We start from the raw sequence: 56,634 nt of genomic DNA on the forward strand, positions 1-56,634 counted from the left end.
GCCGGTACGCGGCCCGGCCGGCGGCGGGAGGGAGCCCGCGGGCAGCGTCGCGCCCGCGTCCGCGAGGACGGCGCCGCCCTCTCCCGCCAGCACGTTGGACGGCTCCACGGCGTGGTGGAGCAGGCCGAGCGCGTGCACGCCCGCCAGGGCGCCGGCCACGTCCAGGCCGACGCGCACGACCTCGTCCACCGGGAGCGGGTGGCGGTCCGCCAGGACCCGGCCGTAGTCCCCGCCCGCGTGGAGCTCCATGGCCACGAACGGGCGCCCCGTCGTGGTCGAGCCGTGGCCGAGGATCCGCACCACCCCCGGCACGCCGGACAGCCGGCGCAGGCGCTCGGACTCGGCCCCGCCGTCCGGGCCCCGCAGGACCTTGACGGCGACCGGGTCGCCGCCCGCGTCCGGGACGGCCCGGTAGACGGTCGAGGAGGCGCCGCGGTGCAGCACCTCCAGGGAGTGGAACCCCGGGACGAGGCTGGCGCCGGACCCCGTATTACTCATGGAACGCCCCTTCCCCGCCGTGCGGCGGGCGACGGTCGGAGGCGGGCGTCACGGTGCCCGCCAGAACAGGGGACGGGGATCGAACCACCAGGCCAGCCTCCTGCCGCGGCCGAGCGTGCGCCGCAGCGCGCGGGACTGGCGGCGGACCCCGTCGGTGATGTGCGCGGCCTCCGTCGCGGAGACCCCGGCGCCCGGGGCGAAGCCGACCCGGTTGACCGCCCCCGCGAGGCGCCGCAGGTCGACCCGGGCCCACTCCCGCCCCTCCTCGGGCAGGAGGGCCTGGACGAGGGCCACGGTGTCGCCGACGGTGTGGCCCGGCGGCGGAGGGGCGCCCGCGCACTGGCGCAGGTGGTCGCACAGCTCCCGCCAGGAGCCCAGCACGCGCCGCTCCGGGGCGCCCGGCCTCAGCCGCCACCGGCTCCGCGCCAGCCGCAGCGCCGGAACGGCGGCCGCGGTGGCGAGCAGCAGACCCCCCGCGGTCAGGAAGGGCCACAGCGGCGCCGCACCGGGTTCCCTCTCCGGCGGCGCACCGGGGCCGGTGTCGTCGTCCGCGCCGTTCGCGTCGTCCGCCTCCTCGGGGGCCTCCGCCTCCGCCGCGCCGGAGGAGGCCTCCTCGGCCCCGTCCCCGCCCTCCTCCCCCGGGGTGACGGAGAACGGCACCCATCCGACGCCGTTGAAGTAGACCTCGCCCCACGCCAGCGCGTCACCGGTCGTCACCGTGCGCACGCCGTCCCCCTCGTCGGCGCCGGAGCCGAACCCCACGACGACGCGGCTCGGCAGGCCCGCCGCGCGGGCGAGCATGGCGAAGGCGCTCGCGAACTGCTCGGAGGTCCCGCCGCCGCCCTGCTGCCCCGGCGGGGCCAGCACGTCCGCGACGTTGGCGTAGCCGTGGCCGCCGGGGGTCTGCGCCGAGAAGTAGTGGGACTCCCGCAGGTACTCCGAGAGGAGGACGGCGCGCTCGTACGGCGACCCCTGCCCGGCGACGGCCGCCGCCACGTCGTTCAGGACCGGCGGCGCCCCCGGGGGCAGCTCGCGGTAGCGGTCGAAGACCGCGTCGGCCGGAACGGACGCGTCCGCGAGTTCGACCGCCCTCCAGTCCGCCACGTCGCCGGCGACCTCGTAGCGCGCGCCCGCGATGTCGCCGTCCGCGCTCACCACCGTCCCCGAGACGGCGTCGTAGCCCAGGGGCTGGAGCCCGACCCGCCGCGGAACCCCGACGACCGGCGCCCAGCCGCCCGGGAGGTCGTCGCCGACGGAGATCTCCGCGCGGACGCCGGTGGCGTGCGGGGGCGGCGGCACCGGGTCGGGGAGCACCTCCCCGGCGGCGCGGTAGCCGCCCTCGGGCAGCCACGTGGTCCCGGTGAACTCCGCGAGGGCGACCCACCGCAGGTCCACCGGCTCCTCGGAGCGCACTGTGAGCAGCGGGTCGTCCGGTTCGGCGGCCCAGGCCGCGAGGTAGCCGAGCGGGTTGAGGGCGGCCTCCGGCGCGAGGGGCGGGCGCACGGCCTCGCGCGGGTCGCCCGGGGCCGCCTCCCAGGAGGAGAGGAGGACGGGACCGCCGAACACCGTGGCGGCGGCCGCCAGCGCCGCCGCGACCGCGGTCACCAGGATCCGCCCGAGCCGTCCGAGGGTCTGTGTCTCCGGTGCGTCGACCTCGATCCGCAGGTCCTCCGACCCGGCGCGCGCCCGCGCGGCCGTCCGGCCGTCGGAGGACGCCGCCATGAGCAGGACCGCGGCGACCGCGACCAGGCCGATGGAGGGGAACCCCGGCGGGGCCACCGGGCCGTTCAGGACGACGGCGCCGACGAGCGCCAGGAGGCCGGGGAGGACGGCCAGCGCGGGCCGGGTCCCCTGCCAGAGCAGCACCGAGGCCACACCGGTGATCCACGTGGCCAGGAGCGGCAGCGTCAGGGTGTCCGCGTTCAGGGGGGTGGGCGCCGCACTCGTCAGGATGCGCGCCCCGGAGTGGAGGAGGGCCTCCACCGTCCCTCCCAGCACGCCCGTCCCCTGGCCGGGCAGCCGGGCCGCGCACACCACCACGCCCGCCAGGGGCAGGGGGAGACCGACGAGGATCCCGGCGAGCGGGGACAGCCGGGCCCGCGCCGCCAGGGTCACGGCGACGGAGAGCAGGGCGCAGAGCGGCAGCACCGCGTAGACCGGCGCCGGGGAGGCGTAACCGGGCGCGAGGGCGACGCCCCCCGCCGCGGCGGCCATGACCAGCCCGACGGGGGCCAGGGCGGCGCGGAGCGGAGTGCCGGGCCCCCGACCGGGGGCGGGCGCGGTCTCCGGGGGGCGCGGCGGGGTCAGCGTGGCCATGACGTCTCGTTCCAGCGTTCGACGAACCCCGCCGCGTCGCCGGCGGCGAGCAGGGTGACCGGAGCGGGGGCGCTGGGCCGGTCCTCCGTGCCGACGGTCACGGCGACCAGGGCCGAGTAGTGGTGTCCGAGCTCTCCGAAGGACCGCAGGTCGGTGGTGGTGAGCGCGCCGCTCACCAGGACGGCCGTGTCCCCGGAGGGCCGGGTCCGGGCCAGGCGGAGGGCCTGCGGGAGGTCGGCGTCCGGCGTCGGACGCGCCTCGGCCAGGAGGTCGAGCAGCGGGGGGAGCCCTCCGGTGCTGTCGCGCCCCCGACCGCTCACCAGGCTCACCTCGCAGTGGAGCGACGCCTGCACCCCGGTCGCCAGCACCGAGGCGGCCGCGCTCGCCACCTCGTCCAGCCGGTCCTCGCCCCCGGCCGTGGGCCGGTCGTCGACGATGACGTGGAGGCGCGGCTGCGAGGTGTCGATGTACTCGCGCACGACGAGCTTGTCCAGCCGCGCGGAGCTGCGCCAGTGGACCAGCCGCAGGTCGTCGCCGGGCACGTAGTCGCGCAGCGAGTGGAAGGTCTGCGCGCCCGCCGGGGCGCCGTCGGCCGTGCCCTCCGGGTCGGCCACCCGGCCGGCCGGGACGGTGCGCAGGCGCTCCCACCGGGGATGGACCCACACCCGGTCGGCGCCGCCGGACTCCCGGTACACCGCGGCGAGCCCCAGCGGGTCCGCGCGCCCGACCCGGAGGGGGCCGAGGGAGACCACCCCGCGCCGGGCCGCCAGGACGCGGTACTCGGCCCCGCCCGCGGCACGCGCTCCCAGGGACGGCAGCCGGACCGGCCGCTCGCCCCCGTGACCGCGCACGGGCTCGACCACGCCGACGGAGCGCCGGCCGGGGTTGCGCATCTCCAGGCGCACGCGCAGGGCGGACCCCGGCGAGGTGCGCGGGGAGGGGAGCGAGCGCCGGACCGCCACGGCGGCCGGACGCCCCACCGCGAGCGACGCCGCGGCGACCGCGGTCACGGCCACGCCGCCGAGCAGCGCCAGTTCCTGGTACTGGGACACCACGCCCACCGCGAGGAGGACCAGGCCCGCCCCGGCGACGAGCCACCCCCGGACGGTCGGCATCAGCGGACCGCCGGGACCCCGGCCGCGCCCGGGGACGGCGCGGGGGTCTCACGGAGGATCCCGTCCAGGACGTCGGCCCCGGTGCGCCCGCCGACCGAGGCCTCCGGGGACAGCACCAGGCGGTGGGCCCAGACCGGCTGGGCCAGGAGCTTGACGTCCTCGGGCTCCACGAAGGGCCGGCCCGAGACGAGCGCGAGCATCCGGGCCGTCCTCGCCATGGCCACCGTCGACCTGGTCGACAGGCCCACGCTCAGCTCCCGGTGATCGCGTGTGGCGTGGGCGACCCGGAGCACGTACTCGTAGACGGAGTCGTGGACGAACACCCGCCGGGAGTCGCGCCTCATGGCGGCCATCCGCTCGGCGTCGACGGTCGGCTCCAGGTCCTCGGGCGTGACGAGCCGGTCTCCCCGGATGATCGCGAGCTCGGAGGCGGGGTCGGCGTAGCCGAGGGTGAGGCGCATCAGGAACCGGTCCAGCTGGGCCTCGGGCAGGCGGTACGTGCCCGACATCTCCACGGGGTTCTGCGTCGCCACGACGAGGAAGGGGGAGGGGACGCCGTGCCGGACGCCGTCCACGGTGACCGCCCGCTCCTCCATGACCTCCAGCAGGGCCGACTGGGTCTTGGGCGAGGCCCGGTTGATCTCGTCGGCGATGACGACGTTGGCGAACACGGGACCGGGACGGAACTCGAACTCGCGGGTCCCCTGGTGGAAGATCGTGACGCCGCTGATGTCGGAGGGCAGGAGGTCCGGGGTGAACTGGATGCGCCGCCAGTCGCCGTTCGCGCTCGCGGCGATGGCGCGCGCCAGGGTGGTCTTCCCGGTGCCGGGGACGTCCTCCAGCAGGATGTGGCCCTGGGTGAGCATCGCGACCAGGGCTAGGCGTACGACGTCGGACTTGCCCAGGACCGCGGCCTCGACGGAGGCGGCGATGCCGTCGAACTCGTCGGCGCGGATGACCGCGTCGTCGGAGGACAGGGGGGCGTCCGAGGGGGGAGAGACGTGGGTGTTCATGGAGAGGGCGTCTTTCCGCGTGAAGTGCTGGGGGTGGAGCGCCACCGCCGTTCACGGCGGCGGGGAGGCGGGCCGGGAGCACTCGGGGCAGGCGCTCACCGGCGTGAAGATAGCGCGATCGCGGCCGAACCGCACGAACCGGTACCGAGGGGACGGACCGCTCCCGGGGGAGCGGTCCGGGGGAGCGGGGTGTCAGGCATGGAGCGGTGTGGCGCCCCTGCCCTTTCCCCTCAGCATCGGTCCGGACATGCCGTAGCTCTGCCCGGAGCCCGCGGTCTCGAAGGCCCCCGCCAGGGCGGAGAGCAGGCCGGTGGCGCCGCCCACCGCGGCGCCGGCCGCGCCCATGACGCCCGAGGCGGCGCCCATGGCCAGGCCGCCGAGGGCTCCGAGGCCCTGGACCCCGGCCTTCGCCCCGAACTTGAGGGCGCCGAGGGAGAAGGCCCCGGCGCCCTTGGCAGCCCCCTTCATCAGGCCCTTCCAGCCGCCCCTTCCGGCGAGCCAGGCCCCGCCACGGGAGGCGACGGCGCCGCCGAGCCTCTGTGCCCCTGCACGCAGGGCTGCGCCTCCGAGGGCGACGACGACAGGTGCGACCATGGTGGATCATCCTCTCGATGGGTTCGTGGAACGCGGGGACGGGCCGTCACGCCGCGAAGCTGTCCTCGCCGCCCGAGGAGTCGGGGCTGATCCGGACCGCCCCCACGAAGGAGGAGCGGTAGTACCCGGAGTCGATCGACACCTCCTCGATCGGCTTGCTGGGGTTCGCGGCGTGGATCATGCGGCCTCCGCCGGAGTAGATGCCGACGTGCGACGGGCTCGCGTACCTCGGACTGGTGTGGAAGAGGAGGAGGTCGCCGGGCTGGAGGACGGAGATGTCCAGGTCCCCCTCCAGGACGCGCCGGGCCGTCCCTCCCCGGTACTCGGCGTTGCCCGGATCCCACTGCGTCGTCGTCACCCAGGGGATCGTCACCCCCGCCGCGCGCCAGGCGGCCTGGGTGAGCCCCGAGCAGTCGTAGGAGTCGGGCCCCCGGGCGCCCCACACGTAGGGCTTGCCGATCTGCTGTCTGGCGAACTCCACCGCGGTGCGGTGCTCCTCGCCGACGTCGCCCAGGAACGCGGCCTGGGACGCGTTGCCGCCCTGCTCCTCGCAGTCCCGCCCCTGTCCCGGGGTCGAGGAGGCCTGTTGGAGTTCGAGGGACGGGGACGTCGGGGCGAGGCCGGAGCCGCTGTAGTACTCGGCCACCTCCAGCACCTGCGCGACGTACCACCGGGCGGGGTTGTGCTTGTAGACCGTGCACTCGATCGGGGTCAGGTCCGTCCGCCCGCTCCCGCAGACGGAGCCCGACCCCCTCTTCTCCGCCTGGTCGGCGTAGTAGGCGATCCGGAAGGCCCCCGAGGCGATGTTGTCCCACGGGTCCCAGACGTTGACCATGCCGTCGTCGTTGCCGTCGATCCCGAAGTAGGTCGGGTTGCCCGGCATCTCGCCCACCTCGTAGTGGAAGCGGCGGTCCTCGACCGGCTCCTTCGGCTTCCCGCCCCACGAGTTGCCCGCGCTGCCGAGTCGGCCGCCGACCTGTCCGGTCCGCAGGTCCTGGACGCCGAACTGGACGATCCCGGCGGCGCCGTAGGGGTTGCGCTCACCCTCCCGGAGGCCGGAGTGCCAGTTCGGGTCCGTCGAGACGTACTGGCCGTTCTGGGTCTCGATCGCGCCGATCGCGGCCATGAGCTCCCAGGGCAGGCCGTAGGCCTCGGCCGCCATGCGGTGCGCGCGGAGGACGTTGTCGGGGATGTCGACGCGGACGGACTTCTGCGAGGAACCCGGCTCCCCGTGCGCGCTGATGCTGATCGTCTCGCTCGACGTGTTCGAGGACGCCTGGACGACGCCCCCCGACGAGCCGGCCCCGTCGGCGCTGCTCGGCGTGGCTCCGCCCGCAGGGCCGCACACGGTGGCGGCGTAGGCGATGCCCCCCATGACCGCGAGCGCCGTGACGCCCCCGCCCACGCGCGCGGTCGCGCTGCCCCGGTCCCCGCCGCGTTCGCGCCGGGGGAGGAGGAAGGCGCGGGCCCGCTCCCACAGGACCCCGGCGGCGCCGCCGGAGGCGCCCGTCACGCGCCCTCCTCGGCGATGTTCCCGACCGCCGCGTCCTGGAAGGCGTAGACCGTCCAGCCCTCGCCCTCGGGTACCACGGTGACCGCGTACGACGCCGGCTCGGCCCCGCCGTCGTCTCCGGTCTCCGTCATGAACCGCGCCTCCACCTCGACGATGACCGACCCTGAGCCGACGTTGCGGATCGCCGTGGCCGTCGCCTCCGCGGTGACGCGCCGCGGGGTCCCCCGGGAGGCCCCGCTGTTGGGCGTGCTGAGGACGAACTCCTCGACGGCACCGAAGAAGTCCTCGGAGAGCAGGGGGGAGAGGCGGGCGAGGCGCTCGTCGTCGCTCTCCCCGGGATCGACCTCGCTGTAGGCGGCGACGAAGGCCGCGGCGGTCTCCGCCCCGGCCTCCAGTTCGGCCTCCGAGTACGGCATCAGCGCCATGACGTCGCCGACGGGCTCTCCTCCGCCCCCGCTCCCCCCGGATCCGGTGGACGCCTCCGCCGGGGGCGCGGCCTCGCCGTCGTCCGGACCGGAGAGCAGCTGCTGTGCGAGGACGACCAGGACGACGACCAGGACGGCGAGGATCCCGAACACGATCGTCTTCTCCCGCGAGCCGCCGGCGAAGTCGCTCATGACGGCCACGCTGTTCTGATCATGGGTACCCACCAGTCGTGAGGGCGGACAGATGCACCCATGCGTACAGGGAGCGCACCGGGAGCGCAATGGGGCCTGTGCGACAGAAGGGTCACGAAGGGTGATAATCGATAACGTTTCGGCCGGAGACCTGCGGGTTCTCCTATGGAAAAAGGTCGAGATCCCCGAGGCGGCGGTGCGCAGCAATGGCATTGATCAAGGCTTATCACGCAGAAGAGCGGGTCGGCTCTTTTGCGTTCGTGAAATAAGGTCGACCTCGTTCACTTTCCAGTGTTTCCAATGTCCGGCCGGTCACGCAAAGTAGCAGGAATGAAAACGGTCACTTGATCGGATTCGATTCGGTGCGGTATATATAGCCTGCTGTTCGGCCCCCGAACCCGGTTCGACGGCGCCACCGCATTCTCGCGTCGTCACGCGAAACCCCCCGGTGCGGCGGGACTGCCGGAGGCATCCGAGGGCGGACGACCGCTCCCAGGGCCCCGGACGCCCAGCCCGGCGCGGCGTCCTGGAACACGGCCGCGCGGGGAGCGCCGACCCCGCCGGGGAGGCGGCGCCTTCACGACACGGACGAGGGGACCACATGGGGAGGCGACAGGCCGGCGGCACGGACCAGGGCGAACCCGCGGGCCCGCCCCTGCCCGACTGGGCCGGGGAGGCCGTCGTGCTCGGCTGCCACGGCGGAGCGGGCACCACCACGCTGCGCGTGCTGCTGAACACCCCCTGGGACCTCGGCGCCTACTCCTCCGACCGCGGCGGTGTCGGCGCCTTCGGACGGCCCCTGGTCCTCGTCTCCCGGAACAGCGTCGCCTCGACGGCCCGCGCCGCCGAGGTCATCAACGTCCTGGAGGCCGACGGCATCCGGCCCGCGGCGCTGGTGGTCGCGGCGGACGGCTCCGGGCCCGAACCCGCCGAGTCCGCGGCGCGCCTGGGCCTGGTGCGCGACCGGGTCGGCCTCCTCGTCCGCTTCCCGTTCGTCCCGGCCCTGCGCTACGTGGACGCGGTCGAGGCGGACCGGGTGAAACTTCCCGCGAGGGCGAGGCGGGCCCTGGAGCGGATCAGGAACGCGTGCCTCGCAGCGGCGAGCGAGACCCTGGCGCGTCAGGCCTCAGGGTAAGGAGAACTGGATACGCATGGACGTTCTGAACGCCACCAACGACCTGGTCGCCCACATGGCCGCCGTCCCGATGGACGGCGCCTTCGGCTGGGACACCAACCCGGACCTGCCCGCCTTCGAGGACGGACACGATCCGATCCAGCAGGTGTTCAGCTGGGGCCAGGGCATCATCGTCGTGATCGGCATCATCGGCATCCTCTTCGCCGCGGGCAAGATGGCCATCGGCAAGTTCGGCCGCTCCGACCTCGCCGCCGACGGCGTCGGCGGACTGGTCTGGACGGTCATGGGGATCTCCCTGATGCTCGTCGCCATCCCGGTCATCCTGGCGGTCGCCAACGTCGCGGGCGGCTGACGATGCCGCTGGAACTCCTGTCGGCGGCGGCGGACGCGGCGCACCTGGCCGCGGCCCTTCCCGCGGAGGTGACGTGGGACGTCCGGCCGCGGATGCCGGACTGGGGGGTCGGGGGGACCCAGGACCCCGACGGGGACCCGATCGGGCGGTTCCTCAACATCGCCCAGGGCGTCGTCGTCGTGATCGGGGTCATCGGCATCCTGTACTCGGCCGCGAAGATGGCCGCCGGCAAGCTGGGCCGCTCCGAGGTGGCCGCCGAGGGCGTCGGCGGCGTGGTGTGGACCGTCATGGGCGTCTCGCTGATGCTGGTCGCCGTTTCCGTGGTCACCACGCTCGTCGGGTAGTGGACCGGGTCGTGAGAGGTCGGGGGGAGAGCGGAATGGTGTACGAGCGGATCCTCGCCGCCGACGCGGCGCGGAACCCGGTGGCGATGGCGCAGTTCCAGCAGTCGGGGAACGAGGTGCTGGGATATGTCGCCTGGGCGGGGGCCGTCGTCGGCGTCCTCGCGCTGATCATCATCGGCGGGCGCATGATCCACGCCAACTTCACCGGCGACCCCTGGATCGCCGCGCGCGGCATGGCGGAACTCCCCTGGGTGGTCCTCGGGGTCGTTCTGCTGGTCGCGTCCGGAACCCTCGCCGGGACGCTGCTCCAGGGCTCCTACCACGAGACCGAGGACGACCTCGGGTCCCTCATCCAGGGGGTCGCGGCCGAGCAGGACGAAACCGAGCGGGAGGCGGCCGGTTGCGAGGGGGCCCTCCGGGACCCCGACACCCGGGATGTCCTCTGCCCCGACGAGGACGGGTGGGACCGGTTGCACGACACCGTTCCGCTGACCGGCGCAGACGACGAGCGCTGCACGCGCGACGGCAAGGCGGACTGCTACGACTACTGCTTCGACCCCGGGTTCCACGACGGGAACACCTACACGCGTTCCCCCTGCACCCCGGGCCGGGACGGCATGGACCTCCTGAACGGCGGCGACTGGATCTGGGCCGAGTACCACTGCCCCAACCTGCCCTCGTCCCTGTGGGACCAGAGCGATTCGTGCCCGGACAACCCGGTCGACCACTTCGACGACGTTCCGCGCGAGTACGCCGCCGCGGGGCGCGGTGAGCCCGCCATGCACAAGTACTACATCTGCACCGAATTTCCCGAGTGGGCGAACGGTAACAAGCGCGAGGAACAAGTCGGGGACGATTACTGCAACGTCGGATAGCGCAGTGCCCTGTGCAAGGGAATTCGTTCGGACGACGGAAAAGGGGGGTGTTTGAATGGAGAACGAGGCAACGGCGAGCTGGATCACGGAAAGCCTTCAGGGCATCATCGAGCGGATGTTCGGTCTGCTCATCAGCAGCGGCAGCGGGGCGCCCCTCCAGCGGGAGTACGGCAGCAACCAGCTCGTCGTCGACCAGGGCGTGCTGCAGCTCCAGAACGTCTTCAACCCGCTGATCCTGTTCCTGGCCACGCTGGGCATCCTGCTCGCGGCCATCCGCCTGCTCTGGACCCGTCGGCTCGACCCCATGATGGACCTGGTCCGGGGCCTGCTCACCGTCATCATCACCACGTTCGCCGGACTCTTCTTCGTCTACGTCCTGGCGGGCTTCAGCAGCGGCCTCACCCAGATGATCCTGGACACCGGGACGTATTCGGCGCCCTACGAGAACGGCAACGGGTCGCGGCAGGTCAGCTTCCTCGTCGCGGCGCAGGAGGTCTACCCGAGCATCATGCGGGTGGGCGTCGGCGACAACGACCTCGGCTTCGCGGAGGACTCCGCGCGCGAGGCCGTCACCTACCTGGTCAGCCTCGCGGTGATCCTCGGGCTCATCGCGCAGATGATCGTCCTGGCGATGCTCAAGTCGATCGTCTACCTGCTCGCCTGCCTCCTGCCCCTGGCCGCGGCGAGCTCCCTGGTCCCCGGGCTGAAGATCTTCCCGAAGGTCATCGGCTGGCTCTTCGCCTGCCTCCTGTACAAGCCGCTCCTGCTGCTCGTCTACCTGTCCGGCCTCGTCCTCATCGCGACCACGGACACCGATGCCGAGGGCGGCCTGTCCAGGTACCTCCTGGGGGCGGCGGTCATGCTCATGGCCACCGGCGCCCTCCCCGTCCTGATGAAGCTCATGAGCTCGGGCAGCGTCTGGATGATGGCCCTCGCGGCGGGCGGCATCAGCTCCATCGGCGGCGGGGGCGGCGGGGGCGGCGGGGGCGGCGGAGGGAGCGGCAGCGGCGCCGACGCGTCTCCCTCGTCGGCGTCCGGTTCCCCTTCCGCGGGCAACGCCCCGTCCGCCGACGGCGGGGCCCAGGCCGCCGCTGCGGCCGGCGCCAACGAGCGCGCCGCCGGAGTGGCGCGCAACCTCGACGAGGGCGGCGCAGGACAGCCCGCCGGGGGCGGGTCCCCGGCGTTGGCGGCGAGCGCGGCCGGCACGGGCGCCGTCGACACCGGCCCCCTGGGCACGCAGGGCGGACTCGGCGCCGGTGCGGGCGGTCCCCTGGGCGGCGCGGGCGGCCTCTCGGGCGGCGCGGACGGGACCGCGAGCGTGGACGGCGCCATGGGCGGCCCCGAGGGCGGCGGCGCGCAGGACGGCGGCGCCGTGGCCGCCGCGGGCGCGACGGAGTCGGTCAGCTCCACGACCGTCAGCGGTTCGGAGCAGGGGTACAGCCAGACGGTGGCGTCGGGCGCGGGCGGTGACGGCGGCTCCGACCCCGGCGCGGTCGGGGACGCCCCCGCGGGCGCGGGGGCGGCCGACACCGGAGCCGTGTCGGGCGGCGCCTCGGGCGCCGGGTACCCGGGCGGCGCCGGAGCGGTGTCGCCGGAAGGCGCGTCCGGGGCGCAGTTCGCCGACGGAGCCGACGGAAGGATGGTCTAAGTGGTCCGCACGTACGGAGGGTGGCGCCGCCGCCGCAGCATCGGGCTGTTCGGGCTCGGCCTCACCGCGACGCTCGTCCTCCTCGGAGGCCTGGTCGTCCTGATGCTGGCGGGCATGTTCGCGCCCGGCCTCGCCCTCTACCTCCTGCCCGTCATGGCGGTGGCCTTCGTGTTCGCCGCGGTGCCGGTCCAGGGGGAGTCGCTGCTGAGCTTCCTGCTCACCCGCCTGCGGTGGTGGTGGGCCAAGGTGCTCGGGCACACCCGCTACCGCGCGGGCGTCATGGTGGAGCACCCGCGGGCCTTCCAGCTGCCCGGCATCCTCGCCCCCGTCTCCCTGCTCTCCTGCGAGGACGGCAGGGGAGGGCGGTTCGGCCTCGCCTGGAACCGGCGGCTGGGACACATGACCGCGACGGTCCTGGTCTCGTCCAACTCCGTGTGGCTCGCCGAGCCGGCCGACGTCGACACCTGGGTGGCGAGCTGGCACCAGTGGCTGGCCTCCCTCGGCTACATGCCGTGGGTCCAGTGGGTCACGGTCACCGTCGAGTCGCGCCCCGACCCCGGGAGCGCGCTGCGCACCAACGTCGAGGCGGACATCGACCCGAAGTCCCCGGCGGCGGCCCGCAAGATCATGCGCGACCTCGTGCTGAGCGCCCCCACGGTGAGCGCCCAGGTCGAGACCCGGATCAGCATCACCTACGACCCCCGCAAGTTCCCGGTGGCCCCCAAGGACCGCATGCAGGCGGCCGTGGAGATCAGCGGCTACCTCAACCAGATCGAGTCGAGCCTCGCCACCACGGGGGTGTCCGTGCTGGGGCGCGCGACGCCCGAGCAGCTCGTCGCCATGGTGCGCACCGCCTACGACCCGACGGCCCTCAACGACCTCAGCACCCTGCTCCACTCGACGCCCGAGGACATCGGGACGCTCGACTGGACGGACGCGACCCCCGTCGAGGCCGAGGCGCACCACGACCGCTACACCCACGACAGCGGCACCAGCGTCTCGTGGATCTGGCAGGAGGCGCCGAGGACCCACGTCACGAGCACGGTGCTCGCCGAGCTCCTCTCCCCGACCCGCTGGGCCAAGCGGACCACGCTGCTGTTCCGGCCCTGGCCGGCGGCCGCGGCGGCGCGTGCGCTGGAGAGCCAGAACTCGGCGGCCCAGTACAAGAGCGAGCTGTCCTGGCGGGTCCGCCACCGGGTGAGCGCGAGGGACAGCCAGGACCTCGCCTACGCCAGGCAGGCGGCCCAGGAGGAGACGCGCGGGGCCGGGCTGGTGCAGGTGAGCCTGTACACGACGGCCACCGTCGACGACGAGCAGAGGCTCAAGCAGGCCGTCGCGCACACCGAGTCGGCGGCCGAGACCTCCCGGATCCGGCTGCGCAGGGCCTGGGGGAGCCAGGACGTCGCGTTCGCCACGACCCTGCCCCTCGGCGTGTGCCCGCCGTTCCTCGTCCAACGCGGTATGGGTTAGAAGGGGGCACCGATGGCGATCGTGGACCGGCAGAGCCGGCGCGAGGAGCGCCGCCAGCAGCGGGCGGAGCGCAAACGCCTCAAGCAGAGGCAGGAGCAGAAGGAGAGGGCGGAGCGGCCGGACCGGTCGGCGGAGAGGGACAGGGAGGTCATCGCCCCCCTGCTCGGCTGGCGGCACCGGGGCGGCGGCGCCTCGCCGAACATCCCCAACGCGGTCGAGTACCAGGCCACCACCGCCCAGGCGTGCGGACTGTTCCCGTTCGTCACCAGCAGCAAGCCGCCCTCGATCGGCACCCCGATCGGACGCGACCTGCTGTCGGGGGAGGTCGTCTGCCTCGACCCGATGGCCTGGCTGCGCGCGGGGCTGATCACCAACCCCGGGTGCTTCGTGCTGGGACAGCCGGGCACGGGCAAGTCCACGTTCGTCAAGCGCCTCGTCACCGGGGCGGTGGCCTTCGGGTCGCAGGCCATCATCCTCGGCGACACCAAGCCCGACTACACCGACCTGATCGGCCACCTCGGCGGGCAGGTCGTGCGGATCGGGCGCGGGCTGGACCGGATCAACCCGCTCGACGCGGGACCCCTGGGCGGGGTCATGGGCCGGCTCACCGAGGTGGAGCGGGAGAAGCTGCGCTGGGAGGTGCGCTCCCGCCGCATCTCCCTGCTGATGGCCCTGTGCACGCTGGTCCGCGAGGACAGGATCGCCAACGCCGAGGAGGTCGTCCTCGGCGCCGCGGTCGACCTCCTGGACGAGCGGCTGGCCGGGACGCGCCAGCCCAACGTCATCGACGTCCTCCAGGTCGTCGAGGAGGGGCCCGAGTCCCTGCGGTCGTTCGCCCGCGCCGACACCAGGGACCAGTACGACAAGCGCGTCGACGACCTCGTCTTCACCCTGCGCCTGCTGTGCACCGGCTCCCTGGCCGGGGTCTTCGACGGCGAGACCACGAGCCCGCTCGACATGGAGGCGCCGGGGATCAGCGTCGACATCTCCCGCGTGGGGGCCGCCGGCGACAAGCTGCTGACCGCGGCGATGCTGTGCACGTGGAGCTACGGCTTCGGGATGGTCGACGCCGCGGCCGTGCTCGCCGAACACGGCCTCATCCGTCGCCGGTCCTACATCGGCGTGATGGACGAGCTGTGGCGGGCCCTGCGCGGGGCCCCCGGCCTGGTGGAGTTCGCCGACTCCCTCACCCGGCTCAACCGCTCCAAGGGCATGGCGTCCGTCATGGTGACGCACTCCCTCGGCGACCTGGAGGCGCTGGCCACCGAGGAGGACCGGGCCAAGGCCCGGGGCTTCGTGGACCGCTCCGCGATCACCGTCCTCGCCGGACTACCGCCGCGCGAGCTGGCCTCCGTCAACCGGATCACCCCGATGACCGGCCCCGAGCAGGGGCTGGTGGCGTCCTGGTCCTCACCGGACTCCTGGCAGCCGGGCGCACGCCACCCCGGGCGCGGCAAGTACCTGATCAAGACCGGCGCCGAGCGGCTCGGCATCCCGGTGCAGATGACGCTCACCCGTGACGAACTCACCCTGTACGACACGGACCAGGCCATCCGGAGGGAGTGAGGACGACCATGTCACGTGAACGCCCGAAGTACCAGGTGAAGGGCGGGGCCGCCGCCGCGGGGGCGCCGCCCCTGCTGGTGCTGATCGCCCTCTGGGGCACGGTGGGACTCTTCTTCCTCTTCTGGCTGGCGGCGCGGATCGTCGCCTCCCTGACCGGCGGGACCGTCGGCGGGTTCGGCATGGCGTGGGTCGTCTCCCTGGTCGTCTGGGACACCGGCACGGTCTGGCCGGGTACGCCGACCCTCCCCGTCGTCCTGCTGTTCGGCGTCTTCGCCGCACTGTCGGCGGCGCTCCTCTGGTGGGTCCTCCACCGGGTCCGGAACGCCCTGTACGGGCAGCCGGACGCGATCGGCGCACTCAACAAGGACAACGAGACGGTCGCGGAGCTGGCCCGGCCCGAGGCCGCCGACAAGGCGGTGCGGCTGCGCAGGACATCGCTGGCCGGACGCAGGGGCAGGGGGCTCAAGGACGCGGACGTGGGCCTCACCATCGGCGACATGCGCGGCGACGGGAACCGGACGGGCGCCCGGCTCTTCGCGTCGTGGGAGGACACCGTCCTGGCCTTCATGGCCCCCCGCGCGGGCAAGACCACCGCGATGGCCATCCCCTACGTCCTGGACGCGCCCGGACCGGCGCTGGCCACGAGCAACAAGGCCGACGTGTGGTCGGCCACCGCGCGGATCCGCGAGCACACGACCGGCGAGCGCGTGTGGCTGTTCGACCCCCAGCAGGTCACCCACCAGGGCCAGGAGTTCTGGTGGAACCCCCTCACCGACGTCCGCGGCGTCGAGGAGGCCTACCGCCTCGCCGGGCACTTCGTCCTCACCATCGACGACGACTCGAAGAAGGACATGTGGGGCCCCGCGGCCCGCGCGCTCCTCTCCCAGCTCATCCTCGCCGCCGCGCTCTCGGGCAGGTCGCTGTCCACGGTCGGGGAGTGGCTGCACGACACCAAGCTCCCGCAGCCGGTGGACGTCCTCTTCGAGCACGGCTTCACCGCCTACGCCGAGGCCCTGCGCGAGACCCAGAACATCGTCGCGGAGACCCGTGACGGCATCTACACCACGGCCCGCACGGCCGCGCGCTGCCTCGACGACCCCCGGATCATGGAGTGGGTGACCCCTCCGGGGGACCGGCCGCTCCCCGAGTTCGAGCCGCGGTCGTTCGTCACCAGCAAGCAGACGCTCCATCTCCTCAGCAAGTCACGCGCCGCCTCCGCGCCGCTCATCGCGGCCCTGACCGACGCGATCTTCCTGGCGGGGGAGGAGGCCTCCGAGGCGCAGGGCGGGCGGCTCGACCCGCCCCTGGTGGCCGTCCTGGACGAGGCCGCGAACATCTGCAAGATCGCGGACCTCCCCGACATGTACTCCCACCTGGGGTCCCGCGGCATCGTCCCGGTCACCATCCTCCAGAGCTACCGGCAGGGCGTGCGCGTCTGGACCGAGAACGGCATGGAGGCGATGTGGTCCGCGGCGACGGTGAAGGTGTTCGGCGCCGGGCTGGACGACCACAAGATCGTGGACGCCCTGTCCAAGCTGATCGGCCAGCACGACGTCTCCACCACGTCGTTCAGCTACGGGGAGGGCAAGGGCAACCACTCCGTGCAGCTCCGCAGGCAGGAGATCATGCAGGGGTCCGACATCCGCCAGATCGACAAGGGCGAGTGCCTGCTCTTCGCCACGGCCGCCCGGCCCACGATCCTGCGCATGCGCCCCTGGTACAGGACCGACAGGGCCAGGCTGGTCACCGCGGCGATCAAGGACGCCGAGGAGCTGATCACCGCCGGGGCCCGTGCGAGGTACGACGCACCCCGGGGCGCGTGAAAAGGCGTCGGCGACCGACGCGCCCGACCCGGTCGGCGAGGACGAGGAGAAGGACCATGGCGGAGACCAGTCGCAGGACCAGGGTGCTGAACACGCTGTTGCCGCACTCCCTCACCCCCCTCCAGCGGGACATCGCGAACCGGCTGGACGAGATCGACGCCCACCGGGAGAAGGCGAAGCAGCGGTGCGCCGAGGTCTGCGCCGCCGCCGTGGAGTACCAGAAGGCCGTGGGGCCGAGTGGCGGGGCCGCCGCGGGGGCAGCCCGGGACCTGAGCGGCCAGGTGATCGCGGAGGTCGAGAAGGCGCACACCTACTTCTCGCTCGACCTCTCCAGGAACCGGAACAGGATCACCGACCTCGAACTCGGGTGGAGGACCGGTCGTCGGGGAGCCGCGGCCGACCTCCACTCCGCTCTCCGGACGGACAGGGACCGGGGGGAGAGGGCGCTCACGGGGTTCCTCACCCTCCTCGACCAGAAGGAGGGGCTCGTGCGCCCGGCCCCCGCCCGGGAGGAGGGGGACCCCCTCGTGCCCCCTGGCGCGTCCGCCCCGGGAGCCCGCGCGGCGGACGCCTCCGCGCCGCTTCCCCGGACCGAGCTGCACGACCGGTCCGGGAGGGCGCCCCGGGCCGCCGCCGACAGGACCGCCGTCCGGCCCGCGGCACGACGACGGGGCCCGACGGAACGGCGCGGGAGGGGGACGGGTGCCTGAGCGCACACCCTCCGCCGCGCGCACCGTGACCCGCGACCCAGCAGCACCGACCGGTAAGGAGCGGGACCATGGCCTCCCCGACAGCCACCGCTGAACCGCCCCCTCCCCGGGTGGGGAACGAGCCCGCCGCCAGGCAGCACACCGCCCACGACCGGCGGAACATGTCGGCCGGCCCGCCGGACGCGCCCCAGAGCGCGAGCGGGGCCGGCGACGTGGCGTCGGAGACCCAGGCCGCGCTCTCCTCCGTCACGAGGTTCGCCGCGTGGGTCCTGGACTACCTGGTGCGGATCTTCCAGGCGCTCCTCCAGGCGGTGCTGGGCCTCGCGATGGCGGTGCTCCGCCCGGTGGCGGGGCTCGTCGCGGCCTTCGTCCGGTGGCGCGTCCGCAGGGGCCGCATCCCGATCCGCACGCGGGTGGCGGCGCGCAGGGCGAGGGCCGTGCTCGCCAGGATCAGCGCGGGCCGGGCCCTGGAGGGCGCCCGGCGGCGGGCGGAGGCGTACGTGGCGAACGCGAGGGCCCGGGGCGAGGGCATGGTGCAAGCCGCGGAGCAGGCACGCGATCGGACGGTCGACCGGGCCGGGGCACGGGCCGCGGCGGAGCTGGGGGCCGCCCGGGACAGGAGGAACGCGCGGGTCACCGGCGCCCGCCAACGGGTCGACCGCGTGACTGCGCGTGTCAGGGCGTCCGCGGACGCCGACGTCGAACGGGCGAAGGGGCGGCGGCGGGAGCTGGTCGACGCCGCGTCCGGAAGGGGCGCCGTCGCCGAGAGGGACGCCGGGCGCCGGGGGGACGCGCTCGTCCGGGCTGCGGAGGACCGGCGCACGAGCCGGACGGCCAGGGCCACGGCACAGGGCAACCGGGCGATCGCCGCTGCGGTGAGGGCCGGCGACGCGGACGTCCGCAGGACGGACGCGGCCGGAGCGGCACGGGTGGCGGACGCCCGGCGGCAGGGCGACGCCCTGGTGCGTACGGCCGAGCAGAGGCGTGACGGGCTGGTGAGCAGGGCCGAGGACCGGGGACGCCGCGCCGTCGACGCGGCGCAGGCCGCCCACGACACCTACGTCGGACAGGTCGACGAACGTGTGAACGATCTCAAGGGCCACGCCAGGAGGGGGACCCCGAAGGACGACGCCAAGCAGCTCCTCCGCTGGAACGGGGCCAAGGCGACCGTCCAGCGGCGCCGGTTCAACGAGCGCATGGCCGCGGCCGACCCCGCGAGCCGGAACCTGCCGAACGCCTCCGCGAACAGCGCCCGCAACGCGTCGGCGCCTCCCGCCCCCTCCTCCGCCGCGTCTTCCGCCGGTGGACGGAACGCCAGGGCCGCTCTGAGGACCCGTGCCCTCCGGAGCGCGAGCGCCGGGCAGGCCCGCCCCGCCGCCGCGCCCCGCCACGTCCGGAGAGGGCTCAGGACCGGGCAGAACGGCAGGGCGACCCCGTGACCGGACCCGACAGGAGGACCGTATGAGCCCGAAGCGGCCGAAGGGCCAGATCAGCGGGAAGAAGGCCGACGAGCTGCGCCGCAACCGCGCGCGGCTCGCCGAACTCCTCGCGTCCTCGGGCGCGGGGTCCGGCGGCGGCGGTGACGCGGACATCCGCGAGGCCCTGTTCCTCGCCGCGATCGGCTCCTCCGTCGGCCCCGGCGGGATCAGCAACTCGGGGGCCCTCGCCAGGGGCTCCCTGTACCACTTCCTGAGGAAGCGGAGCAGGCAGAGCAGGGGGGAGCAGTTCTTCGCGGAGGAGCACGTCGGGTACTCGCCCGGGGTCGCGATGGGCGGCCTCGGCCTCATCCGCCGGGCCGACGCGCGCCTGGTCGCCGACGTCCTGGGCGCCGACGTCCAGCGGGTCCGCGAGGTCCAGCGGAACACGGTGCTCCAGGACGTGGACGCGGTGCTTCGCGCCGACTACCGCACCGGGCGGATCGAGCAGGCCCTGCGGGCCGGCATGCGGGGCCAGGGGCCGGACCCGGACACGCCTCCGGAGCACCTGTGGCGGCGCGGGCTCGACGAGACCCTGGACACGGGCAGGATGAACCCCCGTGAGCTCGCGCTGCACTGGCTGAGCGCGGCGAACTCCAACGAGCCCGGGGCGCGGGAGGCGCAGGAGAGGTTCTTCGCCGAGCTGGCGGAGAAACACCCGCAGCTCGCGGAGTCCATGGAACGGCACATGCTGCGGGACCCGAACCACACGGGCAGCACCGCGTCCTCCCGGATCGACGCCAACTCCGTCATGGCGGGCGCCTCGCCGCAGGCCGACGGGCGTCCGCTGGAGACCATGGAGGAGTACTGGGCCAAGGCGGTCCCCTGGTTCAAGGACAGCCGGGCCGACCTGAACAAGCTCCGCGACGACGCCGAGTCGCTGTCCGCGGCCGTCCTCGACGGCAGGGTCCCGGTCACCGTCCTGGCCGACGTGCGCGCCGGCGCGGCCGCCAACAAGAGCCTCCCCGGGTTCGGCGAGGACCACGACAGGAACCTGGAGAAGGCGCGGGCACGCGTGTCCGGGGGCGCGGCGGACGCCTTCCCGCAGGGGGACGCCCTGCTCGACACGCTCGACCGGGCCCGCGGCTACCCGGTGAACAGCCTGCCGGACCGGGCCGGTTCCGTCGCCGCGGGCAACGCGGTCAAGGCGGACCTGCGCGCGCACGACGCCACCAGGGCCCTGGGCCCGGCCCTGGTCCTGGGTGACTCCCGGCTCCCCGTGACCAGTGCTCAGCTGGGCCGGGCGCGGGACGAGAACGGGGGCGCCGTCCTCCGTCCGGACGGGGTACGCGACCTCGGGGCGCGGGACGGGGAGGGGATCGCGCCGGGCCGCGGTCCCGGGGCACGCGGCTCCGAGGCCCGTGCGGCCGAGCAGGGTGAGCGCCGGGAGAAGCGCACCGAGCTCGCCCGGACCCGCGCGCAGGCCGCGCTCTACAGGCGGGGCGAGGCGGCCCGTGCCGCCGCCGGCGACTCGCCGCGCGGGCTCCCCGCGCAACGCGCCCAGCGGGAACGCGCGGTCGGGAGACTGACCGCCGTGCACGAGAGGCAGCGCAGGCGCCGCTCCACCACCACCGCGCACACCCGGACCGCCCGCGCGCGGTGACCCGTAGCGGCCCGACCGCCCCTGCGACCCCGAACGGCCCCACGGTCCCCGACACGACCACGAACGCGAAGAAGGACGGCGCCGACCATGAGCACCGAACCCCACGACCACGCAGCGGACCTCCTGGAGGAGGAGCCCCGGGAGACCCCGTCCGCCGGCGGGGGCCTCACCGCCGAGGCCCCGGACGTCACCTCGGCCGTCGCCGGGGTCGACGGCGGCGAGGGGGACGACGGAGAGCCCGCGCCGGAACCGGTGTTCAAGAACGTCGAGGAGTTCGTGCGGCTGCGCTTCCTCCCGGTCTACGTCCGACCCGAGGGCGGCCAGTTCCGCTGGTGCAAGGAGTGGTGGCGGCACGCCGAGGCGGTGTCGCGCTTCCAGGCGCTGTGGCATGCCTGGGAGGTGCTGCGATGGGAGGCGGGCACCGGGATGGCGGTCTGGTACCGGGACCACCTCGACTTCCAGATGGGCATCCTCCTCGGGGACAACGGGCCGTTCCGCGAGTGCACCTCGCGCCGCCACCAGGACCCGCGCCCCCTCCCCGCCGACCCGTCCCCCGAGGGCTGGTTCGAGGACGAGTGGTGACCGCCGCCCGAGCACGGTGACGTACCGGGGAGGGGACCCGCCCACACCTGCGGCGGGTCCCCTCCGTCCTGTCGGCGCCCTCTCCGGGCGGCCCCGGACGCCTGCCGGCCTGTGCGCACACGCCGGGTACGACTCCGTCAGAGGACCATGGAGACCCCGAGGACCGGGCTGACCACCATCAGCGCCGCCCCGGCCACGACGAGGACGATGTCGGCCACCCGCGCGAAGGACCTCAACCGCTCCTTGCGCGGAAGCTCCCCCCGGACGGCCTCGGCCGCGCGTTCGGCCTCGGCGCGGACGGAGGAGAACGCCGCGTCGATCCGCTTCCGCTCCTCGGCGGCCGACTCCCCTCCCGGGCCCGGGCGCCGCTCCTCCCACGCGTCCAACAGGGCGTCCACGCGTTCCAACCCGGCCAGTTCCGTACGGGCCCGCTCGTGCTCCGCGGCGAGAGCGGTGTTCATGCGCGGTGCGTCGAGCTGGTGCTCCATGACCCTGCGCAGGGACGTCGAGAAGACGAACGCCCCGGCGAAGAAGCAGAGAACGAGAACCATCGTTGTCACCCAACCTGTCTAGGAACCCGTGGCCCGGCCGGGCGAGGGGGGCTGCGGGCGGTTGCCGGACGCGGGCGCGGTACGGGGCGCGGGAGCCTGGCCCGACCTGTTCTGGAGCGCGGTGGAGATGCCCCGCCCGGGACCGAGCTCGGCCAGGAAGAGGGGAGGCAGGGCGCTCGTGCTGTCGGGGTTCGCGAAACCGTGCTCCGTCCGGGCCTTGGCGACCTTGCCGGGGCGGATCTCCAGGCCTTCCCGCAGGGCGTCCTCGACGAAGGAGTTGAGGTGGTTCCCCTCCTTGACGAGCCTTTCGAGCGTGGCCAGATCCACGCCGGAGAGGGGGTTGTCCGGTTTCACCTCGTACTGTTCCACCACGAGCCCTGAGGAGGCTTTCTTCCGCAGTTCCCGGGTGGCCTCGGTGGTGTCCTCCCCCGCGGCGGCCAGCGCGGCGCGCTCGCCGATGGCTGTGGCGATCAGCCCGCGGTCCGCGTCGGCCGCGGTCCCCTTGTCGGTGAGGACGAAACCGATGGTGAGGGCCCCCGATTTCTCCATGAGTTCGGCCAGGGGAAGGAATTCGTCCCGCTTGCGTGACGCCTCGTTCGCATGAAGGTTGGCGCTGTTGACATTGATGGCCTGGTTGTCGAGGATTTCGACCCGTTTATCGCGCTGGATCTCGGGTTCCCGCTGCAGGTCATCGATTTCTGCCAGCTTCTTCGTCTTGTCCGACGCGCTCATCTTGGCCTTGAGGTGGTTGCCCCTCTGTTTGACCCTCGCACTCTTGATGGCGTCTCTGATCTGTGTCGAGATTCCCCACATGAGTCCGCTGAAAGCGGCCGTGAGGATGGAGGCGACCAGAATGGGTACCATGCGTGTTCCTCGCTGCTACCAGTTGAATACGGCGGACAGGGCGATCAGGAGCACCAGGGCGGGCCGTGTCAGCACGCCGGCCTGGAAGCCGGGCCGCGAGGGGGCCGGACGGTCCCTGACGAGCGCGGCCCGGGCCCTGGCCTCCGTGAGCCGTGCGTCCTGTTCCCCCGGCGCGGTCGGCCGGTCTCCTGGCGCGCTCCCGGGAACGGGCCCGTCACCGGGGGGTCCGCCGTCCCCGGCGAAGAGGCGGTGGAACCTCTCGCGGAGGAGGGACCGGTACTCCAGCAGAGTCCTCCGCTCGTCGGATGAATCCGGCTCCGACGGGGTGCGGTCGGACAGGTACACCCCGGCCGCGGTCAGGAAGAGGTGGATCAGGCCTTGGGCGATCAGGATGAGAACCGCGACGCCGGCGACGGCCAGCACCCGCTCATCGATCATGGTAAGAACCTTTTCTTCGGAATTGCGGTGGTCACGACATTCCTAGAGGGAGGGGCCGGTGCTCCTGTTCGGGGGGCGGTTTCTCCGTTCGCTGCGCACGACGACCAAACCGGACGGGCGGGCCCTCGCCTGTCCGGCCGACGGTGTCGCGGCGCCTTCCGGGGTGCTCGTGGACTCCTTGTCGCCGTCCACCCCCAGGGCCTTCAGGGCCAGGCGCGAGTCCTTGAGCAGTCCGTCATACCTTTTCGAGGTCCCGTCGAGAAAGGTGGCGAGGCTCTTGGCCCTGTCGCCGTGGACCCCCATCTGGCGGGTCTCCTCCTGGGTCGGACGCAGGCTGTCACGGAGGTCGGCGATCCGGATGTCGAGCGCGTTCAGTTCCTCCCTGGACGCGATGTTCAGATCGCCGATCTTCTCCTTCGTCGACGGGAAGTTCTGATTCTCCTCGCCCGGAAGAGGTCCGCTCTGGAGCAGTCGTTCGCTCTTCGTGTTGTTGATGTTCAGGCGTGCTCGAATGGAATAGCTGAGCATGAGGCCCATCCCCGCGATGATCGTGTAGGACCAGAGCATGAGTTGCAGAGGAATCGGGAGGAGGCTCATGAAAGATCCGGTGGGCACGAAAGGATCTCCGCTCTTTATCCTTGGTCTGGGCTTCTGTGGCTCACGGGGTCCAAGCGTAGGGTTTCCCAGGTGGGCTCGTTGTGTGACTTGCATCACAGTCAGTTGAATTCAGAAATTCCGGGGCCGGGAGGTCGGCGGCGGGTGCGGTAGGTGCCGTCCCGTGTGCGGAACGTCGGCGGGGGAGAGCGGTCCCCGCCGACTCGCCGTTCCGTGCCACGGGCGCCGGGATTTCGCGCCGGAAGCAGGAGCGGAATGCTTCTGTTTCTGCGGCCGACAGGCGAGGAAGGGGAGCGGCGACTCCGTTGAATATGAATGGATAAGTTTTCGTCTCACCTATGGACAATGGTGTCGACGCCCCGTGTCCGGCCGTCCCGGTCCGTCCGCCGCCTTGTCCGGCCGTCCCGGCGGCGCACGCCGCGATCAGGGCGGCGCGCGGCCGGGCCGGGGCCTGAGCGGTGGCCCGGTCCCCACGGAGCGGACCGCCTCCGTCGGCAGAACCGGGGGAGGGGTCAGCCGCCCGCCGCGCCCCGGTCGGTGCAGACCTCCTCCGAGGGAGCCATGACGTCCGTGGACCGGACGGCGACGACCCGGAAGCAGTACTCGACCTCGGGGTTGAGGCCGCTGACATCGACGGTGGAGGCCCCGGCCGGGACGTTCGCCATCGACGTGGTGCGGGCCCCGACAGGACCGCCGACCACGAAGTGCGGGGCGGAGCCGCCGGTGTTGTCCGTCCAGGACAGCGAGACGCCCACGAGGTCGTCGGCGACCTCCACCCCCGTCGGGGCGATGGCCGACGGGTCCGCCTCCTCCGCGGGCCCGTCCCCTCCCGCGGCGCCCCCGGGAACCTCCGGAGCGGCCCCTCCGCCCCCGGCCGGAGCAGGCGCCTCCGCGGAGGGGGCGCCGGAGTCCCGGCCGGTGACCAGGAGCGCGCCGACGGCCACGACCGTGACCAGGACGAGGCCGATCAGGACGGGGAGGAGCACCGCCGTGCGGTGGCGCTCCGGCTGAGGGGCCGGGGCCCACGCCGTGGCGTTCGCGGGCGCGTGCCGCTCGTCGGTCCAGGCGGAGCCGGCGTCGGCGGTCCGGGGCGCGCTCGGGGCGCTCCACGCGTGGGCCGGCGGTGCGGACCGGTTGGTCAGCGGTTCCGCCCCGCGTGTGATGGCCTCGAAGGAGAAGGGGGAGGGGGCGGTCCTCTCCGCCGACGGCGGACGGCTGCCCGGGAGCGGGCCCCCGGTGGCCTCCCCGACGCGTCCGGGGCCGAGGACCGGGGTGGGAGCGGAAAGGGGGGACGAGTCGAGGGGGACGGACGCCGGGCCCCCGGCCCCCGCGTCCGAGTGCGGCTCGTCGCGGTCGGGAACCGGTGGCGAGGAGGTGCGGGGCGGGGGCCCGGTCGTGGAGGACGCGACCGGCGCCGGGGGGTCGGTCGGGGCCGCCTCGTGCACCTCGGAACCGTCCGGGAGCCCGTCGCCCGGGTCGGCCGCCGCAACCGGCTCGCCGGTCTCCCCCGGTCCGGCCGCCGGGTCCGGGACCGCCTCGTGCGTCCCGGAGGGGCTGTCCGCCGCGAGGGGTGCGTCCGACTCGGGTCCGCTGTCCGCCGACGACGGTTCCCCGGCGTCGTCCGGGGCCTCGCCGTCCCCGTGTTCGCCCAGGACGTCGTCGACCTCGTACCAGGCGCCGTCCTCGTCATCGTCGTCGTACCAGGCGCCGTCGGTGTACCCGTCGTCGTCCGGGCCGTGGCCGGTGTCCTCGTCGGGTTCGACGGTCTCCTCGGCGAAGACCTCCGACCCGTTCACCGTCCCTTCCGCACCGGACTCCGGTTCGGTCGTCCCGGTCGCGGTCTCCGGTTCGGCCTCTTCCGCCCCGGCGTCGTCCGAGGCCGGGTCCGCGCTCGCCCCTGTGCCCGCCTCCGCGGGAAGCGCTGCCGCCGCGAGGGGGACGGGCGCGACCGTTGCCTCGGACTCGGCCGCCGACGCCTCGGGCCCGTCGTCCGCGGACCCCGCAGCGGCGGCGGTCCGGTCCAGGTCCGTGTCAGGAACGTCCTGTGCGACCGGCCCCGGCTCCAGAGCCCGGCCGAACTCCGCGGCGGTCGGCGTCCGCCGCCCGGGTTCGGTGGCCAGCGCCCGGAGGAGGACGGCGCGCAGCCGGTCCGGGACGTCCTCGCGGTCCATCTCAGGCGGCGTGCCCGACAGCAGCCGGGAGCGGTACTCCCGCGGGCCGGTCTCCTCCTGCCCCGGACCGGCGAACGGGGCGTGCCCGGCCAGGAGGGTCCAGAGGGTCGAGGCCAGCCGGTACACGTCCGACGCGGGGGTGGGACGGGAACCGGCGACCTCCTCGGGAGGGGCGTGGTCCAGGGCCGCCCGCGTGTAGTACACGGGCGGGAACGGGTGGTCCAGGGGCAGGGTCGAGCCGAAGTCCGTCAGGGTCGGCCCGGACGCCCCGCGGAGGATGTTGGCCGGGGTCACCGCGTGGTGGAGCAGGCCGAGCTCGTGCATGCCCTCCAGAGCCCGCGCCACGGTCCGGCCGACGGTGAGGACCTCGTCCACCGCGAGCGGCCCGTCCTCGGCCAGGGCGCGGGCGTAGTCGCCCTCACCGCGGTACTCCGTCACGGCGAACGCGCGGCCCGCCCCGGTGACTCCCGAGGACAGGAGCGGCTGGACACCGGGCACGGGGGTGAGCCGGTCCCAGAGACCGGCCTCGTCGGGCCCGGCCGTGCCGGGACCCCGCCCCAGCAGTTTGACCACGACCGGGGCGCGGTCGGACTCGCGTTCGGCGCGGTAGAGGAGTGCGCTCCTGCCGCAGTACAGCGTCGTCAGGTCGCGCATGCCAGGGAACGGCGGCGGCGGTTCGCGGCGGCTGGTCCTTCTCATGGCGTCCCTCCTGGTGGAGCCCGTGCCCTCCGTTCTCCGCCCCCGGCGTCACGGGGACCTGGGGAGGGGTGGCACGGCGGAACACCACCGGCCCGTCCGACGGGAGCAGGGAGAGGGGGCGGGACGGGGCGAGGATGCGCCCTGTGAGCCCCGGTGGTGCGTGGGTGAGCCTAGTGCACGGCCTGTTCACCCGGAAGCGAGCGTACGCGGGCCGGGACGGGGCGTTTCCCCACCGGGCCCGCGCCGTTCAGGCCCGACGGGCGTTTATGCGCTCTTGCCCTTCTTGCGGGACAGCCTGCCGGACTTCTGGCTCCTGCTCGCCCTCGCCCCGCTGCTGCCCAGGTCGCTCTGCCCGACGGACTTCACGGAGCGTTTGAGGTGCGCGGCCAGGGAGGTGGGCGCGTTCTGCTCCTGGATTCTCTTCAGCTCGTCCTTGATCTCTTTGCGTGTGGCCATGCCGGGTTTCTCCTGTTGCGAAGTCGTCGATGTGCGTCAGGCGCTCAACGGAGCAGGGAGAGCAGGCGGCTCTGCGACCGGTCCGGGAGACGGTACCGGCCTTCGAGACGGGCGGGATGCTAACACGGCGCCAGGACCGGCCGAAAGGGCGCCGTGCGACGTACGGGCCCTGGACCGCCCCGCGCCCTGCGGCCCGGTCGGCCCCGGTCACAGGACTCTTCTCGCAGGTGGGAACGCCCTGCCGTACCGCCGCTCCGGGCGCGGCGCTAAGATGCCTTGTCCGGTTGATTCTCCGACGCCCCCTGCCTCCGAAGCGTCGATCCCGGCCCCACGCACCCTCACCTGTGAGCCACCATGTCTCCCGCACGCCCCTCCGCGTCGCTTCCGGCGACGGCCACGAACCTGCTGCCCCAGGACCCCGCCTCGGTCGGTCCCTACACGCCGCTCAAGAGGCTGGGCGCCGGGGGCATGGGTGTGGTGTACGCGGCCCGCGCCGACGACGGCGAGCTCGTCGCGGTCAAGGTCGTCCACCCCGAGTACGCGGCGGACCCGGAGTTCCGGGACCGCTTCGCCCGCGAGGTGGAGATGCTCTCGCGGGTCGGCGGCGCCTGCGCGGTCCCCCTGCTCGCCGCCGACACCCGCGGGGAGCAGCCGTGGCTGGCCACGCCGCTCATCCGCGGCCTCACCCTCTCCGCGTACCTGAAGGAGAACGGGGGGCCGCTGCCGGAGGGCCTCCAGTACGGCCTGGCCGTCGGCATCGCCGAGGCGCTCGCGCAGATCCACGCCTCCGGGGTGGTGCACCGCGACCTCAAGCCCGCCAACATCATCCTGTCCCCCGAGGGCCCGAGGGTCCTGGACTTCGGCATCGCCCGGGCCCTGGACCAGACGGCGCTCACCCGCACCGGTTCGCTGCTGGGGTCGGCGGGCTGGATCAGCCCGGCCCACTACCGGGGCGAGCCGATCAGCACCGCGGACGACGTCTTCGCCTGGGGCGCCCTGGTGGCCTACGCGGCGACCGGCCGTCCCCCGTTCGGCGGCGGCGACCCGGCGGCCGTCGCGCACCGGGTGCTGAGCGGGGAACCCGACATGGAGGGCTTCTCCGGGCCGCTCGCGGACCTGGCCCGGCGGGCCCTGTCCAAGGACGCCGGGCGCAGGCCCGGAGCCCTGGCCCTCGTGACCGGGGTGATGGCGGCGGCGAACCTGGGCGGAACCCCGGTCACCCGGCCGCAGGGGGCGGGTGACGCCGTGGCCACCACGCTCCACGCGGGCTGGCACGGTGTGCACATGCCGCAGGAGCGCGAGGTCACGGTTCCCCGCAGGACCTCCCGGGGACGGCGTTCCGGGGCGTGGTCCGTGCTCGCCGTCGCCGCGGCCCTGTTCCTGCTCGCGGGGGCGGCCGTCGGAGGCGCCGCCGTGGCGGGCAACTGGGACTCGCTGCCCCTTGCGGCCTGGTTCGACGGCGGTCCGGCGGAGGCGACCGGGAGCGACGACGGACCCTCCGGGGGCGAGCGCCGCTCCGGCGCGGCGGTCCGGGAGGACGGGGAGGACCCGTCGCCCTCCGAGGAGCCCGCCGCGGGGGCTTCGGACGACGCGGCGGGCGCCGGTGAGGACGGCTCCGGCGGCGGGGGAGAGACCGCCACCGCGACCGCCGTGGTCGGGGCCGGGGTCGGCGCGAGCGGTTCACAGCCCTCCGGGGACCACGTCGTGGCCTTCCAGCCCTCCGGCGGCTCCGCCCGTTACGCGCTCCTCGACGGCGCGACCGTGCTGTGTGCGTGGAGCTTCTGCCAGGACGGGGCCGGGGCGGTCGGCGACGGCGAGGCCGGGACCGTGTCCTCCAGCCCGTCGGCGCTCACCGGCTACGTGAACCAGGGCAGCCGCACGATCCGGGCCGAGGTCACCTACACGACCGCCGACGACGGCACCGTCACCATCACCCGCCTGGTGGAGCAGCACCGCGCCGGCGGTTCCGGCACGCCGCCGTGGTAGCCGGGCAGATCGCAACCGTGAGGAGAGACATGTCGAGGCCCCTGGTCCGCAGGGCCGCCGCCGCGCTGGGGCTGGCGCTGGCGGCGACCGCCCTCACCGCGGCCCCCGCCTCGGCCGCGTACGGCGGCCAGTGCGGGAGCGGCTACAGGGAGGTCAACAAGACCTCCATCAGCGGGGGGACGGTCCACCTCACGTACAACAACTCCAACGGCCGCAACTGCGTCGTGGTCGCGCGGTCGAACCCCGGCTCCGCGATGGACATGGACGCCGCCCTCAAGCGCAGCGACTCCGCTTCGTGGCAGACCGACCCGGGGAACTTCACGGAGTACGCCGGCCCGGTCTACCTGGACGCGGCCGGTCAGTGCGTGGACTGGGGCGGCGTGATCGGCGGGGAGTGGGTCGTCCGCACCGGCACCAACTGCGGCTGACCCCGGCACGGCGGCTCTCCCGAACGGGCTCCCGCGCGAGGGGCGGTTCCCGTGTCAGGGGCCTCCCGCCCGTGTCGCCGGGACGGACCGCCCCCACCACGCGGCCGTCCACGCGGTGAGACCGAGCGCGGTGCCCGTGACCGCGCCGACGAGCAGACAGCGCACCAGGTCGTAGCCGCTCGCCGCCGCCCGCTCGGACAGGCCGTTCAGCACGGCGCCCGCCATCGCGCACACGGCGACGGCGGCGAGCGCGGCGGTGCGCACCCGCGGTGCGGGGAGGCCACGCGTGCGGTCCGTGCCGGGTCCGCACGCTCCGGGGGAGGCGTCCCCCTTCCCGGGCCGACCGCGCCTCCGCCACGCCCACCACGCCAGGACCGCCAGGCCCAGGGCGGAGCTCGCGTACATGAGCACGTTGTAGAGCAGGTGCGGACCCACGACCTGTGCGCTCAGCAGCGGCCAGGCCCGGACGAGGGCGCCCCCGGTCTGTGTGAAGGCGTCCCAGGCCATGTGGGTGGCCGCGCCCACGGCGAGGGCGGCCGCGGCGAGCGCCGCCGCGTGTACCGGCCGCCCGGCTCCGGCCCCGCCGGCCCCCGACGCCCGGCCCGCCAGGGCGTGCAGAGGGGGCCGGAGGGCATACGTGTACACCGCCAGCACGGCGCCGCCGAGCAGGACGTCCAGCCACAGCCCGGCGGGTGTGTGCGTGGTCGTCGCGGAAAGGGGCAGCGGTAGGTAGTAGGGCAGGTCGGGCACGACCGATCCGACCACCAGCGCGGCCGGGGGGAGCCGGGTGCGCGCCAGGGGCAGCACGGCCGCGACGTGGCTGAGGGTGAAGGGCACGGCGGTAGGCTACCGGGCTCCCTCACGGGCTCCGGGGCAGGACGACCGGTCCTCCGGAAGGGCGGCCGGGCAGGTGGGGCCCGGTGTTCCGGCGCCCCGGGGGGCGGGCGCGGTCGTGCCGCCCGGCCACAGGGGACCGCGCCCGAGCCGCGCCCGATCCCCGGCGGCCCCGGCCGCCGGGGTCAGAGCTCCACGTCCTCGCCGAACCACGGTTCGACGATCCCGTCCCAGGTGCCGTCGTTGAGGGCGATGTTCAGCCACTGGTCGACGTAGTGCTTCAGGACCTCGTCGCCGAGGGGCAGCATGAAGGCCTTCTCGAAGTAGTCGAAGGGCTCGTCCGGGTGGACCGCGCACAGCTCCTCGTGCTCGTTGGCCGCCCAGAGCGTCTCGGACGCGTCGGTGGTCATGACGTCGGCGTTGCCCGCGATGATCTCCTCGAAGACGGTGTTGTTGTCGTGGCGGATGAGCTCCCCCTCGGGGTAGTGCTCCTCGGCGAAGACCTCGTTGGTCCCCCCGCTGGGCATGATCGAGCGGACGCCCGGCTGGTTGATCTGCTCGATCGTCCGGTAGTCGTCGACGTTCTCGCACAGGGTGATGGGCGTCTTGCCGTCCTCCATGAGCGCCGCGGAGAAGTACACCTGCCGGGCGCGCTCTGTGCTGATCGAGATACCGCCCGCGGCGATGTCGCAGGAGCTGAGGAAGTCGCCCATCAGGTCGTCCCAGCTGGTCCGGACCCACTCGACCTCCACGCCCATGTCGTCGGCGAGATCGCGTGCCATGTCGACGTCGATCCCGGTGAAATCGTCCGTCGCGGGGTCGAGGTAGGTGAAGGGCCGGTAGTCGCCGGTGGTGCACACGCGCAGCGTGCCGCTCTCCAGGATCTCGTCGAGCCGGCTACCGGAGACCTGTTCCCCGTCGGGGGCGTTCCCGGCGCCGCCGGTGTCGGCGGCGGAGCATCCCGTGGCGAGTGCGACGGCCGCGAGGGCGGTGAGGGTGGTGGCGCGGGTCTTCACTGGGTCTCCTCCGTGTTCCGTCCCGCGGACCGCGGGGGGCGGCCGCGCGGGACGCCGTGTGACCCGCGTCATGCTACCGACGGCGGTCTCCGCCCGGCCGCCGCGCCCGGCCGCCGCGCGGACACGCCCGGCACGGGCCCCGGAGCCCCGCGACCGAACGCGGTTCTCTACCATCCGGTGTATGGACGTCCCTGAGAGCGGGGCCGCCGGAACCGGCGCCCCGAACCTGGCCGAAGGGTTTCCCGACGCCACCCCACAAAGGTGGCGGGAACTCGTCGCGGGGGTGCTGCGCAAGAGCGGTGTCCCCGAGGAGAAGCTCGCCGACGCACCCGAGTCGGCGCTGGCCACGCACACCTACGACGGGTTCGACATCGAGCCCCTCTACACCTCGGAGCCCCCGGCCGCGGACCCGGGCTTCCCGGGACTGCCCCCCTTCACCCGCGGCTACCGGCCCGGCGGCAGTGGGCCCGACGGCTGGGACATCCGCGCCCGCCACACCGACGCCGACCCGGCCGTCCTCCGCCGCCGGCTGCACGCCGACCTCATGAACGGTGTCGGCTCGCTGTGGATCGCCGTCGGCGGCGCGGGCCTGCCGCCCCCGGCGCTCGGGGAGGCCCTCGCCGACGTCCACCTCGACCTCGCGCCCGTCGTCCTGGAACCCGGCGCCGACCACGCCGACGCCGCGGCGGCGCTGCTCGGCGCGCACGCGGACGCGGGGGTGCCCGACGGCCGGATCGTCTCCCACCTCGGTATCGACCCCCTGACCGTGGCGGCGCGCGCGGGCGAGCGGCCCGACGTCATGGACCCGGCCCGCCTCGCCGCCGAACTCTCCCGGGAGCGTCCCGGCCTGGGCCTGTTCGTCGCGGACGGCACCCTCGTCCACAACGCGGGCGGCTCGGACGCGCAGGAGCTGGGGTTCGCGATCGCCGCGGGCACCGCCTACCTGCGGGCCCTGCACGCGGCCGGGCTGGACGTCGCCGAGGCGGCCTCCCGGATCGGCTTCCGCCTGGCCGCGAACGCCGACCAGTTCAGCGTCATCGCCAAGCTGAGGGCGGTCCGCGGCATGTGGAACCAGGTGCTCGCCGCCAGCGGGGTGCCCGCCGGCCGGCGCTCCATGAGCCTGCACGCCGCCACGTCCGAGGCGATGATGACCCGCCGCGACGCGCACGTGAACATGCTGCGCACCACCGTGGCGTGTTTCGCGGCCGGGGTCGGCGGCGCGGACGCGGTCACCGTCGCCCCGTTCGACTCGGCCGTGGGCCTGCCGGACGACTTCGCCCGCCGCATCGCCCGCAACACCCAGTCGCTCCTGATCGAGGAGTCGCACCTGGCGCGGGTGATCGACCCGGCCGGGGGCTCGTTCTACGTGGAGGCCCTGACCGGAGACCTGTACCGGACGGGCTGGGGGTTCTTCCAGGAGCTCGAGGCGGCGGGCGGCGCGGCCGAGGCCGTCGCGGACGGCTCGCTGCGCGAGCGCGTCGACCAGGTGTGGGAGCGCCGCCGCCGCGACCTCGCGCACCGGAGGTCGCCGCTGACAGGGGTCAGCGAGTACCCCGACCCGGCCGAGAAGCGCCTGGTCCGCGAGCCCGACCCGGCCGCGGTGGCCGGGACCTGGTTCCCGGTCCGCCGGTACGCCGCGGACTTCGAGGCGCTGCGGGACCGCGGCGATGCCCAGGAGGCGAGGACGGGGACGCGTCCGACGGCGTTCCTGGCCACGCTCGGGCCCGTCGCGGCGCACACGGCCCGCGCGTCGTTCACCGCGAACCTCCTCGCCGCGGGCGGCGTGGGGGTGCATGAACCCGGACCGCTGGCCGACGCCGACGCCGCCGCCGGGGCGTTCGCCGCCTCCGGGTGCAGGGTCGCGGTGATCTGCTCCGCGGACAGGGTGTACGGCGAGCAGGCCGAGGCGGTCGCGCGGGCGCTGAAGGGCGCCGGGGCCCGCAGGGTGCTGCTCGCGGGACCGCCGCGCGACGCCTACCGAGAGGCCGGGGTGGACGCCTTCGCCCACCGGGGCTGCGACGCGGTCGCCCTGCTCACGGACCTGGTCGACGTCCTGGCCACCGAGCCGCCCGTTCCACCCGCGAAAGCCCAGGGGGCGCACGCATGATCCCCGACTTCTCCGCCGTCGCCCCGGAACCGTCCGGCGCCGTCCCCACCGCTCCCGCCGCCTGGCGGGAGGCCGTCGAGTCCGCCACCGGCAAGGCCGCGGACGCCCTGGAGTGGGAGACCCCCGAGGGCATCGCCGTCAAACCCCTGTACACCTCCGCGGACCGCGCGGGCCTGGAGTTCGTGGACGGCCTCCCCGGCATCCCGCCGTACCTGCGCGGCCCGTATCCGACCATGTACGTCAACCAGCCCTGGACCATCCGCCAGTACGCCGGCTTCTCCACCGCCCAGGAGTCCAACGCCTTCTACCGGCGCAACCTCGCCGCCGGGCAGAAGGGGCTCTCCGTCGCCTTCGACCTGGCCACCCACCGCGGCTACGACTCCGACCACCCCCGGGTGGCGGGCGACGTCGGCATGGCGGGCGTGGCCATCGACTCCATCTACGACATGCGCCAGCTGTTCGACGGCATCCCGTTGGACCGGATGAGCGTGTCCATGACGATGAACGGGGCGGTGCTGCCCGTCCTGGCGCTGTACATCGTCGCCGCGGAGGAGCAGGGCGTCCCCCCGGAGAAGCTGTCCGGGACCATCCAGAACGACATCCTCAAGGAGTTCATGGTCCGCAACACCTACATCTACCCGCCGCAGCCCTCGATGCGGATCATCTCCGACATCTTCGCGTTCACGTCGCAGCGGATGCCGCGCTTCAACTCCATCTCCATCTCCGGCTACCACATGCAGGAGGCCGGGGCCACGGCCGACCTGGAACTGGCGTACACCCTCGCGGACGGCGTCGAGTACATCCGCGCCGGCCGGAGGTCCGGGCTGGACGTGGACGCCTTCGCCCCGCGCCTCTCGTTCTTCTGGGCGATCGGCATGAACTTCTTCATGGAGGTCGCCAAGCTCCGCGCCGCGCGCCTGCTGTGGGCGCGCCTGGTCAGGGACCTCGGCGCGACCGGGGACAAGTCGCTGAGCCTGCGCACCCACTCCCAGACCTCGGGCTGGTCGCTCACCGCCCAGGACGTGTTCAACAACGTGGCCCGCACGTGCGTGGAGGCGATGGCCGCCACCCAGGGGCACACCCAGTCGCTGCACACCAACGCCCTGGACGAGGCCCTGGCCCTGCCCACGGACTTCTCCGCGCGGATCGCCCGCAACACCCAGCTGCTGCTCCAGCAGGAGTCCGGCACCACGCGGGTCGTGGACCCGTGGGGCGGCAGCTACTACGTCGAACGCCTCACCCAGGAGCTGGCGGCGAAGGCGTGGGCGCACATCCGCGAGGTGGAGGGCGCGGGCGGCATGGCCGCCGCGATCGACGCCGGTCTGCCCAAGATGCGCATCGAGGAGGCCGCCGCGCGCACCCAGGCGCGCATCGACTCGGGCCGCCAGCCCGTGATCGGCGTCAACAAGTACCGCCCCGACACGGCCGACGAGATCGACGTCCTCAAGGTCGACAACTCCAGCGTGCGCGCCCAGCAGCTGGACAAGCTGCGCCGCCTGCGCGAGGAGCGGGACGAGGACGGGGTGCGCCGCGCCCTGGCCGCCCTCACGGAGGCGGCGGGACGCGAGTCCAGGGCGGACGAGTCCCTGACGAACAACCTCCTGGCCGCGGCCGTGGACGCGGCACGCGCCAAGGCCACCGTCGGCGAGATCTCCGACGCCATGGAGAAGGTCTTCGACCGCCACTCGGGGCAGATCCGTACGATTCAGGGTGTGTACAGGAACGAGGCCGCCGGCAGCGCGGACGCGGCCGGGCTCATGGAGCGCGTGAGCCGGAGGGTGGACGAGTTCACGGAGGCGGAGGGCCGCCGCCCCCGGATCCTGGTCGCCAAGATGGGGCAGGACGGCCACGACCGCGGCCAGAAGGTCATCGCGACCGCGTTCGCCGACCTGGGCTTCGACGTGGACGTCGGTCCGCTGTTCCAGACCCCGGCCGAGGTCGCCGCCCAGGCCGCGGAGGCCGACGTGCACGTGGTCGGCGTGTCCTCGCTGGCGGCGGGGCACCTGACCCTGGTGCCGGCCCTGCGCGAGGAGCTGGCCGCCCTGGAGCGGGAGGACATCATGGTCGTGGTCGGCGGGGTCGTCCCCCCGCAGGACTTCGCGGCCCTGCGCGAGGCGGGCGCAGCGGCGATCTTCCCCCCGGGGACGGTCATCGCGGAGGCCGCCGTCGACCTGCTCGACCAGTTGGAGGAGCGGCTGGGGGGCCACGGGGAGGGGCTGTAGCGGGCCGTCGGCAGCGCGGGCGGCACGGCGACGGGGGCCGAGGGGCCGGAAGGGGAGAAGGCGTGGGCGACGAGGGATCCGTACCGGGGGCGCGCGGAGGCGGGAGGCGGCCGGTCGACGTGGCCGCCCTCGCAGAGGGGGTCCTGTCCGGGCACCGGCCGACGCTGGCACGGGCGATCACCCTGGTGGAGTCACGCCGTCCGGACCACGCCCGGTCCGCCCAGGAACTCCTCGTCCGGCTGCTCCCGCACACCGGGAAGGCCCACCGCGTGGGGATCACCGGGGTGCCGGGCGTGGGCAAGTCCACCTTCGTCGACACACTGGGCACCCGGCTGACCGGCGCCGGGCACCGCGTGGCCGTCCTCGCCGTCGACCCGTCGTCCACGCGGTCGGGCGGGAGCATCCTGGGGGACAAGACCCGGATGGCCCGCCTGGCGGTCGACCCGAACGCGTTCATCCGGCCCTCGCCCACGGCGGGGACGCTGGGCGGCGTCGCCCGGGCGACCCGGGAGACCATGCTGCTGATGGAGGCGGCCGGGTTCGACGTGGTCCTCGTCGAGACGGTGGGCGTCGGCCAGTCCGAGGTGGCCGTGGCCGCCATGGTGGACTGCTTCCTCTTCCTCACCCTGGCCCGCACGGGCGACCAGCTCCAGGGCATCAAGAAGGGCGTGCTCGAACTGGTCGACGTGGCCGCGGTCAACAAGGCCGACGGACCCCACGCCGACGACGCCCGCAAGGCGGCCCGCGAGCTGTCGCGCGCGCTGCGCCTGCTCCAGCCGGTGCACCCGGGGTGGCGCCCGCCGGTGCTGACGTGCAGCGGCCTCACCGGGGACGGGTTGGACGAGGTGTGGGAGGCGGTCCTGCGGCACCGCCGGACGCTGGAGGCCGACGGCGCCCTCGGGGAGCGCCGCCGGGAGCAGGGCGTCAGCTGGATGTGGGACCAGGTGCGGGACAGGCTGATGGACTCGTTCCTGCGGGACCCGGGGGTGAGTTCCCTCATCCCGGGGACGGAGGACGGGGTGCGCTCGGGGGAGACGACGGCGACCCTCGCGGCGCTCACCCTGCTGGAGGCCTTCACCCAGGGTGACGCTTCCCCGAAGGGGTGAACACACGGTGACCGGACCGGGGGTCTCGGCGCCGGTGCTCGACGCTGGTGCGGCCGCAGGGGCTCCATGTCGTGAAATGACCCAGCGTAAACGGGTGATACCACCTGGCCGGAGGGAGGTTCGTGCCCACGAGGCGAAAATTTCTTGCCCTATGCCATTCCCGAACGGGCGGTTCGCTTATACCGTGTGTGTCCAACGACCTACCAGACTCGCGGACGCGCAAGCGTCCTGCCCCCGGTGGTCCGGTTCTGTGGGAGTGGCGCCGGGCCGGGTGGGCGCGACTCGCCTGTCTGCGTATGGTTAAGCGAGGGACCCCTCACCATCTCAATGTGGGGCCGGGAGGAGTGAACGTGCACAGGCTTGGGCTGAGCACGCGGGTAGAGAGCCGCAGCGTCATCGTCGCGATCGAGGGAGAACTCGACATCGCGACCGCCGCCGACCTCCAGGAACACGTCCAGTCCGCCGTCAAGGACCACGGTCCGTGGCTGATCCTGGACCTGTCCGGTCTGGACTTCATGGACTCGAGCGGCCTGAACGTCATTATCAACGCCTACCGGACCGTTCGCGAGATGGGCGGATCGCTGGCACTGGCCGCCCTCAACGAACGCGTCACCAAGGTCGTCCGCCTGGTCGGCCTGCACCGCCAGGTCCCGGTCCACCAGACCGTGGCCACCGCCGTCGCTGCCATGGAGGCGCTGGAGGCCAAGCGGCAGGCCGGGTAGTCTCCGGCCGCATGAGCCGGTTTCTCCCCCCGGGTCCCGTCGACTTCTCGTGGGACCACAACAGCCACTACCACGATCACCTCCTGCGCCAGGTGCCCGGGCACGGCCCGCCCGCCGGCCGCCGGGGCGCCCCGGGGCCCTCGCGCGACGCGCTCCGCGCGCGGCCCCGGGCCCTCGACGTCGGTTGCGGCGGCGGCAGGTTCGCCCGGGTCCTCGCGACCCGGGGGTTCGCCGTGGACGCCATCGACCCGGCGAGCCGGATGATCGACCTCGCACGGACGCTGACACCGCCCCGGCTGCCGGTCGACTACAGGGTGGCCTCCCTGGAGGAGGCCGAACTGGACCCGGCGGGGTACGGGTTCGTCAGCGCGGTCTCCAGCATCCACCACATGCCGTTCGGGCCGTCCCTCGAACGGATGGCGTCCGCCCTCGCCCCCGGCGGGACCCTGGCCGTCCTCGGCCACTACCGGGAGCGCGGCGGGACCGACGCGGCCGTGGGCCTGGCCGCGCTCGGCCCGCAGTGGGCGATCGGCGTCGGCCTGGGACTGGCACGCGTCCTCACCGGCACGCCCGACCTGCACAAGGTGGGGCCCACGGCCGAGATGCCCGTCCGCGAGCCCGACATGGACATGGGCCAGATCGCCGAGGCGGTCGGCAGGCACCTGCCCGGGGCCCGGCTGCGCAGGCTGCTGTTCTGGCGGTACTCGCTGGTGTACCACCGCCCCGCCTGAACCCGGGGCCCGGCCCCCGGCACTCCTCCCGTCCCGGCGCCCGTCCCTCCTCCGGCCGCGGCTCTCCACCCGGCCCCGCCCCGGCCGCTGCAGGAGCGGACGGGCCCCCGAACTCCCTTGCCCTGACGCCGACGTCAAGGTCTAGCGTGGCGTCCATGCGCATCGGAGAGTTCGCGGAACGCGCGGGGGTCAGCACGAGGACCCTGCGGTACTACGAGTCCCGGGGGCTGCTCCCCACCCGCCGCGCGGTCAACGGCTACCGCGTCTACGACGACGAGGACCTGCGGTTGGTGGAGCAGATCCGCACGCTCCAGGACTTCGGCTTCGGACTGGAGGAGACCCGGCCGTTCGTGGAGTGCCTGCGGGAGGGCAACCCGACAGGGGATTCCTGCCCCGCCTCGCTCGACGTCTACCGGGACAAACTGGCCGAGCTCGACGCGCTGATCGGACGGCTGGGGGCGGTACGCGCCCAGGTGGGCGCACAGCTGGCCCGGGCCGAGGCGGACAGGTCCGCCGCGCCCGAGCCGCTGTGCCAGACGAGGGGACACGGATGAACGGTACGACGGGGCTGGACGAGGTCACGGACGCGACCTTCGACGACGAGGTGCTGGGGGCGGACCGGCCGGTCCTGGTGGAGTTCACCTCCGACCACTGCCCGCCGTGCAGGCAGATGGTGCCCGTGCTGGACGCGGTCGCCGCCGAGACGGCCGGCCGGATCAGGGTGGTCAGGCTGGACGTCGGCGCCAACCCCGGGACCACGCGCGCCTACCGGGTGATGGGGACGCCCACGATGCTCGTCTTCCGCGACGGCGCGCCCGTGATGACGATGGTCGGGGCCCGTTCCAGGCGCCGTCTCCTCCAGGAGCTGGAGGACGTGCGGTGAGGCCGGGCCGCCCGTACCCCCTCCGGTACGGGCGGCCCCGGTCCGTCCGCGGCTCCCGCGGCTCCCGCGGCTTCCATGGATTCCGCGGTGTCGTGCCTTCCGGGCCGCCGCCCTCCCCTCGCCGTGCGCGGCGGAGCCGCCCCCTCCCCGGGGAGCCGGGGGCGGGGCCCTCCCCTCCCGTCCCGGCCCGCCCGGCGACGGGGGAGGGGGCGACGCCCCGAACCCGTCCTGTGGAAAACCCGGTGCACCCCCCTCCCGCGGGGAAGGATGGAGGAGGACGGGAAGACGGAGGTGACGGCCGTGCCGGTGATTCCACTGGATCGGATCGACGCGGACCCGGCCGGGCCGGTCGGCGGCAAGGCCGCCGGGCTCGCCGAGGTGATCAGGGCGGGTGAGAGGGTTCCACCCGGCTTCTGCGTGACCGCCGCGGCGCACGCCTCCGGGGCGGTGCCCGAGGACGAGGTGGCCGCCGCTTACACGGCACTCGGCGGCGGGCCCGTGGCCGTCCGGTCGAGCGCCACCGCCGAGGACCTGCCGGAAGCCTCCTTCGCCGGACAGCAGGACACCTACCTCGACATCGAGGGCGTCGAGGACGTGCTCGACGCCGTCAGGCGGTGCCGGGACTCCCTGTGGACGGACCGCGCCGTCGCCTACCGGCGCGACCTCGGCATCGACGACGCCTCCGTGCGCATGGCCGTCATCGTCCAGCGCATGGTGCGCCCCCGGGCGGCCGGGGTGCTGTTCACCGCCAACCCGGTCACCGGCACCCGCGGGGAGACGGTCCTCGACGCCGTGCCGGGGCTCGGCACGGCCGTCGTGGACGGCACGGCCGAGCCCGACCACTACGTCGTCCGCCCCGACGGGAGCACCGACGGGCCCCCGGACGGCTGCCTCTCCCCCGGGGAGGTGGACGGGCTCCGGGCCGCGGGCACACGGCTCCAGGCCCACTTCGGCGCTCCGCAGGACGTCGAGTGGGCCGTCGACCACGACGGGACCGCCTGGATCCTCCAGTCCCGCCCGATCACCACCCTGTTCCCCCTCCCCCCGCCCTCCGACGGGCCGCGCGCCTACCTCGAGTCCGGCAACATGCAGGGCATGCTGCGGCCCTTCACCCCCATGGGGTTCTCCGGGCTCAGGGTGGCCGGCCTCGCGTGGTTCCGCGCGGTGGGGGCGTCGAGGGGCGGCGCGTGGGAGCGGTCGGTCGCCGAGGTGGGCGGGAGGTTCTACCTCGACCTCACGCCGTTCCTGCGCAACCGGGTGATCCGGGGTCTCCTGCCGGGGCTGATGAACGTCTACGGCCCCCGGACCGCCGCGTCCGTGCGCGCGCTCCTCGCCGACCCCCGGTTCGCGCCCCGGCGCGGCGGGCGCGTCGACCCGCGCGCCGTGGCCCGGATCGTCGCCGGGGTCGCGCCGCTCACACGCGACTTCGTCGCGGGGGCGGTGACCGCCCTCGCCTTCCCCGACGACGCCAGGCGCCGGGTCCTGCGGGCCGGGCCCGAGATCCGGCGGCAGATCGCCGAGTCCTCCAGGGGCGTCGTCACGCCAGGTGAGCGCCTGGCCTTCGCGGAGGGGGTCCAGGTCCCGGTGATGACGGGCGGTATGACCCCCATGCTGGGGGCCCTGTACACCGGCATCCTCTCCGCCAAGGCTCCCGAGCTCCTGCTCCGGGGCGTGGCGGACCCGGGGGAGGTCGCCACCGTCCTCGGGGGCATGCCGCACAACGTCACCACGGAGATGGACCTGGCGCTGTGGCGCCTCGCGGAGGAGGCCGGCCCCCACCGCGCCCTGCTCGGGGAGACGCCCCCCGGGCGGCTGGCCGAGCTGTACCGCGCCGGGGAGCTGCCCGAGCTCGGGCTCGGCGGCTTCCTGGAACGCTACGGCCACCGGGGCGCGGCCGAGATCGACGTCGGCGTGCCCCGCTGGGCGGAGGACCCCGCGCCGCTGTTCGGGGTGATCGCCAACTACCTGCGGGTGGACGACCCCGACCAGGCGCCGGACCGGCGCTTCGCCCGCGCGGCGGCGGAGGCCGAACGCATGCGGGACGAGCTGGTGTGCCGCGCGATGGAGTCCAGACCGGTGCGGGCCCGGTTGGCCGCGTTCTTCTTCGACCGGGCGCGCGCACTGTCCGGACTCCGCGAGTACCCCAAGTTCGTGTGGCTGTTCGCGATCGGGGAGATGCGGCGCCAGCTCCTCCTGGTCGGGGAGGCCCTGGTGGCCGAGGGGAGGCTGGACGCTCCCGACGACATCATGTTCCTCGATCTGGAGGAGGCCCGGGCGGCACTGGACGGGGCGGACCGGCGACAGCTCGTCGCCGAGCGCCGGGCGGTGTACACGCGGGAGCGGCGGCGCCGCAGGGTGCCCCCCGTGCTGCTGTCCGACGGGACGGACGTGGAGACGACCCTCCCCGCCCTCTCCACGGGGGACGCGGGAGACGGTGTGCTGGTCGGGGTGGCCGCGTCCGCCGGCACCGCGACGGGTGTGGCCCGGGTGGTCCACGACCCGGTCGGGGCGTCGCTGGGGCCGGGGGAGATCCTGGTCGCGCCCACCACCGACCCGGGATGGACACCGCTGTTCATGACCGCGGGCGGGGTGGTGGTGGAGACCGGTTCGACGGTGGCGCACGGACCGACCGTGGCCCGGGAGTACGGCATCCCCTGCGTGATCTGTGTGCCCGGCGTCACCGAGCTGGTCCGTGACGGAGGGACCATCACGATCGACGGCGGCGCGGGCACGATCCGGCTGGAGGACTGAGGAACGGGGGGCGGGGGGAGGGGAGGGGGCGGGGGACCCCCACCCCCGTGGCCGGCGGCGCACGGGGCCCGCTTCACCCGCGCCGGGCCCCGTCCGCCCCGTGAGGCCGCTCCCCCACCCGGACGACGAGCGCGGCGAGGGCGGCGGCGCCGTCGAGGAGGGACCTCGACCGGGCATCGATGCTCGCGTCCCGGGCGTCCAGCGCGGTCGCCACCTCCTCCCACCGGCGGGCGCGCCGCAGTTCGGGCATCATCGCCCGCAGCGTGGCGACACGGTAGCCGGACAGGCGCAGCTGATGGACGATCCGCGCGTCACGGACGTCGTCGGGGAGGTACCGCCGCGGACCGCGCGGTGAGGAGCGGGGCGGCGCGACGAGGCCTTCGGCCTCCCAGTGCCGCAGCGTCGAGGGGCGCACGCCGAGTGCGGCGGCGAGCTCGGAGATGCCCATGGCGTCCGAGGGGCGCACGTCACCGATCGGTTCGGCGGAGATCAGGCCGGCGGCCGTCCTGGCCAGAGCGAGGTCCCGGCGCTCGGTGTGGAGCCGCGCGTGCGCCGCGTCGAGCAGTGCGAGCGGTTCCGAGCCGGGGTCCGCGTGCACCGCCCGCATGATCCTTTTGGCCTCCACGGGCCCCGTGCCGTGCGCGAGAGCCCGGTAGGCGAGAGCGGAACCCGCGTGCGACGCGCCGTAGACCCGGTAGCCGGACCCGGTGCGCGGCACCGGCGGCAGCACACCGTCCCGTTCGAGGTTGCGCACCTGTTGGACCGAGTACCCGGCACGGCGTGCGACGTCCACGGTTCGCAGAACAGCCGACTTGCGACTTCTCACCGGACTGCCTGGGCTTCCTTGGGGTCAAGTCTCCACACGCACATGAAGTAAATACTAGAAGGCATGACCACAGAAGAGATCATGGAATTCGTCGGAGGCCTCGACGGGGTTCTGACCCTCCGGCCCGGGCCCGGGGACGGTTCGCCCGAGCTCAGCTGGGGCGACACGTTCTTCTACTACGCTCCCGACGGCGAGGTCCCGCGGACGACCCAGCCGTTCGCGACGATCGTGACGAAGGACTACCCGGAGGACACGTCGTCGCGCCTGGACCGCCCCGGCGCCTTCCGCCTGAACATCTCCGCCGGCAAGGACGCCTTCGTCGAGCGGACGGGACGCCAGCCGCGTGACGCGGCCGCGGACGGGGCCGACCCGAGCGAGACCGACGCCCTGGTCCCCCACCCCGTCTACGGGGCACTGGGGTGGCTGTCCGTGGTCGAACCGGGTCCGCGAACGGAGTCGGCCGTGCGGGACCTGCTGGTCACCGCCCACAGCCTGGCCCGCTCGCGCTACGAGCGGCGTGCCGGAGAGGATCCGGCCCGGTAGCGGTCACGCCCGCCCCCGGCAGCGGACCCGGCGGCCGGAGGAGGGGTGCGCCGGTCCGTCGGCGCGGGTGTCCGGGGTCGGCCGGGGCGGAGCCCGGCCGGGGGACGTCACCCGCTGCCCCGGCCCCGCACCCGCTCGGGGGCGGTCACATGCCGCCTCCTCCTCCGCCACCGCTCCCGCCGGTGTCCGTGCCGCGTTCGCCGTACGGCACACCGCGGTCGGGGCCCGGGACGCCTGGGTCCGGAGCGCCGTACGCCGGCTGCGGGCCGTACCCGGCGGCGGCCGCACGGCCCGCCTCCTCCGCGCCGGGCGCCGGATTCGCCCCGGTCCACCCCGGAAACACCGGCTCCGTGCCATGATGGCGTGGCATTGCGCCGGTTCGGCGCGGTGCGTAACATCTCTTCGAACCGGTTCGACGATGGACGGGACGGCACTTGCGGATCTCCGATGTGGCCCGGCACGCCGGAGTGTCGCCCAGCACGGTCTCCTACGTCCTCAGCGGCAAGCGTTCGATCTCCGAGGCCACCACGCGCCGGGTGCGGGAGAGCATCGACGCGCTCGGTTACCAGCCCCACGCCGGCGCCCGTTCGCTCGCCAGCCGCCGGAGCAACGTGATCGCCCTGGTCATCCCGTTGCGCGAGGACGTCCACGTCCCCGTCGCGATGCGTTTCGCGGTCTCCGTGGTCACCGCGGCCCGCGCCTTCGACCACGACGTCCTCCTCCTCACCCAGGGGGAGGGGCCCGACGGGCTGCGCCGGGTCGCCGGCAGCGCGATGGTGGACGGCGTGATCGTCATGGACGTGGAGGCCGACGACGCACGCGTGCCCGTCCTGCGCTCCCTGGACCTGCCGTCCGTCCTGATCGGGGTCCCCGAGGACACCGAGGGTCTGACCTGCGTGGACCTGGACTTCGCGGCCGCCGGTGCGGCATGCGTGCACCATCTGGCGGACCTGGGACACACCGAGGTGGCGTTCGTCGGCCAGCCCCCGTCGGTGTACGAGCGGCGCACGGGGTTCGCCGAGCGCACCGTCGCCGGATTCGAGGAGGCGGCGGCCGAGCGCGGGGTCGTCGCCACCTCGCACCCCTGCTCCCCCGACACCGTCCGCGAGGTCGTCGGCACGCTGGTCGGGGAGCACCCCGGGGTCACCGGCCTCATCGTGCACAACGAACCCTCGGTGGGCCCGCTGCTCGAGGCGTTCGCGGAGCACGGGCGCACCGTCCCGGGGCTGTCCGTCGTCGCCATCGGGCCGGTGCCGCCCGGAGTCCCGCCGCTGACCTCGGTGGACCTCCCCGCCGAGGAGGTCGGCGCCCGTGCCGTCGGCCTGCTCATGGACAAGATCGAGGGGCCCGCGCACCCGGGGGTGACCCTCCAGGTGCCGAGGCTGACCACGAGGCAGAGCACCGCGCCCCGGCCCTGAACACCGCGCTCCCACCCGGGGCAGAACGGCGCCGAACGGTGCGGGCCGACAATCCTTTCGGGTGAAAGGGGTCGGGCTCGCCGTCCCCGGCGCCGGGTGCCGATCAAACGCGGTCGGGGGCATTGTGCGGATGGGGATGCCTGTTCGGTCACAGGATAGAGGAGAAAGGCGAGGGGGAGGCTGCTTTTCGTGGAAGAGGCGAAAAAAATCATGCCCCTTCGGATTCTCGCAGTTCAGGGAGTTCGGAAAAGAAGGAATGGTTCTCCCGTCCCTGCCCCGGCAATGCTTGGTGTCGGTATTGGCCACTTTTGTTAACAGTGTGGGGGATGGGGACCTTTTCCGGCTGTGGGCCCCGGCCACGGCCCGGGCGATGCGGCAGCGGGGCCCGGTGGTACGTGTTCCCGCCCGGCGCGGTCAGCGGTGGCCGGTGCGCAGGGTTTCGATGAGGGCCGCGATGTGTCCGGCGTCGCCCACCGCCCCGACCTCCAGTGCGAGGGCGTGGACCTGCTCCAGGGCGCGGACGACCTCGCCGCTGCCCGTCCCCGCGTGCAGGACGTGGGTGATCTGCGACCTGGGGTAGCGGCGGTGGCCGCCCAGGGTCTTGACCGAGGACAGGCGGCCGTCCTTCTCCCAGCGGGCGACGGTCTTGGGGTCCACGCGGAACAGGCGGGCGACCTCGCCGGGCGTGAGGAGGTCCTCGGCGGTGTCCATGAGGTCGGGCAGGGACGAAGGGGCGGGCACGGAGCGGTCTCCTCGGTCGGTGGGCGGTGCGGGTGCGGTTCCCGCGTCTGCGGGTGCGTCGGTGCGTGGGGATGCGGCGGTGGGGCCGTGGGGGCTCGACCGCCGCACCCGGCTCAGGGGGTCTCGACCACGGCGCGGATCGTGAGCGGGCCCATCGTGGTGCCCCGCCACTCCCACTCCCAGTCCCAGTACACGGTCAGCTCCTCGACCAGGCGCAGGCCGGCGAGCGGGGCCCGGCCGGGCTCTCCCAGGCGCGGATACGGCACTTCCGCGCCGGGCCTGGGGCCGTCGTCCGTCACGCGCACGGTGAGCAGGAACGGGTTCTGGTCGATCACGATGCGTACGCTTCCGCCCGGTTCGCCGCTGAGGGAGTGGCGGTGGGCGTTCGAGACGAGGGCGGCCGTGACGCGTGCGACCCTGTCCGAGGCGGGGCCGAGGACGGTTCCGCGCACCCAGGAGTCCAGGGTCCGGTAGTCGGGTTCGGGGCCGAGGACGATGCCGCTCCGGTGGCGCTCCTCGAAGCGGAGGCGGTGCGGGTACGGAACGGGTTCGGGGTCCGGGCCTGGAGGCGCCGGGGGTGCGGCGGCAGGCTGCATACGTCTCACCTCGTGGTCTCTGTCATCAGGTGGGCCCTGGTCCCGGCGGCCGTCTGCGTCCCCGGCCTCCGGGCCAACTCGTGCCGGGGGGCCGCCCCACCCTGTTCCTCGGTGGACGAAGCGGCCCCGCGTGTCCGGTCCTTCCGGCTCGGATGCGCACCTCCCGACCGGTGGACGGGTGGCCGGGAGCACCCCGTGCCGCCGCATCGTGGCCGGTCCGGGCCCCTCCCGGCGACGACTCTTCCACTTGTGGCATTTCCTGGTCTACATTCATTAGGAAAGACGTTGCCTTTCGTATGCCGCGCGATGACAAACGATAATCCAGCGATATGAGCGATGAGGTGTGGAGAAGTGGATTCCGCACGCGAGCGGTTCGGTCTACTGGTGCGCAAATACCGCCTGCAAGCAGGTATGACGCAACACGAACTGGCTCGGGCTGCCGTGATCGCCCAGAGTACGGTCAGCGAGTTGGAACGTGGTATCAAAGGGACACGGCGTGAGCAAGTGGTACGCATCGACAGGGCGCTTATCGCACACGACGTTCTCGTCAATTCCTGGGACACGGCCTTCTCACCGTCCGGGATGAACACCTACTTCCGCGATGTCGCCGAGGCGGAGCAGGTCGCGGTGGAGATCCGGGAGTACGCGCTGGGGCTGGTGCCCGGCCTGTTCCAGGTGGCGGAGTACGCCCGGGCCGTCATCCAGATCGGCTCGCCGCACGCCTCCCCGGACGCCATCGAGCAGATCGTCGCGGCGCGGCTGAAACGGCAGGAGATCCTCAAGAGACCCCATCCCCCCAGGGTGACGGTGCTGTTGGACGAGACGCTGCTGCTCCGCCGCTTCTCGGACCCCGGCGTGATGCCGGCCCAGATCACCCATCTGATCAAGGCGTCGCACCGGCCCCGGATCACCCTCCAGGTCGTCCCGATGTGCACAGAGGGCCACGCCGGTCTGGGGGGCGCGTTTATGCTTAGTTCTGCCCCTGACCGTGGCACTTTCGCCTACGTCGAAGGCCACAAAGCGGGCATGTCCCTCAAGGAACCGGAGATCGTGGCCAGCTACGACCGGACCTTCGCGGAGCTGAGGAGCGCCGCCCTGCCGGTTCCCGCATCACGGTCTCTGATGGAACAGATTCGAGGCGATAGCGCATGATGGGCCAGAGCTGGCAGAAGTCCAGTTACAGCAACGGCGACGGCGGGAACTGCGTGGAGGCACGCGTTCACGCGATGGGCGAGACCTGGAAGAAGTCCAGCTACGGCAACGGCAACGGCGGCCACTGCGTGGAGGCCCGGACCGTTTCCGCCGCCTCGCGCGTGCTCCTGCGCGACACGCAGAACCGCGGGTCCGGCCACCTGTCGGTGCCGGTCCGCGAATGGGACGCACTGCGTCTCGCACTCAGCGGTCAGTAGTCCCGCACACAGTTCCGCCCCCTGCCAGGGCTGTTGGCAGGGGGCGGTCGTGTTCTGCTCGACCAGGCTACCCGCAGGTCACCGCCTGTGCCGGTGACCAAAGTCCCCTCCCGGAGCGTCAGGGCGCGGTCGCTTCCCGTACTCGCCCGAGGTCACGCCGCCCCTCTGCCGGACGGCCGCCCCGGTCGGCCCGGTTCCACCGCGAACACCCGTCGGCCCGTCCGCGACAGGAGCCCTCCGCACTCCGCGGTGCCCGGCCCGGGGCCGCGTCAGCGGACGCCGAGGAGGTGCTCCAGGGCGAGCTGGTCCAGGCGCTCGAAGTGGTAACCGCGCTCCCCGACCTCCGCCAGGTCGATCTCCTCCGCCAGGACGTCGGCCAGGCTCTCCTCCCGGCCCAGCGTCGGCACCGACAGCTCCGGCACGCGCGAGGCCTCCAGCGCGGCCACGACCTCCGGGTCCGCGCGGAACGCCGCGGCCTTCTCCTTGAGGATCAGGTAGTTGCGCATGCACGCCGAGGCGGACTCCCACACCCCGCTCATGTCCTCGGTCCGGGGCGGCTTGAAGTCGAAGTGCCGGGGGCCCTCGTACCCGGCGCTCTCCAGCAGGTCCACGAGGAAGAACGCCTCCTTCACGTCCCCCGCGCCGAACCTCAGGTCCTGGTCGTACTTCACCCCGCGCTGCCCGTTGAGGTCGATGTGGAACAGCTTCCCGGCCCACAGCGCCTGGGCCACGCCGTGCGTGAAGTTCAGCCCGGCCATCTGCTCGTGTCCGACCTCCGGGTTCACGCCCACCATCTCCGGGTGCGCCAGCTCGTTGATGAACGCCAGCGCGTGCCCGACCGTCGGCAGCAGCACGTCGCCGCGCGGCTCGTTCGGCTTGGGCTCGATCGCGAACCGCAGGTCGTAGCCCTGGTCGATGACGTATCCGCACAGGATGTCGAACGCCTCGCGCAGCCGGTCCAGGGCCGCGTGGTCGTTCTTGCCCGCCTCCGACTCCGCGCCGTCCATGCCGCCCCAGCACACGTAGGTCTCGGCGCCGAGGGACACCGCCAGGTCGATGTTGCGGATCACCTTGCGGATCGCGTACCGGCGCACGTCCCGGCTGTTGGAGGTGAACCCGCCGTCCCGGAAGACCGGGTGCGTGAACAGGTTCGTGGTCACCATCGGCACCGCGAGCCCGGTCTCCTCCAGCGCGGCCCGGAACCGCTTGAGGATCGCCTCGCGGTCGGAGTCCGAGCTCCCGGGCGGGACGAGGTCGTCGTCGTGGAACGTGATCCCGTGGGCGCCGAGGCCGGCGAGCGCGCGCACCGCGTCGGCGCCGTCGAGGGGGGGCCGCACCGCGTCGCCGAACGTGTTGACGCCGCGCCAGCCCACCGTCCACAGGCCGAAGGTGAACCTGTCCGCGGGCACGGGCCGGTAGTCGCTCATGACGTGTCTCCTGGGGGTAGGGGCCTCCGATCAGTTTGTCTAGACAGACAACTAAATGTCAACGGTGCGGCGGTCCGGTGTCGGGGGCCCTGTGCGGTCCGGTGGCGGGGGCGGCGCCGGGGCGCGGTCCCGCCCCCGCCCCGGGCGCCGGTCAGCCGGTGACCGGATGCCCGCGCAGGACGGCGACCCCGCCCCCCGGCAGGTTCAACCCCTTCGCCGACGCACCCGACAGCAGGTCCACGGCGTCAGGCCCCAACCCCAGCCGGGCCGGGTCGATGCGCCGGGGCCGGTCGTCGTGGTTGGTCACGAACACCCACGCCCCGTCCGGGCCGACCCGGCGCACCACGTCCAACCCGTCCTCGGGGAACGGGCCCGTGCCCGCCGCCTCGGAGACCACCCGGCCCAACCCGCGGTCCGAGAGCCGGGCCGACACGTACCAGGCCTCACCGGCCCCGTAGCGCCGCCGCGTCACGGCCGGGAACCCGTCCAGGGGCCCGCCCGCGTACCTGGCCACGGCCTCCGCCCCGGCCAGGTGGACGTGCTCGCTCCACGTCGTCACCTCCTCGCGGACCATCCCCAGGTCCATGCCGACCGTCTCCCCGGCGAACATCGGGTACATCTCCTCCACCCGCACCCCCAGCAGGTCCCGCAGCGCCCCCGGGTACCCGCCGGTCCGCACCGTCCCGGAGGGGTCGGCGAGCCCGCTCAGGTAGGTCACCACGAGGGTCCCGCCACCCTCGGTGTAGCGCGCCAACCGCTCAGCGGCCGCGTCCGACAGCAGGTACAGGGCGGGGACCACCAGCAGCGGGACCCGGGGCAGCTCCCGGTCGGGGCGCACGAAGTCCACCGTGCGGCCCGACCGCCACAGCACCCGGTGCACCTGGCGCACCGACTCCAGGTAGTCCACGCTCCGGGAGGGCAGCGACGGGCTTCCCAGCGCCCACCAGGACTCCGGGTCCCAGGTGACGGCGGCGTCCGCGACCACCTCCGCCTCGCTCGCCTCCGCCACACGGGGCAACAGGCTTCCCAGCTCGCACACCTCGCGGAAGATCCGCGAGTCCGGGCCGGCGTGCGGCACCATCCCCGAGTGCCACTGCTCCGCGCCGCCCCGGGAGGCCCGCCACTGGAAGAACATCGCCCCCCGCGACCCCCGCGCCACGTGCGCCAGGCTGTGCCGCACCGTCTCGCCGGGGCTCTTCGGGCGGGTCAGCTCGCCCGTGTAGGTCACACCCGCCGCCTGCTCCATCAGCAGCCACGGCCTGCCCCCTCCCGGGACCCGGGCCGCCCACGAGCGCGCCAGGTCGGCCGCGAACGCGGTCTGCTCCGCGCCGCCCTGCCCCGTCAGGCTGGGGTAGTCGTCCACCGCCACCAGGTCCAGGTGCTCCGCCCAGCGCCACGGGTCCACCGGCACCCAGTCCCCGAACGCCAGGTTCGTGGTCACCGGCACGTCCGGGCGCACCTCGCGCAGCACGTCGCGCTGGTCGAGGAAGTGGTCGAGCATCTCGTCGGACAGGAACCGCCGAAAGTCCAGCACGTGCGCCGGGTTCGGCAGGTACTGCGTGGCGCGCGGCGGCAGGATCTGCTCCCACTCCGAGTAGTGCTGGCTCCAGAACGCCGTCGTCCACGCCTCGTTGAGCCTCCCCAGGTCGTGGTGGTGCCTGCGCAGCCAGTCGCGGAACGCCCGCGCGGTGTGGTCCGAGTGCGACCACGACCCGTACTCGTTGTGGACGTGCCACATCCGCAGCGCAGGATGGCCCGCGTACCTCTCCGCCAGGGCACGCGCGATCCGTGCCGAAGCCTCCCTGTAGGCCGGGGCGCACACGTCGTAGGTGTCGCGGCTGCCGTGCGTGAGCCGGGTGCCGTCGGCGGTCACCGGCATCGCGTCGGGGTACGCGAGGGTGAACCACGGCGGGGGGGACGCGGTCGGCGTGGCCAGCGCGACGCCGATCCCGGCCTCGCCGAGCCTGTCCATGGTCCGGTCCAGCCACTCGAACCGGTACTCGCCCTCGCGGGGTTCGAGGAGGCCCCAGGAGAAGACGCCCACCGTCACCAGGTTGACCCCGGCGCGGAGCATCAGGTCGACGTCCTCCTCCCGGACCTTCTCGGGCCACTGCTCCGGGTTGTAGTCGCCGCCGAACCACAGCGGGGACGACGGGGCGGTACGGAAGACCGGGGCGGAGGGCGCGCCGGGAGAGGCCGCGGGCCGGGCCGGGGGCGCCACGGGGGGTGTGACGGGCGGGGTCGTGGGCGGCGCGGCCGCGGGCCGGGAGGAGGGAGGGACCGCGGCCGCCGGGGCGGGGGGCTGCGCGGCGGGAGGCGTTGCGGGCGGGGTGGAGGGCGGTGCCGGCGGCGGGGCCCCGTGCGGGCTTCCCGCCGGGGCGGGACGGTCCGGGGGAGGCGACGGCGGGGTGGGCATGGGGGCTCCTCCTAGGGTGGGCGCGGGCCGGTTCGGCGCGCGGGCCAACAAAGTATGGCGATACCGCGTCCCCCGGCGACACCCCCACGCGAGGAGCCCGCATGTTCGCGACACGTCAGGTCCGCACCCGCCACCCGGTCGCGGACTGGGAGGACGCGCTGGTCACCGGCAGCGGGCGCCTGGGCGCGCTCGTGCACTCCACGGCCGGCCGCACCCGCGTCACCCTCAGCCACGAACGGCTGTTCCTGCCCGTCACGGAGTCCCTGCCCGCCCCGCGGACCTCCCGGGTCCTGCCCGAGGTCCGGCGGCTCCTGCTCCGCGGGCGCTCACGGGAGGCCGCCGCGCTCATCGTCCGGACGGCGGCCGAAGAGGACCCCGGGTACGCGCAGACCCGGTGGATCGACCCGCTGGTGGGGGCGGCCGTGCTGTCGTTCGTCCCGCTCAGGCCGCGGTCGGGTCCGGTGGAGCGCCGGTGCGACCTGGACACGGGCCTGGTCACCGAGGACCTGCCGGGCGGTGTCGTGCACCGGGTCCTCGCCTCCCGCCCCGACCACGCGGTGGCCGTGGAGATCACCTCCGCCGGGGCGCTCACGGGCGCGGGACCCGGTGACGGCCCGGGGGCGGGCGACCGCGCCGGAGGCGGTGCGGCGGACCCCGGGTACGTGCCCGCCGCGGCCGTTTCCGAGGGCGGGACCGGCGGGGGCGGACTGGACGGGCTGTTGCGTCTCACCCTCCTGGAGGAGAGCCCGCCGGTCCGTCTGGCGGTGGAGTCCGAGACGGCCCCCGGGCTGATGGCGCTGCGCGTCGGCTTCCCCGAACGCCCGCCCGGAACCCTGCCGGGGTACACGGTGACCTGCGACGTCGTCGCCGAGGGCGGGAGCGTCCGCGTCGTGGAGGACGGCCTGGAACTCCGGGGCGCCACCCGCGTCAGGCTGCTCGCCCGCGTGCACGTGCCCGCCCCCGGGCCGCCACCGGCGCCGGGGCCCCCGTCCCGCCCGGGGCCCCCGTCCGACCACGGGGCCGTCGGCGTCCCCGGCGGCACTCCGGCCTCCGGTGCCCCCGGCGCTCCCCCCGCCGTGGACTTCGAGGGGATCCTCGCCCGCAACCAGGACGTGCACGGTGAGCTGATGGACCGGTTCCGGCTCCGCCTCGGCGGCTCCGGAGGACGCCCCGCCCCCGGGCGCGCCGGGAACCGCGACGGCGCCGCCGTCGGCGGGGCCGGCGGAGCGCCCCTCGGCGAGGACCTCCTGGAGGCGGGCCCCACCCCCGACCTGATCGCCCGCCTGGTCGACGCCGGACGGTACGCCGTCATCTCCAGCTGCGGCGACCTCCCGCCCACCCTCCAGGGGGTGTGGAGCGGCACCTACGACCCGCCGTGGCGTTCGGGGTACACCTTCGACGGCAACCTCCCCTCCGCCGTCGCCGCCCTCCACGCCACCGGCACGCCCGAGCTGATGACAGGCGTGTTCGACCTCCTCGACGGCATGGCCGACGACCTCGCCGAGAACGCCCGCCGCCTCCACGGCTGCCGGGGGGCGGTGCTCCCCGCGCACGCCTCCACCTCCGGGCGGCACAACCACTTCGGCCCCGAGTGGTGCCTCACCTGCTGGACGGCGGGAGCCGCGTGGATGTCCCGCCTCTACTGGGACCACTACTCCCACACCCGCGACCGCGCCTTCCTGCGGGACCGGGCCCTGCCCTTCCTCACCGCGGCCGGGGAGTTCTACGAGGACTTCGTCACCGCCGACGGCCTCGTCCCCTCCTACTCCCCGGAGAACACCCCCGGCGACGGTGACGGCCAGGCCGCCGTCAACGCCACCATGGACGTCGCCGCCGCCCGCGACCTGGCCCGCAACCTCGTACGCGCCCACCGCGTCCTCGACGGGTCCGCGCCCGGAGGCCGTAGGAACCGCGGCGCCCGCCGCTGGCTGGAGCTCGGGGCCCGCCTGCCCGGCTACCGGGTCGCCCGCGGCGGTGAACTCGCCGAGTGGGCCGGACCCGCGGCCCCCGGGGCGGTCGAGCAGACCGAGAACCACGCCCACCGCCACGCCTCCCACCTCTATCCGCTCTGGTACGAGACCGACCCGGCTCTCGCCTCGCCCCGCCTGCGGGCGGCGGCGGTCCGCGCGGTCCGCGCCCGCCTCGGATGGTGGCGCGGCCAGGAGGCCGACGAGATGGCGTTCGGCCTCGTCCAGCTGGGGCTGGCGGCGGCCAACCTGGGGCTGGCCGGGGAGGCGCACGAAACCCTCGGCCTGCTCGCCACCCGCTACTGGCGGCCCACCCTGGTCCCCACCCACAACAGGGGAGCGCTGTTCAACGTGGACATCGGCGGCGGGTTCCCGGCGGTCGTCGCCGCGATGCTCGTCCGCTCCTGCGAGGGCCGCCTGGACCTCCTTCCCGCACTGCCCCCGGACTGGCCGGGCGGACGGGTCGAGGGCCTGCGGGCGCGCGGCGGGATCATCGTCGACAGCCTCGACTGGGAGGGCGGCGCGGCCCGCGCCGAGCTGCGCTCGGTGGAGCCGCGCACCGCCGTGGTCGGCCTCCCCGACGGGACCCGGCGCACGGTCCGGGTCGGACCGGAACGGGCCGTCGGGGTCGTCTTCCGGACGGGGGTCGGCCACGGCCCCGCGGGCGCCTCCCCGGGCCGCTCCGGGCCGCGCCCCTGAGGGGGAGGGGCCGGCGCCGGAGGCGCCCGCCGTCCCGGCGCGGGGCCCGCGGGCACTCCGTCCACGTGTCCCCAGGACCGGCGGGGCCGGGCGAGGGGAAGCGGTTCCGCGCCGTAGTCGAAGCGCTTCGAAATTAATGCCACAACACCCCTTGCCGCTACTTGGTCGCCTCATCAGACTCATGGTGAATTCGCGCCTGCCCCCGGGCCCCGGATTTCCCGGCGGCGGACGTTTCCCCCCACCGAGGAGCCCGCACATGCCTCCGCACCCGTCCGGACCCGCCGGACCCCCCGAACCGTCCGAACCCCCCGAACTCTCCACCCGCTCGCGGCGGTTCCTGGCCGCCGCCGCCGCGACGGTGTTCGCCGCGACGGCCGCCGCGGCCGCCGTGACCACCGCCGACGCCGCCCCCTCCGGGCCGTCCCCCGCACAGGACGCGTACACGTGGGACAACGCGCAGATCGCCGGCGGGGGGTTCGTCCCCGGCATCGTCTTCAGCGAGACCGAACCCGGCCTGGCCTACGCCCGCACCGACATCGGCGGCGCCTACCGCTGGGACACCGCCACCGAGCGCTGGGACCCCCTGCTCGACTGGGTGGGCTGGGACGACTGGGGCTGGACGGGCGTGGTGAGCATCGCCACCGACCCCGTCGACCCCGACCGCGTCTACGCGGCCGCGGGCACCTACACCAACGACTGGGACCCGAACAACGGGGCCATCCTGCGCTCCGACGACCGGGGCGAGACCTGGGAGGCCACCGAGCTGCCGTTCAAGCTCGGCGGCAACATGCCCGGTCGCGGCCTGGGCGAACGCCTCGCCGTGGACCCCAACGACAACAGCATCGTGTACTTCGGGGCCCGGGGCGGCCACGGGCTGTGGCGCAGCACCGACTTCGGTGTGACCTGGGCCGAGGTGGAGGAGTTCCCCAACCCCGGCGACTACGTCCAGGACCCCTCCGACGGCACCGGGATGGCGAGCGACGTCACCGGGGTCACCTGGGTCGTCTTCGACCCGTCCAGCGGCACGCCCGGCGAGCCCACCCAGGACGTCTACGCGGGCGTCGGGGACCTCGACGACCCCCTCTACCGGAGCCGGGACGGCGGACAGAGCTGGGAACCCGTCCCCGGGGCGCCCACCGGGTTCCTGCCCGCGCACGCGGTCGTGGACCACGAGGGCGGACAGCTCTACCTCGCCACCACCAGCACGCCCGGCCCCTACGACGGCGACTCCGGCGACGTGTGGCGGCTCGACACCGCCGGCGGCGGGTGGACGCGCATCAGCCCCGTGCCCTCCGACTCCGCGGACAACTACTTCGGCTACGGCGGACTCACCGTCGACCGGCAGGACCCGGACACGCTGATGGTCGCCACCCAGATCTCCTGGTGGCCGGACATCCAGATCTACCGCAGCACCGACCGGGGCCAGACCTGGACCCAGGCATGGGAGTACAGCTCCTACCCCGAGCGCGAGACCCGCTACGACATGGACATCTCCACCGCGCCCTGGCTCGACTGGGGAGGCGCCGGGACGCCCCCGGAGACCCAGCCCAAGCTCGGCTGGATGACCCAGGCCATGGCCATCGACCCGTTCGACTCCGACCGGTTCATGTACGGCACCGGCGCCACCGTCTACGGCAGCGACAACCTCACCAACTGGGACGACGACACCGTCTTCGACATCGAGGTGAAGGCCCACGGCATCGAGGAGACCGCCGTCAACGACCTGATCAGCCCGCCCGAGGGGGCGCCCCTCCACTCGGCGATGCTCGACCTCGGCGGCTTCACCCACGAGGACCTGGACACCGTCCCGGACCGGATGTTCCACGAGCCCCACTGGGGCGCAGGGACCGCTCTCGACTTCGCCGAACTCGCCCCCGCGACCATCGCGAGGGTCGGCGGCGGAGCGGACGACGCCGCCATCGGCCTGTCCACCGACGGCGGCGACAGCTGGTGGGCGGGACAGGAGCCCGCCGGGGTGACCGGAGGCGGCACGGTCGCGGTCGGGGCCGACGGCTCGTCGATCGTCTGGAGCCCGGACGGGACGGGGGTGCACGTGTCCACCACGAGCGGTTCGTCGTGGACGGCCTCCACCGGGGTCCCGGCCGGGGCCCGGGTCGAGGCGGACAGGGTGGACCCGGACGTGTTCTACGCGGTGGCCGGGGGGACCTTCTACACCAGCACGGACGGAGGGGCCGCCTTCACGGCGCGTTTCGACGGCCTGCCCGCCGAGGGCAACATCCGCTTCGGAGCGGTGCCCGGCCACACCGGGGACGTGTGGGTCGCCGGAGGGGCCGGCGACGACTACGGGATGTGGCGCACCACCGACACGGGCACGTCCTTCGAGCGCGTCGGGGCGGTGGACGAGGGCGACGCGGTCGGCTTCGGCGCCCCCGCGCCGGGGTCCGACTACCCGGCGGTCTACACCAGCTCGCGGATCGACGGCGTGCGGGGGATCTTCCGCTCCGACGACGCGGGCGCCACCTGGGTCCGGATCAACGACGACCGGCACCAGTGGGGCTGGACGGGGGCCGTGGTGACAGGTGACCCGAACGTCTACGGCCGGGTCTACATCGGCACCAACGGCCGGGGCATCGTCTACGGCGACCCGGCCTAGCGCAGGGGGCGCGGGGGCCGGGGAACGCTCCCCGCCCCGCGCCTCTGCCACACCACGACGGCAACGGATGTACATGCAGTACATTGGTGGCATGAACGAGCCAGTGACAGCCACGATGTCGGAGGTGCGCAGACACCTCGCCGACACCA

General features: G+C 74.1%; 47 protein-coding genes and 2 pseudogenes (2 of these 49 running past the window's edge). 29 read left to right on the top strand and 20 right to left on the bottom strand.

What is annotated here, in order from left to right; all coding sequences use genetic code 11:
- From ACFQBR_RS19945 to ACFQBR_RS19975, 7 genes are all read right to left on the bottom strand, one after another.
- On the bottom strand, positions 1 to 498 hold the start of the coding sequence (locus ACFQBR_RS19945; protein WP_378554073.1) for a serine/threonine-protein kinase. It extends 1,149 nt beyond the left edge of the window; only the first 498 of its 1,647 coding nucleotides appear in the window; its start codon is at positions 496 to 498; its stop codon lies off the left edge, out of view.
- A gap of 48 nt (positions 499 to 546) precedes the next feature.
- Entirely contained in the window at positions 547 to 2,814 is a 2,268-nt protein-coding gene (locus ACFQBR_RS19950) for a transglutaminase-like domain-containing protein (RefSeq protein ID WP_344185307.1), read from the bottom strand.
- Positions 2,802 to 3,929, bottom strand: a complete 1,128-nt coding sequence (locus ACFQBR_RS19955) for a DUF58 domain-containing protein (RefSeq protein ID WP_344185306.1) — start codon at positions 3,927 to 3,929, stop codon at positions 2,802 to 2,804. Before ACFQBR_RS19955 ends, ACFQBR_RS19950 begins: the two co-directional genes overlap by 13 nt.
- Positions 3,929 to 4,942, bottom strand: a complete 1,014-nt coding sequence (locus ACFQBR_RS19960; protein ID WP_344185305.1) for an AAA family ATPase — start codon at positions 4,940 to 4,942, stop codon at positions 3,929 to 3,931. Before ACFQBR_RS19960 ends, ACFQBR_RS19955 begins: the two co-directional genes overlap by 1 nt.
- Positions 4,943 to 5,134: 192 nt before the next feature.
- Positions 5,135 to 5,536 carry a hypothetical protein gene (locus ACFQBR_RS19965; protein ID WP_344185304.1) on the bottom strand — a complete coding sequence of 134 codons (402 nt, stop codon included), beginning with the start codon at positions 5,534 to 5,536 and terminating at the stop codon, positions 5,135 to 5,137.
- 46 nt (positions 5,537 to 5,582) lie between these two features.
- Positions 5,583 to 7,049 carry a C40 family peptidase gene (locus tag ACFQBR_RS19970; RefSeq protein WP_344185303.1) on the bottom strand — a complete coding sequence of 489 codons (1,467 nt, stop codon included), beginning with the start codon at positions 7,047 to 7,049 and terminating at the stop codon, positions 5,583 to 5,585.
- A complete protein-coding gene (locus ACFQBR_RS19975) occupies positions 7,046 to 7,666 on the bottom strand; it encodes a hypothetical protein (RefSeq protein WP_344185302.1) in 621 nt (206 codons plus the stop codon). Before ACFQBR_RS19975 ends, ACFQBR_RS19970 begins: the two co-directional genes overlap by 4 nt.
- 601 nt (positions 7,667 to 8,267) lie before the next feature.
- Here ACFQBR_RS19975 and ACFQBR_RS19980 point away from each other — a divergent pair.
- The 12 genes from ACFQBR_RS19980 to ACFQBR_RS20035 all read left to right on the top strand — a co-directional run bounded on the left by ACFQBR_RS19980 (position 8,268) and on the right by ACFQBR_RS20035 (position 21,249).
- Entirely contained in the window at positions 8,268 to 8,801 is a 534-nt protein-coding gene (locus ACFQBR_RS19980) for a hypothetical protein (RefSeq protein ID WP_344185300.1), read from the top strand.
- 16 nt (positions 8,802 to 8,817) lie between these two features.
- Entirely contained in the window at positions 8,818 to 9,153 is a 336-nt protein-coding gene (locus ACFQBR_RS19985) for a hypothetical protein (protein ID WP_344185299.1), read from the top strand.
- A 2-nt stretch (positions 9,154 to 9,155) separates the two neighbouring features.
- Positions 9,156 to 9,497, top strand: a complete 342-nt coding sequence (locus ACFQBR_RS19990; RefSeq protein WP_344185298.1) for a hypothetical protein — start codon at positions 9,156 to 9,158, stop codon at positions 9,495 to 9,497.
- A 35-nt stretch (positions 9,498 to 9,532) separates the two neighbouring features.
- The gene (locus tag ACFQBR_RS19995; protein WP_344185296.1) at positions 9,533 to 10,372 is read left to right on the top strand and encodes a hypothetical protein; all 840 of its coding nucleotides are present in this window, start codon (positions 9,533 to 9,535) and stop codon (positions 10,370 to 10,372) included.
- A gap of 55 nt (positions 10,373 to 10,427) precedes the next feature.
- Positions 10,428 to 12,020: a hypothetical protein gene (locus tag ACFQBR_RS20000; protein WP_378554078.1), complete on the top strand. Its 1,593-nt coding sequence runs from the start codon at positions 10,428 to 10,430 to the stop codon at positions 12,018 to 12,020.
- Positions 12,021 to 13,490: an SCO6880 family protein gene (locus tag ACFQBR_RS20005; RefSeq protein ID WP_344184376.1), complete on the top strand. Its 1,470-nt coding sequence runs from the start codon at positions 12,021 to 12,023 to the stop codon at positions 13,488 to 13,490. It abuts the gene before it with no gap.
- A 12-nt stretch (positions 13,491 to 13,502) separates the two neighbouring features.
- Positions 13,503 to 15,056: a hypothetical protein gene (locus ACFQBR_RS20010; protein ID WP_344184375.1), complete on the top strand. Its 1,554-nt coding sequence runs from the start codon at positions 13,503 to 13,505 to the stop codon at positions 15,054 to 15,056.
- A gap of 8 nt (positions 15,057 to 15,064) precedes the next feature.
- Positions 15,065 to 16,879 carry a type IV secretory system conjugative DNA transfer family protein gene (locus tag ACFQBR_RS20015; protein ID WP_344184374.1) on the top strand — a complete coding sequence of 605 codons (1,815 nt, stop codon included), beginning with the start codon at positions 15,065 to 15,067 and terminating at the stop codon, positions 16,877 to 16,879.
- Positions 16,880 to 16,935: 56 nt separating this feature from the next.
- A complete protein-coding gene (locus ACFQBR_RS20020) occupies positions 16,936 to 17,589 on the top strand; it encodes a hypothetical protein (protein WP_344184373.1) in 654 nt (217 codons plus the stop codon).
- A gap of 68 nt (positions 17,590 to 17,657) precedes the next feature.
- The gene (locus ACFQBR_RS20025) at positions 17,658 to 19,028 is read left to right on the top strand and encodes a hypothetical protein (RefSeq protein ID WP_344184372.1); all 1,371 of its coding nucleotides are present in this window, start codon (positions 17,658 to 17,660) and stop codon (positions 19,026 to 19,028) included.
- Positions 19,029 to 19,050: 22 nt separating this feature from the next.
- Positions 19,051 to 20,667 carry a hypothetical protein gene (locus tag ACFQBR_RS20030; RefSeq protein ID WP_344184371.1) on the top strand — a complete coding sequence of 539 codons (1,617 nt, stop codon included), beginning with the start codon at positions 19,051 to 19,053 and terminating at the stop codon, positions 20,665 to 20,667.
- Between the two features lie 87 nt (positions 20,668 to 20,754).
- Entirely contained in the window at positions 20,755 to 21,249 is a 495-nt protein-coding gene (locus ACFQBR_RS20035) for a DUF4913 domain-containing protein (protein WP_344184370.1), read from the top strand.
- A gap of 137 nt (positions 21,250 to 21,386) precedes the next feature.
- Here the strand turns inward: ACFQBR_RS20035 and ACFQBR_RS20040 are convergent, their stop codons facing one another.
- The 6 genes from ACFQBR_RS20040 to ACFQBR_RS20065 form a co-directional block, all read right to left on the bottom strand.
- Entirely contained in the window at positions 21,387 to 21,809 is a 423-nt protein-coding gene (locus ACFQBR_RS20040) for a hypothetical protein (RefSeq protein WP_344184369.1), read from the bottom strand.
- 9 nt (positions 21,810 to 21,818) lie between these two features.
- A complete protein-coding gene (locus tag ACFQBR_RS20045; RefSeq protein ID WP_344184368.1) occupies positions 21,819 to 22,664 on the bottom strand; it encodes a hypothetical protein in 846 nt (281 codons plus the stop codon).
- Between the two features lie 15 nt (positions 22,665 to 22,679).
- A complete protein-coding gene (locus ACFQBR_RS20050; protein ID WP_344184367.1) occupies positions 22,680 to 23,102 on the bottom strand; it encodes a hypothetical protein in 423 nt (140 codons plus the stop codon).
- Positions 23,103 to 23,144: 42 nt separating this feature from the next.
- The gene (locus ACFQBR_RS20055) at positions 23,145 to 23,717 is read right to left on the bottom strand and encodes a hypothetical protein (RefSeq protein ID WP_352983149.1); all 573 of its coding nucleotides are present in this window, start codon (positions 23,715 to 23,717) and stop codon (positions 23,145 to 23,147) included.
- A gap of 512 nt (positions 23,718 to 24,229) precedes the next feature.
- Positions 24,230 to 26,587 carry a protein kinase domain-containing protein gene (locus ACFQBR_RS20060; RefSeq protein ID WP_344184365.1) on the bottom strand — a complete coding sequence of 786 codons (2,358 nt, stop codon included), beginning with the start codon at positions 26,585 to 26,587 and terminating at the stop codon, positions 24,230 to 24,232.
- Between the two features lie 264 nt (positions 26,588 to 26,851).
- Positions 26,852 to 27,043 (bottom strand): hypothetical protein, encoded by a 192-nt coding sequence (locus tag ACFQBR_RS20065; RefSeq protein WP_344184364.1) that lies wholly within the window; start codon positions 27,041 to 27,043, stop codon positions 26,852 to 26,854.
- Between the two features lie 354 nt (positions 27,044 to 27,397).
- On the opposite strand from ACFQBR_RS20065, the gene ACFQBR_RS20070 reads away from it, so the two are divergent.
- Complete coding sequence (locus ACFQBR_RS20070) at positions 27,398 to 29,029, top strand: serine/threonine-protein kinase (RefSeq protein ID WP_344184363.1); 1,632 nt, start codon at positions 27,398 to 27,400, stop codon at positions 29,027 to 29,029.
- Between the two features lie 29 nt (positions 29,030 to 29,058).
- Complete coding sequence (locus tag ACFQBR_RS20075) at positions 29,059 to 29,457, top strand: spore-associated protein A (RefSeq protein ID WP_344184362.1); 399 nt, start codon at positions 29,059 to 29,061, stop codon at positions 29,455 to 29,457.
- Between the two features lie 54 nt (positions 29,458 to 29,511).
- On the opposite strand, the gene ACFQBR_RS20080 is transcribed toward ACFQBR_RS20075, so the two are convergent.
- Both ACFQBR_RS20080 and ACFQBR_RS20085 read right to left on the bottom strand, forming a co-directional pair.
- Complete coding sequence (locus tag ACFQBR_RS20080; RefSeq protein ID WP_344184361.1) at positions 29,512 to 30,294, bottom strand: DUF4184 family protein; 783 nt, start codon at positions 30,292 to 30,294, stop codon at positions 29,512 to 29,514.
- Between the two features lie 182 nt (positions 30,295 to 30,476).
- On the bottom strand, positions 30,477 to 31,307 hold the full coding sequence (locus ACFQBR_RS20085) for a transporter substrate-binding domain-containing protein (RefSeq protein WP_267947709.1): 831 nt from the start codon (positions 31,305 to 31,307) through the stop codon (positions 30,477 to 30,479).
- A gap of 181 nt (positions 31,308 to 31,488) precedes the next feature.
- Here ACFQBR_RS20085 and ACFQBR_RS20090 point away from each other — a divergent pair, with 181 nt between their 5' ends.
- The 8 genes from ACFQBR_RS20090 (at position 31,489) to ACFQBR_RS20125 (ending at position 41,829) form a co-directional block, all read left to right on the top strand.
- Positions 31,489 to 33,414, top strand: coding sequence for a methylmalonyl-CoA mutase subunit beta (locus ACFQBR_RS20090; protein WP_344184360.1), 1,926 nt, complete (start codon positions 31,489 to 31,491; stop codon positions 33,412 to 33,414).
- The gene (gene scpA / locus ACFQBR_RS20095) at positions 33,411 to 35,636 is read left to right on the top strand and encodes a methylmalonyl-CoA mutase (RefSeq protein ID WP_352983140.1); all 2,226 of its coding nucleotides are present in this window, start codon (positions 33,411 to 33,413) and stop codon (positions 35,634 to 35,636) included. The genes ACFQBR_RS20090 and scpA overlap by 4 nt, the downstream gene beginning before the upstream one ends.
- 62 nt (positions 35,637 to 35,698) lie before the next feature.
- Complete coding sequence (gene meaB, locus ACFQBR_RS20100; RefSeq protein WP_344176686.1) at positions 35,699 to 36,742, top strand: methylmalonyl Co-A mutase-associated GTPase MeaB; 1,044 nt, start codon at positions 35,699 to 35,701, stop codon at positions 36,740 to 36,742.
- Between the two features lie 350 nt (positions 36,743 to 37,092).
- Positions 37,093 to 37,464 carry an STAS domain-containing protein gene (locus ACFQBR_RS20105; RefSeq protein ID WP_267947713.1) on the top strand — a complete coding sequence of 124 codons (372 nt, stop codon included), beginning with the start codon at positions 37,093 to 37,095 and terminating at the stop codon, positions 37,462 to 37,464.
- Between the two features lie 11 nt (positions 37,465 to 37,475).
- On the top strand, positions 37,476 to 38,195 hold the full coding sequence (locus ACFQBR_RS20110; RefSeq protein WP_344176684.1) for a class I SAM-dependent methyltransferase: 720 nt from the start codon (positions 37,476 to 37,478) through the stop codon (positions 38,193 to 38,195).
- 155 nt (positions 38,196 to 38,350) lie between these two features.
- Entirely contained in the window at positions 38,351 to 38,749 is a 399-nt protein-coding gene (locus ACFQBR_RS20115; protein ID WP_267947715.1) for a MerR family transcriptional regulator, read from the top strand.
- Positions 38,746 to 39,078 (top strand): thioredoxin family protein, encoded by a 333-nt coding sequence (locus ACFQBR_RS20120; protein WP_276567183.1) that lies wholly within the window; start codon positions 38,746 to 38,748, stop codon positions 39,076 to 39,078. The genes ACFQBR_RS20115 and ACFQBR_RS20120 overlap by 4 nt, the downstream gene beginning before the upstream one ends.
- Before the next feature lie 300 nt (positions 39,079 to 39,378).
- Complete coding sequence (locus ACFQBR_RS20125) at positions 39,379 to 41,829, top strand: PEP/pyruvate-binding domain-containing protein (RefSeq protein ID WP_344176680.1); 2,451 nt, start codon at positions 39,379 to 39,381, stop codon at positions 41,827 to 41,829.
- Positions 41,830 to 41,902: 73 nt separating this feature from the next.
- Here ACFQBR_RS20125 and ACFQBR_RS20130 read toward each other — a convergent pair whose 3' ends face one another.
- Complete coding sequence (locus tag ACFQBR_RS20130; protein ID WP_344176677.1) at positions 41,903 to 42,622, bottom strand: MerR family transcriptional regulator; 720 nt, start codon at positions 42,620 to 42,622, stop codon at positions 41,903 to 41,905.
- A gap of 96 nt (positions 42,623 to 42,718) precedes the next feature.
- Between ACFQBR_RS20130 and ACFQBR_RS20135 the strand changes: the two genes are divergently transcribed.
- Positions 42,719 to 43,198: a DUF6194 family protein gene (locus ACFQBR_RS20135; protein ID WP_344176675.1), complete on the top strand. Its 480-nt coding sequence runs from the start codon at positions 42,719 to 42,721 to the stop codon at positions 43,196 to 43,198.
- A gap of 434 nt (positions 43,199 to 43,632) precedes the next feature.
- Positions 43,633 to 44,616, top strand: coding sequence for a LacI family DNA-binding transcriptional regulator (locus tag ACFQBR_RS20140; RefSeq protein WP_267947721.1), 984 nt, complete (start codon positions 43,633 to 43,635; stop codon positions 44,614 to 44,616).
- A 549-nt stretch (positions 44,617 to 45,165) separates the two neighbouring features.
- On the opposite strand, the pseudogene ACFQBR_RS20145 reads toward ACFQBR_RS20140, so the two are convergent.
- Positions 45,166 to 45,327, bottom strand: a pseudogene (locus tag ACFQBR_RS20145) (BldC family transcriptional regulator); the annotation flags it as partial.
- A 143-nt stretch (positions 45,328 to 45,470) separates the two neighbouring features.
- Complete coding sequence (locus ACFQBR_RS20150) at positions 45,471 to 45,953, bottom strand: ATP-binding protein (RefSeq protein WP_344176673.1); 483 nt, start codon at positions 45,951 to 45,953, stop codon at positions 45,471 to 45,473.
- A gap of 351 nt (positions 45,954 to 46,304) precedes the next feature.
- Between ACFQBR_RS20150 and ACFQBR_RS20155 the strand changes: the two genes are divergently transcribed.
- Both ACFQBR_RS20155 and ACFQBR_RS20160 read left to right on the top strand, forming a co-directional pair.
- On the top strand, positions 46,305 to 47,105 hold the full coding sequence (locus ACFQBR_RS20155; protein ID WP_267947723.1) for a helix-turn-helix domain-containing protein: 801 nt from the start codon (positions 46,305 to 46,307) through the stop codon (positions 47,103 to 47,105).
- Positions 47,102 to 47,362, top strand: a complete 261-nt coding sequence (locus ACFQBR_RS20160) for a DUF397 domain-containing protein (protein WP_344176671.1) — start codon at positions 47,102 to 47,104, stop codon at positions 47,360 to 47,362. Before ACFQBR_RS20155 ends, ACFQBR_RS20160 begins: the two co-directional genes overlap by 4 nt.
- A gap of 269 nt (positions 47,363 to 47,631) precedes the next feature.
- Here the strand turns inward: ACFQBR_RS20160 and xylA are convergent, their stop codons facing one another.
- Entirely contained in the window at positions 47,632 to 48,789 is a 1,158-nt protein-coding gene (gene xylA, locus ACFQBR_RS20165; protein WP_267947724.1) for a xylose isomerase, read from the bottom strand.
- A 151-nt stretch (positions 48,790 to 48,940) separates the two neighbouring features.
- Positions 48,941 to 50,932: a beta-galactosidase gene (locus tag ACFQBR_RS20170; protein ID WP_267950221.1), complete on the bottom strand. Its 1,992-nt coding sequence runs from the start codon at positions 50,930 to 50,932 to the stop codon at positions 48,941 to 48,943.
- Between the two features lie 374 nt (positions 50,933 to 51,306).
- On the opposite strand from ACFQBR_RS20170, the gene ACFQBR_RS20175 reads away from it, so the two are divergent.
- The 3 genes and pseudogenes from ACFQBR_RS20175 to ACFQBR_RS20185 form a co-directional block, all read left to right on the top strand.
- Positions 51,307 to 53,871: a glycosyl hydrolase family 95 catalytic domain-containing protein gene (locus tag ACFQBR_RS20175; RefSeq protein ID WP_378554092.1), complete on the top strand. Its 2,565-nt coding sequence runs from the start codon at positions 51,307 to 51,309 to the stop codon at positions 53,869 to 53,871.
- A 256-nt stretch (positions 53,872 to 54,127) separates the two neighbouring features.
- A pseudogene (locus ACFQBR_RS20180) lies at positions 54,128 to 56,482 on the top strand (xyloglucanase); the annotation flags it as partial.
- Between the two features lie 94 nt (positions 56,483 to 56,576).
- Positions 56,577 to 56,634, top strand: partial view of a type II toxin-antitoxin system Phd/YefM family antitoxin gene (locus ACFQBR_RS20185; RefSeq protein WP_344176664.1) — the 5' portion only. The gene runs 224 nt beyond the window's last position; only the first 58 of its 282 coding nucleotides appear in the window; its start codon is at positions 56,577 to 56,579; its stop codon lies off the right edge, out of view.

Origin of the sequence: Nocardiopsis tropica, from assembly GCF_042660575.1 — a bacterium.
Lineage (GTDB): Bacteria > Actinomycetota > Actinomycetes > Streptosporangiales > Streptosporangiaceae > Nocardiopsis > Nocardiopsis tropica.

What these genes read in the sequence shown, in the direction of transcription:
- ACFQBR_RS20075 (WP_344184362.1), top strand. Translation starts at nt 29,059, where the DNA reads ATGTCGAGGCCCCTGGTCCGCAGGGCCGCCGCCGCGCTGGGGCTGGCG.
- ACFQBR_RS19965 (WP_344185304.1), bottom strand. Translation starts at nt 5,536, where the DNA reads ATGGTCGCACCTGTCGTCGTCGCCCTCGGAGGCGCAGCCCTGCGTGCA.
- ACFQBR_RS20110 (WP_344176684.1), top strand. Translation starts at nt 37,476, where the DNA reads ATGAGCCGGTTTCTCCCCCCGGGTCCCGTCGACTTCTCGTGGGACCAC.
- ACFQBR_RS20000 (WP_378554078.1), top strand. Translation starts at nt 10,428, where the DNA reads ATGGAGAACGAGGCAACGGCGAGCTGGATCACGGAAAGCCTTCAGGGC.
- ACFQBR_RS20115 (WP_267947715.1), top strand. Translation starts at nt 38,351, where the DNA reads ATGCGCATCGGAGAGTTCGCGGAACGCGCGGGGGTCAGCACGAGGACC.
- ACFQBR_RS20150 (WP_344176673.1), bottom strand. Translation starts at nt 45,953, where the DNA reads ATGCAGCCTGCCGCCGCACCCCCGGCGCCTCCAGGCCCGGACCCCGAA.
- scpA (WP_352983140.1), top strand. Translation starts at nt 33,411, where the DNA reads ATGATCCCCGACTTCTCCGCCGTCGCCCCGGAACCGTCCGGCGCCGTC.
- ACFQBR_RS19995 (WP_344185296.1), top strand. Translation starts at nt 9,533, where the DNA reads ATGGTGTACGAGCGGATCCTCGCCGCCGACGCGGCGCGGAACCCGGTG.
- ACFQBR_RS20045 (WP_344184368.1), bottom strand. Translation starts at nt 22,664, where the DNA reads ATGGTACCCATTCTGGTCGCCTCCATCCTCACGGCCGCTTTCAGCGGA.
- ACFQBR_RS19950 (WP_344185307.1), bottom strand. Translation starts at nt 2,814, where the DNA reads ATGGCCACGCTGACCCCGCCGCGCCCCCCGGAGACCGCGCCCGCCCCC.
- ACFQBR_RS20050 (WP_344184367.1), bottom strand. Translation starts at nt 23,102, where the DNA reads ATGATCGATGAGCGGGTGCTGGCCGTCGCCGGCGTCGCGGTTCTCATC.
- ACFQBR_RS19990 (WP_344185298.1), top strand. Translation starts at nt 9,156, where the DNA reads ATGCCGCTGGAACTCCTGTCGGCGGCGGCGGACGCGGCGCACCTGGCC.
- ACFQBR_RS20160 (WP_344176671.1), top strand. Translation starts at nt 47,102, where the DNA reads ATGATGGGCCAGAGCTGGCAGAAGTCCAGTTACAGCAACGGCGACGGC.
- ACFQBR_RS20030 (WP_344184371.1), top strand. Translation starts at nt 19,051, where the DNA reads ATGAGCCCGAAGCGGCCGAAGGGCCAGATCAGCGGGAAGAAGGCCGAC.
- xylA (WP_267947724.1), bottom strand. Translation starts at nt 48,789, where the DNA reads ATGAGCGACTACCGGCCCGTGCCCGCGGACAGGTTCACCTTCGGCCTG.
- ACFQBR_RS20020 (WP_344184373.1), top strand. Translation starts at nt 16,936, where the DNA reads ATGGCGGAGACCAGTCGCAGGACCAGGGTGCTGAACACGCTGTTGCCG.
- ACFQBR_RS20010 (WP_344184375.1), top strand. Translation starts at nt 13,503, where the DNA reads ATGGCGATCGTGGACCGGCAGAGCCGGCGCGAGGAGCGCCGCCAGCAG.
- ACFQBR_RS19955 (WP_344185306.1), bottom strand. Translation starts at nt 3,929, where the DNA reads ATGCCGACCGTCCGGGGGTGGCTCGTCGCCGGGGCGGGCCTGGTCCTC.
- ACFQBR_RS19975 (WP_344185302.1), bottom strand. Translation starts at nt 7,666, where the DNA reads ATGAGCGACTTCGCCGGCGGCTCGCGGGAGAAGACGATCGTGTTCGGG.
- ACFQBR_RS20120 (WP_276567183.1), top strand. Translation starts at nt 38,746, where the DNA reads ATGAACGGTACGACGGGGCTGGACGAGGTCACGGACGCGACCTTCGAC.
- ACFQBR_RS19960 (WP_344185305.1), bottom strand. Translation starts at nt 4,942, where the DNA reads ATGAACACCCACGTCTCTCCCCCCTCGGACGCCCCCCTGTCCTCCGAC.
- ACFQBR_RS20070 (WP_344184363.1), top strand. Translation starts at nt 27,398, where the DNA reads ATGTCTCCCGCACGCCCCTCCGCGTCGCTTCCGGCGACGGCCACGAAC.
- ACFQBR_RS20090 (WP_344184360.1), top strand. Translation starts at nt 31,489, where the DNA reads ATGGACGTCCCTGAGAGCGGGGCCGCCGGAACCGGCGCCCCGAACCTG.
- ACFQBR_RS20135 (WP_344176675.1), top strand. Translation starts at nt 42,719, where the DNA reads ATGACCACAGAAGAGATCATGGAATTCGTCGGAGGCCTCGACGGGGTT.
- ACFQBR_RS20060 (WP_344184365.1), bottom strand. Translation starts at nt 26,587, where the DNA reads ATGAGAAGGACCAGCCGCCGCGAACCGCCGCCGCCGTTCCCTGGCATG.
- ACFQBR_RS19985 (WP_344185299.1), top strand. Translation starts at nt 8,818, where the DNA reads ATGGACGTTCTGAACGCCACCAACGACCTGGTCGCCCACATGGCCGCC.
- ACFQBR_RS20025 (WP_344184372.1), top strand. Translation starts at nt 17,658, where the DNA reads ATGGCCTCCCCGACAGCCACCGCTGAACCGCCCCCTCCCCGGGTGGGG.
- ACFQBR_RS20035 (WP_344184370.1), top strand. Translation starts at nt 20,755, where the DNA reads ATGAGCACCGAACCCCACGACCACGCAGCGGACCTCCTGGAGGAGGAG.
- ACFQBR_RS20065 (WP_344184364.1), bottom strand. Translation starts at nt 27,043, where the DNA reads ATGGCCACACGCAAAGAGATCAAGGACGAGCTGAAGAGAATCCAGGAG.
- ACFQBR_RS20015 (WP_344184374.1), top strand. Translation starts at nt 15,065, where the DNA reads ATGTCACGTGAACGCCCGAAGTACCAGGTGAAGGGCGGGGCCGCCGCC.
- ACFQBR_RS19980 (WP_344185300.1), top strand. Translation starts at nt 8,268, where the DNA reads ATGGGGAGGCGACAGGCCGGCGGCACGGACCAGGGCGAACCCGCGGGC.
- ACFQBR_RS20175 (WP_378554092.1), top strand. Translation starts at nt 51,307, where the DNA reads ATGTTCGCGACACGTCAGGTCCGCACCCGCCACCCGGTCGCGGACTGG.